34 protein-coding genes (2 of these 34 cut by a window edge) are annotated in these 57,671 nt (G+C 73.0%); 6 read left to right on the forward strand and 28 right to left on the reverse strand.

Features of this window, described 5'->3' with window-relative positions:
- The 5 genes in view from HNR40_RS40525 to HNR40_RS40545 are tightly spaced (at most 34 nt apart) and all read right to left on the reverse strand, a layout consistent with a single transcriptional unit that may run on beyond the window.
- Positions 1–4,803 carry the 5' portion of a type I polyketide synthase gene (locus tag HNR40_RS40525; RefSeq protein WP_184971178.1) on the reverse strand. 4,302 nt of this gene lie to the left of the window's left edge, so only the first 4,803 of its 9,105 coding nucleotides appear in the window; the start codon lies at positions 4,801–4,803; its stop codon lies beyond the left edge, outside the window.
- A complete protein-coding gene (locus HNR40_RS40530; protein WP_184971179.1) occupies positions 4,796–9,541 on the reverse strand; it encodes a type I polyketide synthase in 4,746 nt (1,581 codons plus the stop codon). The genes HNR40_RS40525 and HNR40_RS40530 overlap by 8 nt, the downstream gene beginning before the upstream one ends.
- Positions 9,542–9,575: 34 nt before the next feature.
- Positions 9,576–14,768, reverse strand: coding sequence for a type I polyketide synthase (locus HNR40_RS40535; RefSeq protein ID WP_184971180.1), 5,193 nt, complete (start codon positions 14,766–14,768; stop codon positions 9,576–9,578).
- A gap of 24 nt (positions 14,769–14,792) precedes the next feature.
- Positions 14,793–20,033 (reverse strand): type I polyketide synthase, encoded by a 5,241-nt coding sequence (locus tag HNR40_RS40540; RefSeq protein ID WP_184971182.1) that lies wholly within the window; start codon positions 20,031–20,033, stop codon positions 14,793–14,795.
- Positions 20,023–28,476 (reverse strand): type I polyketide synthase, encoded by an 8,454-nt coding sequence (locus HNR40_RS40545; RefSeq protein ID WP_281395752.1) that lies wholly within the window; start codon positions 28,474–28,476, stop codon positions 20,023–20,025. The genes HNR40_RS40540 and HNR40_RS40545 overlap by 11 nt, the downstream gene beginning before the upstream one ends.
- 175 nt (positions 28,477–28,651) lie before the next feature.
- Here HNR40_RS40545 and HNR40_RS40550 point away from each other — a divergent pair, with 175 nt between their 5' ends.
- Both HNR40_RS40550 and HNR40_RS40555 read left to right on the forward strand, forming a co-directional pair.
- Complete coding sequence (locus tag HNR40_RS40550) at positions 28,652–30,004, forward strand: condensation domain-containing protein (protein ID WP_184971186.1); 1,353 nt, start codon at positions 28,652–28,654, stop codon at positions 30,002–30,004.
- Positions 30,005–30,024: 20 nt separating this feature from the next.
- Positions 30,025–31,401 carry an AMP-binding protein gene (locus tag HNR40_RS40555; protein WP_184971188.1) on the forward strand — a complete coding sequence of 459 codons (1,377 nt, stop codon included), beginning with the start codon at positions 30,025–30,027 and terminating at the stop codon, positions 31,399–31,401.
- On the opposite strand, the gene HNR40_RS40560 is transcribed toward HNR40_RS40555, so the two are convergent.
- Complete coding sequence (locus tag HNR40_RS40560) at positions 31,369–31,611, reverse strand: phosphopantetheine-binding protein (protein ID WP_184971190.1); 243 nt, start codon at positions 31,609–31,611, stop codon at positions 31,369–31,371. The genes HNR40_RS40555 and HNR40_RS40560 overlap by 33 nt on opposite strands.
- 139 nt (positions 31,612–31,750) lie before the next feature.
- On the opposite strand from HNR40_RS40560, the gene HNR40_RS40565 reads away from it, so the two are divergent.
- The 3 genes from HNR40_RS40565 to HNR40_RS40575 are packed head-to-tail and all read left to right on the forward strand — an operon-like array spanning position 31,751 to position 35,422.
- Positions 31,751–33,394, forward strand: coding sequence for a condensation domain-containing protein (locus tag HNR40_RS40565; protein ID WP_184971191.1), 1,644 nt, complete (start codon positions 31,751–31,753; stop codon positions 33,392–33,394).
- A complete protein-coding gene (locus tag HNR40_RS40570) occupies positions 33,391–34,251 on the forward strand; it encodes an LPD16 domain-containing protein (protein ID WP_184971193.1) in 861 nt (286 codons plus the stop codon). The genes HNR40_RS40565 and HNR40_RS40570 overlap by 4 nt, the downstream gene beginning before the upstream one ends.
- 4 nt (positions 34,252–34,255) lie before the next feature.
- Positions 34,256–35,422 carry a cysteine desulfurase family protein gene (locus tag HNR40_RS40575; protein ID WP_184971195.1) on the forward strand — a complete coding sequence of 389 codons (1,167 nt, stop codon included), beginning with the start codon at positions 34,256–34,258 and terminating at the stop codon, positions 35,420–35,422.
- A 230-nt stretch (positions 35,423–35,652) separates the two neighbouring features.
- On the opposite strand, the gene HNR40_RS40580 is transcribed toward HNR40_RS40575, so the two are convergent.
- The 20 genes from HNR40_RS40580 to fabG all read right to left on the reverse strand — a co-directional run bounded on the left by HNR40_RS40580 (position 35,653) and on the right by fabG (position 53,938).
- Positions 35,653–36,651 (reverse strand): hypothetical protein, encoded by a 999-nt coding sequence (locus tag HNR40_RS40580; RefSeq protein ID WP_184971197.1) that lies wholly within the window; start codon positions 36,649–36,651, stop codon positions 35,653–35,655.
- Between the two features lie 3 nt (positions 36,652–36,654).
- Complete coding sequence (rfbA, locus tag HNR40_RS40585; RefSeq protein WP_184971200.1) at positions 36,655–37,539, reverse strand: glucose-1-phosphate thymidylyltransferase RfbA; 885 nt, start codon at positions 37,537–37,539, stop codon at positions 36,655–36,657.
- Entirely contained in the window at positions 37,536–38,480 is a 945-nt protein-coding gene (gene rfbB, locus HNR40_RS40590) for a dTDP-glucose 4,6-dehydratase (RefSeq protein ID WP_184971202.1), read from the reverse strand. The genes rfbA and rfbB overlap by 4 nt, the downstream gene beginning before the upstream one ends.
- Before the next feature lie 5 nt (positions 38,481–38,485).
- Positions 38,486–39,691, reverse strand: a complete 1,206-nt coding sequence (locus tag HNR40_RS40595; protein WP_184971204.1) for an ABC transporter permease — start codon at positions 39,689–39,691, stop codon at positions 38,486–38,488.
- The gene (locus HNR40_RS40600) at positions 39,688–40,815 is read right to left on the reverse strand and encodes an ABC transporter permease (RefSeq protein WP_246510081.1); all 1,128 of its coding nucleotides are present in this window, start codon (positions 40,813–40,815) and stop codon (positions 39,688–39,690) included. The genes HNR40_RS40595 and HNR40_RS40600 overlap by 4 nt, the downstream gene beginning before the upstream one ends.
- Positions 40,816–40,817: 2 nt before the next feature.
- Positions 40,818–41,756 (reverse strand): ABC transporter ATP-binding protein, encoded by a 939-nt coding sequence (locus HNR40_RS40605; protein WP_184971206.1) that lies wholly within the window; start codon positions 41,754–41,756, stop codon positions 40,818–40,820.
- Positions 41,753–42,754 (reverse strand): right-handed parallel beta-helix repeat-containing protein, encoded by a 1,002-nt coding sequence (locus HNR40_RS40610; protein ID WP_184971207.1) that lies wholly within the window; start codon positions 42,752–42,754, stop codon positions 41,753–41,755. Before HNR40_RS40610 ends, HNR40_RS40605 begins: the two co-directional genes overlap by 4 nt.
- Positions 42,754–43,194, reverse strand: coding sequence for a holo-ACP synthase (locus HNR40_RS40615; RefSeq protein ID WP_184971209.1), 441 nt, complete (start codon positions 43,192–43,194; stop codon positions 42,754–42,756). Before HNR40_RS40615 ends, HNR40_RS40610 begins: the two co-directional genes overlap by 1 nt.
- Before the next feature lie 79 nt (positions 43,195–43,273).
- Positions 43,274–44,056 (reverse strand): alpha/beta fold hydrolase, encoded by a 783-nt coding sequence (locus HNR40_RS40620; protein ID WP_184971211.1) that lies wholly within the window; start codon positions 44,054–44,056, stop codon positions 43,274–43,276.
- An 11-nt stretch (positions 44,057–44,067) separates the two neighbouring features.
- Positions 44,068–44,907 carry an ester cyclase gene (locus tag HNR40_RS40625; RefSeq protein ID WP_184971213.1) on the reverse strand — a complete coding sequence of 280 codons (840 nt, stop codon included), beginning with the start codon at positions 44,905–44,907 and terminating at the stop codon, positions 44,068–44,070.
- Entirely contained in the window at positions 44,907–45,323 is a 417-nt protein-coding gene (locus HNR40_RS40630) for a holo-ACP synthase (RefSeq protein WP_184971215.1), read from the reverse strand. Before HNR40_RS40630 ends, HNR40_RS40625 begins: the two co-directional genes overlap by 1 nt.
- Positions 45,320–46,225 (reverse strand): ACP S-malonyltransferase, encoded by a 906-nt coding sequence (locus tag HNR40_RS40635; RefSeq protein ID WP_184971217.1) that lies wholly within the window; start codon positions 46,223–46,225, stop codon positions 45,320–45,322. The genes HNR40_RS40630 and HNR40_RS40635 overlap by 4 nt, the downstream gene beginning before the upstream one ends.
- A 10-nt stretch (positions 46,226–46,235) precedes the next feature.
- Positions 46,236–47,102 carry an alpha/beta fold hydrolase gene (locus HNR40_RS40640; RefSeq protein WP_184971220.1) on the reverse strand — a complete coding sequence of 289 codons (867 nt, stop codon included), beginning with the start codon at positions 47,100–47,102 and terminating at the stop codon, positions 46,236–46,238.
- Positions 47,099–48,331: an NAD(P)/FAD-dependent oxidoreductase gene (locus HNR40_RS40645; protein WP_184971222.1), complete on the reverse strand. Its 1,233-nt coding sequence runs from the start codon at positions 48,329–48,331 to the stop codon at positions 47,099–47,101. Before HNR40_RS40645 ends, HNR40_RS40640 begins: the two co-directional genes overlap by 4 nt.
- Positions 48,328–49,065 (reverse strand): nitroreductase family protein, encoded by a 738-nt coding sequence (locus tag HNR40_RS40650; protein WP_312896694.1) that lies wholly within the window; start codon positions 49,063–49,065, stop codon positions 48,328–48,330. Before HNR40_RS40650 ends, HNR40_RS40645 begins: the two co-directional genes overlap by 4 nt.
- Before the next feature lie 8 nt (positions 49,066–49,073).
- Positions 49,074–51,335 carry a beta-ketoacyl-[acyl-carrier-protein] synthase family protein gene (locus tag HNR40_RS40655; protein WP_184971226.1) on the reverse strand — a complete coding sequence of 754 codons (2,262 nt, stop codon included), beginning with the start codon at positions 51,333–51,335 and terminating at the stop codon, positions 49,074–49,076.
- An 11-nt stretch (positions 51,336–51,346) separates the two neighbouring features.
- Entirely contained in the window at positions 51,347–52,420 is a 1,074-nt protein-coding gene (locus HNR40_RS40660; protein ID WP_184971228.1) for an aminomethyl transferase family protein, read from the reverse strand.
- A complete protein-coding gene (fabZ, locus tag HNR40_RS40665) occupies positions 52,413–52,880 on the reverse strand; it encodes a 3-hydroxyacyl-ACP dehydratase FabZ (protein ID WP_184971230.1) in 468 nt (155 codons plus the stop codon). Before fabZ ends, HNR40_RS40660 begins: the two co-directional genes overlap by 8 nt.
- Positions 52,877–53,164: an acyl carrier protein gene (locus HNR40_RS40670; protein ID WP_157251764.1), complete on the reverse strand. Its 288-nt coding sequence runs from the start codon at positions 53,162–53,164 to the stop codon at positions 52,877–52,879. Before HNR40_RS40670 ends, fabZ begins: the two co-directional genes overlap by 4 nt.
- Before the next feature lie 24 nt (positions 53,165–53,188).
- Positions 53,189–53,938, reverse strand: coding sequence for a 3-oxoacyl-ACP reductase FabG (gene fabG, locus HNR40_RS40675; protein WP_184971232.1), 750 nt, complete (start codon positions 53,936–53,938; stop codon positions 53,189–53,191).
- A 133-nt stretch (positions 53,939–54,071) separates the two neighbouring features.
- On the opposite strand from fabG, the gene HNR40_RS40680 reads away from it, so the two are divergent.
- A complete protein-coding gene (locus HNR40_RS40680) occupies positions 54,072–55,682 on the forward strand; it encodes an FAD-dependent monooxygenase (protein WP_184971234.1) in 1,611 nt (536 codons plus the stop codon).
- Here the strand turns inward: HNR40_RS40680 and HNR40_RS40685 are convergent.
- Both HNR40_RS40685 and HNR40_RS40690 read right to left on the reverse strand, forming a co-directional pair.
- Positions 55,598–57,331, reverse strand: coding sequence for an AfsR/SARP family transcriptional regulator (locus HNR40_RS40685; protein WP_184971236.1), 1,734 nt, complete (start codon positions 57,329–57,331; stop codon positions 55,598–55,600). The genes HNR40_RS40680 and HNR40_RS40685 overlap by 85 nt on opposite strands.
- Positions 57,328–57,671, reverse strand: the final stretch of a protein-coding gene (locus HNR40_RS40690) for a macrolide family glycosyltransferase (RefSeq protein ID WP_312896695.1). It continues 931 nt past the right edge of the window; the window shows 344 of its 1,275 coding nt (coding positions 932–1,275); its start codon lies off the right edge, out of view; it ends in the stop codon at positions 57,328–57,330. Before HNR40_RS40690 ends, HNR40_RS40685 begins: the two co-directional genes overlap by 4 nt.

The raw sequence follows: 57,671 nt of genomic DNA on the forward strand, positions 1-57,671 counted from the left end.
GCCGACCCGGCCCCGGTTCTCGGGCGCGGCGTACCCGCCCTGCTCCAGCGCCTCCCAGCAGACCTCCAGGAAGGCCCGCTGCTGCGGGTCGGTGATCGCGGCCATGCGCGGGCTCATCCCGAAGAAGGCCGCGTCGAACTCGGCGACCTCGTCCAGGACCGGCCGCGCCGGCACGTAGGCCGGGTCACGGACCAGCTCGGGGTCCACGCCCGCCGCCACCAGCTCCTCCTCGGAGAAGAACGTGATGGACTCGACGCCGTCGCGCAGGTTGCGCCAGAAGGCGCCGACGTCGGAGGCGCCGGGGAAGCGCCCGGCCATGCCGACGATCGCGATCCGCCGGTCGTCGTCGTCCTTGCTGGGCGCGGCCCGCTCGACGACTCTCGCCGGCACCCTCGCCGGCGCCGTGGACACCGCCGCGCCGCGCTCGTCGAGGATCGCCGCCAGCCGGTTCACCGTCGGCGCCTCGAACAACATCACCGTCGGTACGGCCACGCCGAACCGCTCCTTCACCAGCCGGAGCATCTGCAGCGCGACCAGCGAGTTGCCGCCCAGGTCGAAGAAGTTGTCCCGGGTGCCGACCGGCTCGACGCCCAGCACCTCGGACCAGAGCTCGGCCAGGCCGCGCTCGGCGTCCGTGAGCGGCGGGCTGTACGGCTGCGGCAGCTCAGGACGGGGAAACCGGTCCCCCTTGGCCGTCACCGGCGTGGTCGCGGCGGCACGCGGCAGCCGGTCGTCCAGCCCGCCGGCCGCCACCACCAGGCCCGGCTCGGGCGCGGCCAGCAGCCGGTCGAAGGCGGCCATGCCCTCTTCCGTGCTCATCGAGTGCGCCACCATCGCGGCGCCCAGCCCGCCGCCCAGGCGCTCCAGCGACACCGCCCAGGTGTCCCATCCCGCCGCCACCCACGTCGTCGGGGTACGGCGGGCGTGCACGTGGTGGGCCAGCGCGGTCAGAGCGGCGTTGGCGGCGGCGTAGCTGCCGAACGTGATGCCGCCGAGGATCGAGGAGGTGGAGGAGAACAGCACGCAGAACGCGGGCGGCCGCTCCATCTCGTCGAAGACCCGCTCCAGGACCTTGGCGCCGGCCACCTTGGCGGCGAAGTGCCTGTCCACGGCGGTCTCGTCCAGGTCGCGCAGGGAGACGAAGGTGTCGGGGGTGCTCTCGGCGGCCAGGTGGATCACGCCGTCCACGCCGTCGAGCGCGGCGCGCATGGCGTCCGGGTCGGTGACGTCCACGGCCGGGGTCAGCACCTCGACGCCGCGCGCCCTGAGCCGCTCCACGCCTGCCCGCCGTGGGTCGGCGGCCTGCCCGTTGAGGCTGCGCAGGCCGTTGCGGCTGGTCAGGACGAGGCGGCCGGCTCCGGCGTCGGCCAGGTGGTCGGCCAGCAGCAGGCCCACCGGGCCCAGGCCGCCGGTGACCAGGTAGGCACCACCCTTCTTGACGCCCTCTCGGATCTCGGCGGACGGGTCGGCGGGGCGTACCGGCTCGAAAGAGCGCAGGAGGCGGCGGCCGTCGCGGTAGGCGGCCAGGACGTCGCCCTGCGGGGCGGCGATCTCGGCGGCCAGCAGCGCGGCCGCCTCCTCGGCGGTGAGGCCGGGCGGCAGGTCGACGGCGCGGCAGTCGAGGTTCAGGTACTCCTGGTTGGCCACCAGCGGCAGCGTCGCCACGGCCGCCTGGGCGGGAGACGGGCTCTCGCCGGGAAGCACGGCCTGGCCACCCGAGGTGGCCACGATGATCCGGGTGTTGTCGCCGCTCTCGGCCCAGGCGTCCAGGAGCGCGGAGACGGGCAGCAGGGCCTCGCGGCCGTCGCTGCCGGCGTCGGTGTGGTCGAGCATGCGCAGGTCGATGACCACGTCGGCCGATCCGTGCCCGGCGTCGGCCACCACGTCTGCCGGTCCCGGCCCGGCGTCGATCTCCACGTCGGTGCCCGCGGCGCGCAGGACCCTGGCCAGGGCTTCGGCGACGCCGCCGCGGTCGGCGACCAGCACGGCCCGCCCGACCGGCGCGGACGCCCCCGCGGTCTCGGCCGCGGTCCACTTCTCGGCCATCACCCGCACGTGCGGCACGGGCTCGGCGGCCGGTGCCGGGACGTCGATCGGCGCGACGGCCGCCGGCGTGGCGGTGGGCGCGTCCACCCAGTAGCGGGTGCGCTGGAACGGGTACGGCGGCAGCGACACCTTGGCCACCGGCCGGTCCTGCTGGTAGCCGGCCCAGTCCACCGGCACCCCGGCCAGCCACAGCCGGCCGACCGCCTCGGCGAGCACCTTCCCGGCGGGCCGCTGGTCGCTCTCGGCGGGCAGCGCCTGCACGATGAGCGGCCACCGGTCGCGCGGGCAGTCGCGGTGCCCGCGGACCATCGCGCCCAGCGACGGCCCGGGGCCGATCTCCAGCAGCGCGGCGTCGTCGTGCCCGAGCAGCGTGCCGATGACCTTGTCGAACTGCACGGGCGCGCACATGTGCTCGGCCCAGTAGCCGGGGTCGGTCACCTGCTCGGCGGTGGCGAGGGCGCCGGTCACGTTGGAGACGTAGGGGACGCGGGGCGGGTTGAGCGTGATGGTGTCCGCGATCCACGCGGTGAGCTCGCCGCGGATCGGCTCCATCATGCGCGAGTGGAAGGCGTGGGTGGTGGCCAGCGGGCGGCACGGAATCGACTCGGCCTCCAGCAGCGCCCGCACGGCCGCCATGCCCTCCGGCTCGCCGGAGATCACGGTCAGCTCGGGGCCGCTGACGGCGGCGACGTCCACGCCGGGGACCGGGGCGATGCGCGCCCGTACCTCGGCCTCGGGCAGCGGGACCGCGCTCATGGTCCCGGCGGGCAGCTGGTTGATCAGCTTGGCCCGGTGGGCGACCAGCGCGAGCGCGTCGTCCAGCGAGATGACCCCGGCCAGGGTCGCGGCCACGTACTCGCCGAGGCTGTAGCCGGCCAGGATCGACGGCTCGACGCCCCAGGAGCGCACCAGCCGCGCCAGCGCGTACTCCACCGCGAACAGCGCGGGCTGGAGCAGGTCGGTCGAGGTGGCGTCCGAGGCTTCGGCGCGGCCCAGCATCCTGGCCAGCGCGCCCGCCTCGCCCGTCACGCGGGGGCGGAGCATGCCGGCCAGCGGGTCGGCGCCGTCCATGAGCCCGCGCAGCGTCGTACGGCACCGGTCGAGCGCCTGGGCGAAGACCGGCTCGGTGTCATAGAGGTCGGCGGCCATGCCCGCGTACTGCTCGCCGGTGCCCGCCAGCAGGAACGCCACGGGCCGGTCGTCACGGGTGTCGGAGCGGGTGAGCACGGCCGGCTCGCGCAGCCCGGCCACGGCCTCGGCCGCGTCGCCTGCCACCAGGATCCTGCGGTGCCCGAACAGCTGGCGGCCCGACTGCAGCGTGTGGGCCACGTCGGCCAGCCGTACGCCGTCCTCGCCCTCCAGGTGGGCGGCCAGCCGGTCCGTCATCGCGTCCGCCGCCTCGGCGGTGCGCGCCGACCAGACCAGCAGCTCGGCCCTCGGCTCCGTCTCCGGCCTCGGCACCGGAGGGGCCTCCTCCAGAACCACGTGGGCGTTCGTGCCGCCGATCCCGAAGGCGCTGACCCCAGCCCTTCTGGTACGGCCCGCCGCCCTCGGCCAGGAGCGCAGCTCGGTGACGACCTCGATCTCGGCGTCGCCGCTGCTGAGCTGCTGGTTGGGCGTGACCAGGTTGAGCGTGGGCGGGATCTCGTCGTTGCGCAGCGCCAGCGCCGCCTTGATGAGGCTGGTGACCCCGGCCGCCCGGTCGAGGTGGCCCAGGTTCGTCTTCACCGAGCCGACGAGCAGCGACTCGCCGCGGAAGACCTGCTGGATCGCGGCGAGCTCGGCGGCGTCGCCGAGCGCGGTGCCGGTGCCGTGCGCCTCCACGTAGTCGATGTCGGCGGGCGCCAGGTCGGCGGCGGCCAGCGCCTCGGCCATGACCGAGGCCTGTCCCTGCACGCCGGGCGCGGTGAAGCCGACCTTCTTGCCGCCGTCGTTGTTGACCGCCCAGCCCCGGATGACGGCGTAGATCTGGTCGCCGGCGTCGAGCGCGTCCTCCAGGCGGCGCAGCACGATCACGCCGACGCCGCTGCCGAGCGGGCTGCCGAGTCCGGCCGCGTCGAAGGCGCGGCACTCGCCGTCGGGCGGGGCGATCCCGCCGGGCTGGTAGATGTAGCCGACCCGGTGCGGGACGTTGACGGCGACGCCGCCGGCCAGCGCCATGTCGCACTCGAACCCGGCCAGGCTCGTGGCGGCGGCGCAGATCGCGACCAGCGAGGTCGAGCAGTAGCTCTGCACGCCGTAGCTGGGCCCGGTCAGGCCGAGCGTGTGCGCGACGCGGGTGGTCAGCGAGTCCTTGTCGTTGGCCAGGCCGAGTGCCAGATGGCCCATGACCTCGCCGATGCCGCCGGGCAGCAGGTTGTTCTGCATGTAGGAGCTGTGGGCGCAGCCGCCGAAGACGCCGATGGAGCCGTCGAAGCGGGTCGGGTCACAGCCCGCGTCCTCCAGCGCCGCCCAGCTGTGCTCCATGAACAACCGGTGCTGCGGGTCGAGGATCTGCGCCTCCTTGGCGCCCAGCCCGAAGAACGAGGCGTCGAACAGGTCGATGCCCTCGATGACCGGGTTGGCCTTCACATAGCTGGGGTCCTGGAGCTGCTCATCGGTGACACCCTCGGCGCGCAGTTCCTCGTCGGTGAAGCGGGTGATCCCCGATCTGCCCGCCCTGATGGCGGACCACAACTCGGCGACGCCGGGCGCGCCCGGGAACCTCCCGGACATCCCGACGATCGCGATGTCGGTGCCGGCGCTCTCGTCACTCACGGTTCCTGTCCCTTCCGGTGCTGGGCCTTCCGCTTGCGGACCGGGCGCGGCGGCGCCGCTGACCCCTCGCCGAGCTGCTGGTCAGTACTTCCTGCGTGGCCGACTCGCCGCCGTCGACGGCCGCGGCGAACGCGGCCACGGTCGGGTGCTCGAACAGCACGGCCGGGGCGATCGGGACGCCGAGCTCCTTCTCGATGGCGAGCACCATGGCCATCCCGACCAGGGAGTTGCCGCCGAGGTCGAAGAACGGGTCGTGCACGCCCACCTGGGCGATGCCGAGGTAGGCGCCCCACATCTCGGCGATCAGCGTCTCCCGCTCGTTACGCGGTTGCGCGTAGTCGGTGCGCAGCTGCGGCCGGGGGAAGCGCTCGCCGCGCGGGACCGCGGAGGCGGCGCCGATGAGGTTGTCGATGTCGAGCATCGCCGTCCACTCCTTGACCACCTCCCCGAGTGGCTGCCTGGCGGCCAGGACGTAGCCGTGGCCGCCCTGGATGATCGTGTCGAGGAGCTCGTTGCCGGCCTCCTCGGCGAAGCCGTACCTCTCGCGGTAGGCGCGCACCCGCTCGGCCAGGCCGCCGGTGCCCTTGAAGTTCTCGGCCTGCCAGTCGTCGTGCAGCCAAGGGCCCCAGGAGATGGAGACGACCCTGGTGGAGGGTGCGGTGGCGGCCAGCGCCTCGCCGTAGGCGTCGAGGACGCTGTTGGCGGCGCAGTAGTCGCCCTCGCCGATGCCGCCGAACGCGGTGACCGCCGATGAGTACAGGACGAGCAGCTCCGGCCGCTCGTGCTCCGGGGTGCTCTCGCTGACCAGTTCGGCCAGCGGGCCCATGGCCAGGACCTTCGGCGCGAGCACCGCGCGGGCCTCGGCGACGGTCCTGCGCTGCATCAGCCCGCCCGCGGGCAGTCCGGCCGAGTGGATCAGGCCGTGCAGGGCGCCGTAGTGGCCGCGCACGTCCTGGATGGCCCGCCCGAACTCCTCCGCGTTCCCGGTGTCGGCGGCCACCAGCAGCACCTGCGCGCCCGCCGCCTCCAGCGCTGCGACGTCCTGGAGCGTGCGCTCCGCACGGCTGCCCGGCTCCGGCGTCACGTCCCTGTCGAGTGGGGTACGGCTCAGCAGCGCCAGCTTCCTGACCCCGGTCCGCACCAGATGCCTGGCCAGCCCCATCCCCAGCCCCCGGGTGCCACCCGTGATCAGGTAGACCCCGTCGAGCCGCCAGGGAGTGCCCTCGCCGGCAGGTTGGGACGGCACCTCGGACCAGGCGCGGAGCCAGCGGTGGTCGCGGCGCCAGGCGGCCAGGGCGTCGCTGCCGCCGATCTCGGCGATCAGTTCGGCGGCCAGTTGCCCGGCCACCGGCGCTCCGGCCGGGGCGTCGGGGTCGAGGTCGACGCCGGTCCAGCTCAGGTCCTTGAACTCGTGCTGCACCGCCCGCCCGAACCCGTGGGCCATGGCCTGCTGGGGCGCGAGCGCGTCCCCGCCGAGTACCTCGGTGGCGCCCCGGGTGACGGTGAGCAGCCGGGAGCCGGGGGTGACGTTCATGGCCTGGGTGGCCAGCAGCAGGCTGTCGAAGCCGTGGCCGATGGCCGCCACCAGGTCGGCGCGGTCGGACAGCAGGCTCCACAGGTGCGCCACGTGCACGGGGCCGTCGGGCAGGTCGCCGAACACCTCGGCGTAGTGGGCCGGGTCCGCGGGGTCGATGGTCAGGTGGCGGCCCGCACGGTGGGCGTGGGTGCCGGGGAGGACCTCGATGACCTTGGTGCCGCCGGCTTCGGCCAGGTCGGCGAGAGCCGTACCGGCGAGGCCGTCGGAGAAGATCACGAGCGGGCCGGGAAGGGAGAGGAAGGCCGGGAGGGCGGGCCGGGCGGCGGCCCGCTGCCACGCGGGCACGAACCGGAAGTCGGCCGGGTCGCTCGACCGCGCGGGAACGGCGGGGGAAGTGCCGCCGGTCCTGATGACGGTGGCGGGGACGATGTCGTGGCCGGGCTCGGGCCAGAAGCGGGTGCGCTGGAACGGGTAGCCGGGCAGGGTGGTCACGCCGGCGCCGGACGGGCCGGTCAGGTCCCAGCGGAGCGTCGCGCCCAGCTCCCACAGCCGGCCCGCGCTCTCCAGCAGCTCGGTCCTGGCGTCGCGGCGCTCGCCGGTCGTCCACAGCGCGGGCAGCGTGCCGAGGACGGCGGCGGGACCGGCGCCGATGAGGTTCTGGCGGACCAGCCCGCCGAGCGTCTGCCCGGCGCCCAGCTCGATGAAGACGTCGATGTCCTGGTCGACGCAGTGGCGTACCCCGTCGGCGAAGCGGACCGGGCTGACGAGCTGGTCGGCCCAGTAGGTGGCGCTGACGGCCTGTTCAGGGGTGAGGGCGGCGCCGGTGAGGTTGGCGACGATCGTGGTGGCCGGCGGCTTTCGCGGCACGGTCTCCAGCAGGGCCAGCAGCTTGTCGCGGGCCGGCTGCAGCAACGAGCTGTGGAAGGCGTGCGCCGAGCGCATCGGGCGGCAGGCCAGCCCGGCGGCCATCAGCACCGCCGTGGCCTGCTCGATCTGGCTGGGCAGGCCGCTCAGGACCGTCATCGACGGGCCGTTGAGCGCGGCGACGTCGACCTCCAGGTCGGGCAGCGCCTCGCGGATGCGCTCCTCCGAGGCGGCCACGGCGACCATGCGGCCCGCCGGGACCGCGTTGATCAGGTGGGCCCGCTCGATCACCACGTGCAGGGCGTCCTCAAGGGTGAAGACGCCTGCCAGGCAGGCGGCCACGTACTCGCCGAGGCTGTAGCCGATCAGCATGTCGGGGGCGACGCCCCAGTGCGCGAGCAGCTTGGCCAGCGCGTACTCGACCGTGAACTGGAAGGGGTGGGCGATCGGGGCGTGGTCGAGCGGGTCGTCGGCGCGCTCGCCGGTGTCGCGGCCGAGCAGCGCGGCCAGGTCGTCCTGCCTCGGGGCGGCGTCGGCGTCGAAGAAGGGGCGCAGGTCCAGGTCGGCGTGGGCGAGCACCCGCTCGACGCACTCGTCCACAGCCTGTGCGTAGACGGGCTCGCTCGCGTAGAGCTCCTTGCCCAGGCCGGCGTACTGGTCGCCGACGCCGGGGAGCAGGAAGGCGATCTTCGGGTTGTCCTTGGCCCTGGGGATCGCGGGGGCCTGGGCCAGGGAGCGCAGGCGGGTGACGGCCTCGCGCAGGTCCTCGACGACCAGCAGGCGGCGGTGGTCCAGGTGGGCGCGGCCGTTCTGCAGCGTGCGGGCCACGTCGGCGGGGCGCAGGTCCGGCTGCTCGGTCAGGTGGGCCGCCAGCCGTCCGGCGTGCTCGCGCAGCGCCGCCTCGCTGCCCGCCGAGACGGGAAGGGCGTAGACGGGGGCGTGCGCTGACGACGCCTCGGGGGCGGGGGCGGCTTCCAGGACCACGTGGGCGTTCGAGCCCGACAGTCCGAACGAGCTGACGCCCGCCAGCCTCGGCGCCAGCTCCAGCACCTCGTTGACCGGCTGGACGGTGCCGTCCTCGGGGATGGCCGTCGCGGGACGGTCCAGGTTGAGGTTGGGCGGCACCAGGCCGTTCTCCAGCACCAGCACGGTCTTGATCAGCCCGGCCACCCCGGCCGCGGCCTGGGTGTGGCCGATGTTGGTCTTGATGGCGCCCACCCGCAGCGGCCGCTCGGCCGGACGCTCGCCGAACACGTCGTGCAGGGCCGACAGCTCGATCGCGTCGCCGAGCTGGGTGCCGGAGCCGTGCGCCTCCACGTAGTCGACCTCGTCGGCGCGGACCCGTGCGGCGGTGTGCGCGCGGGTGATCACGTCGACCTGGGCGCTCCTGCTGGGCGCGGTGAGCCCGTTGCTGCGCCCATCCTGGTTGACCGCCGAGCCCCTGATGACCGCCCGGATACGCCGCCCGTTGGCCAGCGCCTTCGACAGCGGCTCCAGAACCACCAGGCCGCCGCCCTCGCCCATGACGTAGCCGTCGGCGCCCTCGTCGAAGGTCTTGCACCGGCCGTCGGAGCACATCATCATGCCCGCGCACGCCTGGATGAACATCGACGGGTGCAGGGTGAGCGAGCAGCCCGCGGCCAGCGCCAGGTCGCACTCGCCCCTGCGCAGGCTCTCGACGGCCAGGTGCACCGCGATCAGCGAGGAGGAGCAGGCGGTGTCCACGCTCATCGTGGGGCCGGTCAGGTCGAGCTGATAGGCGATCCGGCCGGCGGCCACGCTGGTGATGGCGCCCTGGCCCAGGTACGGGTCGGCGACCGCGTCCCGGCCCTGGAGCTCCATCTGGAGCCGGCCGTACTGGAGGGTGTCCATGTAGCCGACCATCACGCCGGTCCTGCTGCCGGCCATCCGGTCGGGGGCCAGGCCCGCGTTCTCCAAGCCTTCCCACGCCAGTTCCAGCAGCAGCCGTTGCTGCGGGTCCATGCGCAGCGCCTCGCGCGGCGAGATGCCGAAGAACTCCGCGTCCCAGCCGGTCACGTCGTCGAGGAAGCAGCCGTAGCGCGTGTACATGCCGCCCGGCTTCTGCGGGTCGGGGTCGTAATAGTCATCGATGTCCCAGCGCGCCGGCGGCACCTCGCCGACGGCGCTCCGGCCTTCGCGCAGCAGGTCCCACAGGCCCTCGACCGTGTCGCCGCCACCCGGGTAGCGGCAGGCCATGCCGACGACAGCGATGGGCTCGTGGCGGCGGTCCTCGGCCTCGGTGAGGTTCCGGCGCGCTTGGGCCAGCTCGACGGTCACACGCTTGAGGTAGGCGCGCAGCTTTTCCTCGGTCCCCATCGGGCGAACCTTTCCGGTAACGGGAGTCATGGGTTCACAGTTCGTTGTCGATGAGCGCGAAGATCTCCTCATCGGAGGCGGCGTCGATCTTCTCGACCATGCCGTCGGCGTCGTTCTGGCCCGTGCCGTACCTGGCGAGGGCGGTCTGCAGGATCGGGACGAGCCGTCCGCGGATGGCGTCGCCCTCCCCGTTGGCGCTGGTGAGCATGGCCTCGACGCGCTCCAGTGCGCCTTCCAGCACGTCCTCGGGCGAGGGCGTCTTGGGGGCGAGCGTGCGGAACAGGTAGTCGGCCAGGGAGGTCACGGTCGGGTGGTCGAAGACGAGCGTCGCGGGCAGCCGCAGGCCGGTCTCGGCGTTGAGCCGGTTGCGCAGCTCGACCGCGGTGAGCGAGTCGAACCCGAGCTGGCTGAAGGCGGTGCCGACGTCGATCTGGTCGGGGCTGGCGTGCGCGAGCACGGCCGCGACGTGCGCGCGGACGGTGGCGGTCAGCAGCCGCAGGCTCTCGGCGTGCGGGAGCGCAGCCAGCCGCTCGGCCAGCCCGCCCCCCGCCGTCGCGTTCGACGCGGTACGGCGGGGCGCCCGCACCAGCCCGCGCAGCACGGCCGGAAGGTCGTCGTTCTCGGCCCTGGACCGCAGCCCCGCGGTGTCCCAGCGGACCGCCACGACCACCGGCTCGTCGAGGGCCAGCGCCGCGTCCAGCAACTCCAGCCCCTGAGTGGAGTCGAGCGGGGCGACGCCGGAGCGGGCCAGCCTGCCCCGGTCGGCGGCGCTGAGCCCGCCGGTCAGGTCGGTGGAGGTGTTCCAGAGTCCCCAGGCGATGGAGACGGCCGGCAGTCCCTCGTCCCTGCGCAGTTCGGCCAGCGCGTCGAGGTAGGTGTTGGCGGCGGCGTAGTTGCCCTGACCGGCGTTGCCGAGGATCCCGGCCAGCGAGGAGAAGAGCACGAACGCCTTGAGGTCGCGGTCCTTGGTGAGCTCGTGCAGGTGCCAGGCCGCGTCCAGCTTGGGGGCGAAGACCCGGTCGATCCGCTCCGGCGTCAGGCCCTCGATCGTGGCGTCGTCCAGGACTCCGGCGGTGTGCACGACGCCGGTCAGGTCCGCGATGCCGTCCACGACCGTGGCCAGCGCCCGCCGGTCGGCCACGTCGCAGGCGAGCACCTCGACCCGGGCGCCCAGCTCCTCGAGCGCCGTGCGGAGCTCCTCCGCTCCCGGTGCGTCGATGCCGCGCCGGGACAGGAGCACCAGGTCGCGCACTCCGTGCCGCTCGACCAGGTGGCGGGAGATCAGGCCGCCCAGACCGCCGGTCCCTCCGGTCACCAGGACCGTGCCCGAGCCGATGGGCTCCGGCTCCCCGGCGGTTCTGCGGGCCACGCGCGGGGCGAACAGCTTGCCGGCGCGCACCCGCACCTCCGGCTCGCCGGTCGTCAGCACCCGCTCCCAGTCGGCGAAGCCGTCCGGGACGTCGGCCAGGACGAACCGGCCCGGCTGCTCGGTCTGCGCCGTCCGCACCAGGCCCCGGACCACTGCGGCGTCCAGGCCACTCGGCGCGAACACCACCTGGTGGTCCTCGCCCGCCACCGCCGCCAGCACGCGGGCGGTCAGCTCGCGGGGAGTCCCCTCGGACAGGGGCACCACCTTGAACGTGCCGGCCGGGTCGCCCGTGGGCGTGATCTCCACCCAGTCCAGGCCGTAGGGAGCGACCTGGGCGGCGGCCGGTCTCGGTGCGGCCTGCCGTACGCGGAGGGAGTCGATCGAGAAGACCGGGTGACCGGCGGCGTCCACCGCCTCGATCCCGGCGTCGTCGGCGCCGCGCGGCGTCAGCCGTACACGCAGGAGGGAGGCCTGCGCGGCCGACAGGCGCACGCCGCGGAAGGCGAACGGCAGCCGCAGCGCGCCCTCCTCCGCCGCCAGCACGAGCGGGTGGAAGGAGGCGTCCAGCAGCGCCGGGTGGATGCCGAAGCCGGTCACGTCCACCCCGTCAGGGGCGCTGACCTCGGCGAACAGCTCATCGCCCGCGCGCCACATCGCGCTCACACCCTGGAAGGCGGGCCCGTACTCGTAGCCCTGGGCGGCCAGGCGCTCGTAGGCCACCTCCACCGGCTGGGCGCCCTCGGGAGGCCAGGCGGCCGCCCAGCCGGGAGAGGCGGGTCCGGTGACGGCCAGGGCGCCGGAGGCGTGACGGACCCAGGCGTCGCCGGTCTCGGAGAAGATCGTGATGCCGCGCCGGGCGTCGGTCTCGGCGGAGACGACGACCTGGAGGCGGGCGGTGCCGGTGAGGATGAGCGGGGCCTCGATGACCAGCTCCTCGACCAGCTCGCAGCCCGAGGCGGCGGCCGCTTCGAGTGCCAGCTCCGCGAAGGCGGCGCCGGGCAGCAGGACGCCGCCCTCGACCGCGTGGTCGGTCAGCCAGGGCGCGGCCTTGGCCGACAGCTGACCGCTGAGCACGAACCCGCCGTCGGCCACCGGCACGACCGCGTTCAGCAGCGGGTGCTCGGAGCCGTCCACGCCGGGGACGCGTCCGGGCCGCGCGCCGCCGTCCAGCCAGTAGCGCTGCCGGTCGAAGGCGTAGGTCGGCAGGTCCACGTGCCGGAACGGGGTGGCGGCGAGCGCGGCGGCCCAGTCGACCTCGGCGCCCAGCACGAACGCCTGGGCGAGCGCGGCCAGGAAGCGCCGCCAGTCGCCCGCGCCCCTGCGCAGGGTGCCGCAGATGCCCGCGGCCTCGTTCATCTCGGCCACGTCCGCCTGGAGCACCGGGTGCGGGCTCACCTCGACGAACAGCGGCGCTCCGCTGACCGACCCGATCGCCTGCCGGAACAGGACCGGGTTGCGCACGTTCTCGAACCAGTAGCCGGCCGTCAGCCGCTCGGTGTCGATGAAGTCCCCGGCCATCGAGGAGCAGAACTCGATGTCGGTACGGCCCGGCCGTACCTCGCCCAGAAGGGCGGGCAGCTCGTCGCGCAGGATCTCGATGTGCGGCGTGTGCGAGGCGTAGTCCACCGCGATCCTGCGCGCCCGGTAAGGCTCCTCCCAGGCCGCGGCCACCTCGTCGAGCGCGTCCACGTCACCGGCGACGACGCATCCGCTCGGCCCGCTGTCCACGGCGATCCACAGCCGTCCCTCGTACGGCGCGGCCAGCTCGCGGACCCGCTCGGACGGCAGCGCGACGGAGAGCATGCCGCCGGTGCCGCCGAGCCGCTCGACGATGACCCGGCTGCGCACCGCGACGATCCTGGCGGCGTCCTCCACCGAGAGGACCCCGGCGACGCACGCGGCGGCGATCTCGCCCTGCGAGTGGCCGACGACCGCGGCGGGCTCGACGCCGAGCGAGCGCCAGAGCTCGGCCAGCGCGCACATCACCGCGAACAGCACGGGCTGGATGACGTCGGAGCCGGTCAGCTTCTCGCCGGAGCGCAGCACGTCCTCCACCGACCAGCCGGTGTGCGGCTTGAGCGCCTCGTCGCAGGCGCGCAGCCGCTCGCGGAAGACCGCGCTGGACTCCAGCAGTTCGACGGCCATGCCCGGCCACTGCGAGCCCTGGCCGGGGAAGAGGAAGATGGTGCGGGCCGCGGCGGCGAGTCCCTCCACGACGGCCGGGTGCGGGGCTCCGGCCGCGAGCGCGTCGAGGCCGGCGAGCAGCTCGGGACGGTCAGCGGCGATCACGACGGCGCGGTGGGCGAACCTGGCCCGGCGCGCGAGCACCGGGCCGGCGGCGGCCAGGTCGGCGAGCGTCGCGGTCGCCGCCCGCCCGCGCAGCCTGGCGGCCTGGGCGCGCAGCGCGCTCTCGGTCTTGGCCGAGACGACCCACACCAGCGGCGCGTCCGTCTCGGGGGCCGCCTCCTCGTCGGGGCCGCGCTCCAGGATCAGGTGCGCGTTGGTGCCGCTCACGCCGAAGCTGGAGACGCCGGCGCGCGGCGGGCGCTCGCCCTCGGGCAGCTCGACCTCGTCGACCAGCACCCGCACGCCGCCCTGCGACCAGTCCACGTGCGGGGTCGGCTCTGCCACGTGCAGCGTGCGCGGCAGCACCCGGTGCTCCAGCGCCTTCACCATCTTGATCACGCCGCCGACCCCGGCCGCCGCCTGGGCGTGCCCGAGGTTCGACTTGAGCGAGCCCAGCCAGAGCGGCCGGTCGTGCGGCCGCATGCGTCCGTAGGTGGCCAGCAGGGCCTGCGCCTCGATCGGGTCGCCGAGGGTGGTGCCGGTGCCGTGCGCCTCCACCGCGTCCACGTCGTGGAGGTCGAGGCGGGCGTCGGCGAGCGCCTGCTCGATCACGCGCTCCTGGGCGGGCCCGCTGGGGGCGGTCATGCCGTTGCTGGCGCCGTCCTGGTTGACCGCGCTGCCGCGCACGACGGCCAGGATGCGGCGGCCGTTGCGGCGCGCGTCCGACAGGCGCTCCAGCAGCAGCACCCCGGCGCCCTCCGCCCAGGCCACCCCGTCGGCCGTGGAGGAGAACGCCTTGCAGCGCCCGTCGGGCGACAGCGCCCGCTGGCGGGAGAACTCCACGAACGGCACCGGCGACGGCATCAGCGTCACGCCGCCGGCCAGGGCCAGCGTGCACTCGCCCCGGCGCAGCGCCTGGGCGGCGAGGTGGATGGCGACCAGCGAGGAGGAGCAGGCGGTGTCGATGGAGATCGACGGGCCCTCCAGGCCGTAGACGTAGGAGACGCGGCCGGACAGCACGCTGGCCACCGAGGAGGTGAACAGCGTGCCCTCGATCGCCTCGGGCGAGCCGTCGAGGAAGCGGTTGGAGTAGTGCTCGTACATCACGCCCGCGTACACGCCGGTACGGCTGCCGCGCAGCGTCCCGGGGTCGATCCCGGCCGCCTCGAACGCCTCCCAGGTGGCCTGCAGGAACAGCCGGTGCTGCGGGTCGGTGCCGAGCGCGTGGCGCGGGCTGATGCCGAAGAACGCGGCGTCGAAGTCGAACGCGTCGGGGATGAAGCCGCCGTTGCGGGTGTAGCTCTTGCCGATGGCGTCAGGGTCAGGGTCGTACAGGTCATCGAGGTTCCAGCCGCGGTCCTCGGGGAAGTCCCCGATGGCGTCGCGGCCGGAGCGCACGAGCTCCCACAGTTCCTCGGGGCTGCTGACGCCGCCGGGGAAGTGGCAGGCCATGCCCACGATGGCGATGGGCTCGTGGCGACGGCTCTCGTCCTCGGTCAGGCGCCTACGGGTCTCCGCCAGTTCGACGGTGGCGCGCTTGAGATAGTCGCGGAGCTTGTCCTCGGTACCCATCGCTCGGGCCTTTCCTGTCATGGTTCACAGTTCCTTGTCGATGAGTGCGAAGATCTCCTCATCGGAGGCGGTGTCGATGTCGACGCCCTCGTCGTCATTGCTCGCGGTGCCCCCGAACCTGGTCAGGCCGCTCTGCAGCACGGCGACCAGGCGGCCGCGGATGTCCTCGCCGTTGTCCTTAGCTGTGGTGATCATGGAGCCGACGCGTTCCAGGACTCCGCGCAGCAGGTCCTCGGGCGACGGGGTGGCGGGTGCCAGGGTCTCGTGCAGGTACTTGGCCAGCGCCGAGACCGTCGGGTGGTCGAAGATGAGCGTCGCGGGCAGCCGCAGGCCGGTCTCGGCGTTGAGCCGGTTCTGCAGCTCGACCGCGGTGAGCGAGTCGAACCCGAGCTGGTTGAAGGCGCTGTCCACGTCCACGTGGTCGGCGCTGGCGTGGGCGAGCACCGCGGCCACGTGGCCACGGACCGTCGTGGTGAGCAGCCGCATGGCCTCGGACTCCGTCAGCGCCGCGAGCCGCTCGGTGAGCCGCCCCGCCCCCTTCTTCTGCGACGGGGTACGGCGCGGCGCCCGCACCATCCCCCTGAACAGGGGCGGCAGGCTGCCGTCCTCGGCCCTGGCGCGCAGCCCGACCATGTCCCAGCGGGCCGCCACGACCACCGGCTCGTCCCCGGCCAGTGCGGCGTCGAACAGGGCCAGCCCGTGCTCGACGCCGAGCGGGGCGACACCGGCGCGGGCGAGCCTGGCGATCTCCATGTCGGTGAGCTCGCCGCCCATGCCGCCGTCCCAGAGCCCCCAGGCGATGGAGACGGCGCGCAGTCCCTCGGCTCTGCGCTGCTCGGCCAGCGCGTCGAGGTAGGTGTTGGCGGCGGCGTAGTTGCCCTGTCCGGCGTTGCCGAGGATGCCGGCCAGTGAGGAGAAGAGCACGAAGGCCTTGAGGTCGCGGTCCTTCGTCAGCTCGTGCAGGTGGTGGGCGGCGTCGAGCTTGGGGGCGAAGACCCGGTCGATGCGCTCGGGCGTCAGCCCGTCGATGGTGGCGTCGTCGAGGACGCCGGCGGTGTGGACGACGCCGGTCAGGTCCTTGATCCCGTCCACGACCGTGGCCAGCGCCCGCCGGTCGGCCACGTCGCAGGCGACCACTTCGACCCGGGCGCCGAGCTCTTCGAGCGCCGCCTTCAACACCGCGGCTCCCGGTGCGCCGGGGCCGCGCCGGGACAGCAGCACCAGGTCACGAACCCCGTGCCGCTCGACCAGGTGGCGGGAGATCAGCCCGCCCAGGTCGCCGGTCCCGCCGGTGACCAGGACCGTGCCGGAGCCGAGCGTGACCGGCCCCTCCACGGACCGGCGCACCAGGCGGGGGGCAAGCACCTTGCCGTCCGACACCCGCACCTGCGGCTCGCCGGTCGCCAGCACCCGCTCCCAGTCCTCGAAGCCGTCCGGCACCTCCGCCAGGACGAACCGGTCGGGCTGCTCGGTCTGCGCGGTCCGCACCAGGCCCCGCACCACCGCGGCGTCCAGGCCACGCGGCGCGAAGACCACCAGGCGCTCTTCCCCGGCCATCGCGGCCAGCGCCCGTGCGGTCAGCTCGCGCGGCGTGCCCTGGGCGAGCGGCACCACGGTGAACTCGCCGACCGGCTCGCCGGCCGGCGCGACCTCCACCCAGTCCAGGCCGTAGGGCGCGGGACCGGTCGAGTTGCCGCCGAGCGCGCCCGCCGCCACCGCGCGGATGCGCGCGGACTCCAGCGCGAACACCCGCCCGCCCGAGGCGTCGGCCGCCTCGATCGAGCAGCCGTCCTGGCCCTCGCGCAGCAGCCGCACCCGCAGCGCCGTCGCCCCCGGACTCACCAGCCGCACGCCGCGGAACTCGAACGGCAGCCGCAGCTCCGCCGAGGGCGCGCCGATCAGCAGCACGTGGAACATCGCGTCGAACAGCGCCGGGTGGATCCAGTGGCCGGTCACGTCGAGCTCGCCCACCGCCACGTCGGCGAACAGCTCATCGCCGGAGCGCCACAGCGCGCGCACACCCTGGAACGCGGGCCCGTACTCGTAGCCGGCGTCGGCCAGCGGACCGTAGGCCACCTCGACCGGCTCGGCGCCCGGCGGAGGCCAGGTCGCCGCCCAGTCGCAGGCGGCGGGGGCCGCGGGCTCCGGTGACAGGGTGCCGCGCACGTGGCGGGTCCAGGGGGCGTCGGGGTCGGCCGCCGGGCGGGAGTGGACGCGGGCCTGCCGTACACCCTGGTCGTCCGGGGCGTCGGCGACGACCTGGACGGTCACGCCACCGCGTTCGGTGAGCACCAGCGGCGCCTCGAAGACCAGCTCCTCGATCTGGCCGCCCGCTTCCAGCAGCAGGTCGACGAAGGCCGCGCCGGGCAGTACGGCGACGCCGTTGACGGCGTGGTCGGCCAGCCAGGGCGAGTCGGCCAGCGAGAGGCGGCCGGTGAGCACGCTCACGCCGTCGCCGGCCACGTCGAGCGCGGCGCTCAGCAGCGGGTGGGTGACCTCGCGCAGGCCGGTCGCGCCCAGGTCGGCGACGCGGGCGGGCGGGTCGAGCCAGAAGCGCTCGCGGTCGAAGGCGTAGGTGGGCAGGTCGACGGGGGCGCCGTGGCCGGTCAGCGTGGACCACTCGACGTGGGCGCCGATCACCCACGCCTGCGCGAGGCAGGTGGCGAGGGCGTCGGGTTCGGCGCGCTGGCGGCGGCTGAGCGTCAGGACGGCGGCCTCGCGGCCCTCCAGGCAGTCGTGGGCCATCCTGGCGAGCACGGCCTGCGGGCCGATCTCCAGGTAGGCGTCGGCGCCGAGCGAGTCCAGCCGCTCGATCATGGCCTGGAACTGGACCGCGCGGCGGATCTGGGCCAGCCAGTACTCGCGGTCGGCCCACGAGCCGCCGTTGAGGTTGGTGGCGAACTCCAGCTTCGGCTCGGCGAACTCGACGTCCTCCAGCACGGCGGCGAAGGGAGCCAGCATCGGCTCCATGAGCGGCGAGTGGAAGGCGTGGCTGACGGCGAGCCGGTGGATGCGCCGGCCGAGGTCGGTCCACTCCTCGGCGACCGCCAGGCAGGCGGCCACCTCGCCGGAGATGACCACGCTCTTGGGCCCGTTGACGGCGGCGAGGCCGATCAGGTGCTCCTGCCCGGTCAGCGACGAGGCGATCTCCTTGGCCGTGGCCTCGATCGCGACCATCGCGCCCGGGGTGTCGAGTCCCTGCATGAGGCGGCCGCGGGCGGCGATCAGCCGGGCGGCGTCGGGCAGCGACCAGACGCCGGCCGCGTAGGCGGCGGCGAACTCGCCCACCGAGTGCCCGGCGACGATGCCGGGGTGCACGCCGAGCGACTCCAGCAGCCGGAAGGCGGCCACCTCGAAGGCGAACAGCGCGGGCTGCGTGTAGGAGGTCTCGTTGAGCAGCTTGGCCTCGGGGGTGCCCGGCTCGGCCCACATCACCTCGCGCAGCGGGCGGTCGAGGTGGCGGTCCAGCTCGGCGCAGACCTCGTCGAGCGCCTTGGCGAAGGCCGGGAATGCGGCATACAGCTCGCGGCCCATCCCGTGCCGCTGGCCGCCCTGGCCGGTGAACAGGTAGGCCAGCTTGAGGTGCTCCTTGGCCACGCCTTCCACGACCTCGGCCGGGGACTCGCCGCGCAGGTGCCCGCCGAGCCCGGCCAGCAGCGCCTCACGGTCGCTCCCGAGTACGGCGACGCGGTGCGTGAAGGCGGCGCGGCGGGTGACCAGCGAATGGGCCACGTCCTGGGCGCCGGTCGCGGGCCGGTCGAGCACGAAGTCACGCAGCCTGGCCGCCTGCCCGCGCAGCGACTTGGCCGTCTGCGCGCTGAGCGCCCAGACCAGCGGGCCCTGACCGGCCTGCCCGGTGGCGGGGACGGGCTCCTGGGTGTATTCCTCCAGGACGGCGTGGGCGTTGGTGCCGCTGATGCCGAAGGCCGAGACGCCCGCGCGGCGGGGCCGCTTGTCGTGCGGCGCCCACTCGCGGGCCTCGGTGAGCAGCTCGACCGCGCCCGCTGACCAGTCCACGTGCGGGGTCGGCTCGGCCACGTGCAGGGTGGGCGGCATGACGCGGTTCCGCAGCGCCATCACGGCCTTGATCACGCCGGCGACTCCGGCGGCGGCCTGGGCGTGCCCGATGTTCGACTTCACCGAGCCGAGCCACAAGGGCTGATCCGCCGCACGATTACGTCCATATGTGGACAAAATGGCCTGTGCTTCGATCGGGTCGCCCAGCTTGGTGCCGGTCCCGTGCGCCTCGACCACGTCCACGTCCGCCGTCGTCAGCCTGGCGTCGGACAACGCCTGCGCGATCACCCGCTCCTGGGCGGGCCCGCTCGGGGCGGTCATACCGTTGCTCGCGCCGTCCTGGTTGACGGCGGTGCCCCGGATGACCGCGAGGATCGGCCGGCCGTTGCGGACCGCGTCCGACAGGCGCTCCAGCAACAGCACCCCGGCGCCCTCGCCCCACGCCACCCCGTCGGCGGTCGAGGAGAACGACTTGCACCGGCCGTCCGGCGACAGCCCCCGCTGCTTCGAGAACTCCACGAACGTGTCCGGCGGCACCAGCACCGTCACGCCCCCGGCCAGCGCCATCCCGCACTCGCCGTTGCGCAGCGCGCGTACCGCGAGGTGGACGGCCACCAGCGACGATGAGCAGGCGGTGTCCACCGAGATCGACGGGCCCTCAAGACCGAACGTGTAGGAAACCCGCCCCGACAGCACGCTCGGCGTGCTCGAGGTCAGCAACAGGCCCTCCACCGACTGCGGGATCGCGCCGTGGGTGAACCTGACCGAGTAGTCGTTGTACATGCACCCCGCGTAGACCCCGGTACGGCTGCCGCGCAGCGTCGCCGGGTCGATCCCGGCCCGCTCGAACGCCTCCCACGACGCCTCCAGGAACAACCGCTGCTGCGGGTCCGTGGCCAGCGCGTTGCGCGGGCTGATCCCGAAGAAGCCGGCGTCGAAGCTCGCCACGTCGTGCACGAAACCGCCGTGCCTGGTGTACGACTTGCCGGGAGCCTCCGGGTCCGGGTCGTAGACGTCCTCGTCCCAGCCCCGGTCGGCGGGGAACTCGGTGATGGCGTCCACACCGGACCTGACCAGGTCCCACAGTTCCTCGGGGCTGGACACCCCGCCCGGATAGCGGCAGGCCATCCCCACGATCGCTATCGGCTCGTGGCTGCGCGCCTGCGCGTCCGCCAGGCGCTGCCTGGTCTCGGCGAGTTCGACCGTGGCCCGCTTAAGGTAATCGCGGAGCTTTTCCTCAGTTGCCATGATCGGGTCCTTCCGCCATGCTCCGGTTGTCGATCAAGGCGAAGATCTCCTCGTCGGAGGCCGAAACGATCTTCTCGGCGGCGCCGTTCGCCGCGGTGCCACTGCTGCCGAACCGGGAGAGGGCGCTCTGCAGGATGGCGACCAGCCGTCCCTTGATCCCCTCGCCCTCCCCGTTGGCCGCCAGCAGCATCGACTCGACCTTCTCCACCGCGCCGCGCAGCGTGTCCTCGGGCGAGGGCGTCCGCGGGGCCAGGGACTGGAACAGGTGCTCGGCCAGCGCGCTGACCGTCGGGTGATCGAAGACGAGCGTCGCCGGCAACCGCAGCCCGGTGTCGGCGTTGAGTCGGTTGCGCAGCTCGACCGCGGTGAGCGAGTCGAAGCCCAGTTCGTTGAACGACTTGTCCACGCCGACGCGGTCGGCGCCGCCGTGCCCGAGCACCGCCGCCACGTGCGAGCGGACCAGGCCGGTCAGATGGTTGCGCGCGTCCGGCTCGGCCATGACGGCCAGCCGCTCGACCAGCGCCACCGGCCCGGCCGCGGACGCCGTGCCGTTCCTCGTGGAACCGCCCTTCTCCGCGGTACGGCGGGGCGCGCGCACCAGCCCGCGCAGGATCGAGGCGAGTTCCCCCGCCTCGGCCCGCAACCGCAGCGCCGCGGCGTCCCACCGGGCCGCCACGACCACGGCCTCGTCGGCCGGCGCGGTCAGGATGGCGTCGAAGAGTTCGAGGCCCTGCTCGGCGGTGAGGGCGGCGACACCGGCGCGCGACATCCGCACGACGTCGGCGCCGGACAGCTCACCGGCCATGCCGGTCTCCCACGCGCCCCACGCCACCGACACCGCGGGCAGCCCCAGGGCGTGGCGGTGCTCGGCGAGAGCGTCGAGGAAGGCGTTGGCGGCGGCGTAGTTGGCCTGCCCCGCGGTGCCGATCACACCGGCCACCGAGGAGAACAGGATCAGCGGACGGTCCCCGGCCAGCTCGTGCAGCCGCCACGCGGCGTCCGCCTTGGGCGCGAGCACGGTGTCCAGTTGCGTGGCCGACAGTCCGGCGACGGTCGCGTCGTCCAGGACCGCGGCCGTGTGCACGACCCCGGCCAGCTCCGGAATCCCGCCGACCAGCCTGCCCAGCGCGTCCCGATCGGAGACGTCGCAGGCGGCGATCGTGACGCGGGCGCCCAGCGACTCCAGCCGCCCGGCCAGCTCGGCCGCGCCGGGCGCGTCCGGGCCGCTCCTGGAGACCAGCACCAGGTCACGCACGCCGTGCCGGGCGGCCAGCCGCTCGGCCACCAGCCCACCCAGCGCCCCGGTGCCACCGGTGACCAGCACGGTCCCCTCGGCCAGAGCACTCGCCGGTGTTTGGTCGGGATCGGGAGCGAGGGCCGCTGTGTGGTCGGGAGCGGGGGCCGGCGAGCCCGGGTCCGCCGTGCCCGGGCCCGCCGGCGTCGCGCCCGCCGGACCCCCGGTCCGTCGGGTCAGGCGGGGAACCTGGAGGCTGCCGCCTCGGGCCCGCAGCTGGGGCTCGTCGGTGGCGGCCAGCAGTTCCCAGTCGGTGAAGCCCGCGTCCACGTCGGCCAGCGCGAACCGGCCGGGGTGCTCGGCCTGGGCGGAGCGCACCAGCCCCCACAGGGGCCCGGTGACGACCGCGGGTCCCCTGGTCACGAAGACCATCCGGGACTGCCAGAACCGCTCGTCGCCCACCCAGCCCTGCACGAGGTCGAGGGCCTGGTAGAGGGCGTCGTGCACGGAGTAGGGCAGGTCATCGGCGTCCGGCTCGAACGGGACCAGCACCGCCCCCGGCGCGTCCACGCTCATGTCGGCCAGCGAGGCCAGGTCGTAGTAGCGCTGCCCGCCGACCTCGTCGGCGAAGGCGTCGTAGCCGACCGTGGCCCAGGTGACGGCGTCGCGCTCGGGCTCGGGCACTTCCGTCCAGGTGACCGTGTAGGTCTCGGCGGCCGGGGCTGCGCCGGTGCGCGGGACGGCGCGCAGGGTCAACTCAGCCGTGGCGATCGGGGCGCCGGATAGGTCGTGCACGGTCAGGACGTGACGGTCCTGGCCCTGGGGCGTCAGCCGTACGCGGAGGGTGCGCGCGCCGCCGGTGCTCGCGTGCACGCCGCTCCACGAGAACGGCAGCAGCAGCGTGCCCGGCTCGCCCCCGGCGTCCAGCACCAGCAGGTGGAGGGCGGCGTCGAGCAGCGCGGGGTGCAGGGTGAACCGGTCGGCGCCCTCGCTGACGTGCTCGGGCAGCTCCACCTCGACGTAGGCGTCCTCGCCCGCGCGCCAGGCGGCACGAAGGCCCTGGAAGGCGGGGCCGTATCCGTAGCCGCGCTCGGCCAGCCGCTCGTAGGCGTCGTCGAGGTCCACACCCGTGGCGTCGGCAGGCGGCCACACGGTCAGCGACTCAGCCGTTGCGGGGGTGCTGGTTGACAGGGCGCCGGTCGCGTGGCGGGTCCATGGCGCGTCGGGGTCGCCCGCCGGGCGGGCGTGGACGGACAGGTCGCGGTGGCCGCCCTCGTCAGAAGCGCCGACGGTCAGCTGGATCTGGACCGCCTCCGTGGCGGCCAGACGCAGCGGAGCCTCCAGCGTCAGGTCCTCGACGGACGCGGCGCCCACCGTGGCCGCGGCCTCCAGGGCCAGCTCCACGAACGCGGTGCCCGGCAGCAGGACCGTGCCGTCCACGGCGTGGTCGGCCAGCCACGGGGTGGCGGCGAGCGAGAGCCTGCCGGTCAGCAGGTGCCCGTCGCCCGCCGCCAGCTGAACGGCCGCGCCGAGCAGCGGGTGGCGGGTGGCGTCCAGGCCGGAGGTGGACACGTCGGCGCCGGCCGTACCGTCGAGCCAGTAGCGCTGCCGCTCGAACGGGTAGGTGGGCAGCTCGGCTAGGGGGCCGGTGCCCAGGGCGGCGGGCCAGTCGACGCGGGCGCCGAGGACGTGCGCCTGGGCCAGCGCGGTGAGCAGGCGGGCACGCCCGCCGTCGCCGCGCCGCAGCGTGCCGGTGGCGCCGCCGGGGCGGCCGGCGGCGGTCAGCGTGTCCTGGACGTGGCCGGTCAGCACCGGGTGCGGGCTGGTCTCGACGAACAACGGCGTCCCCGCGAACGACTCCACCGCCTCCTGGAAACGGACGGGGTTGCGCAGGCTCGTGTACCAGTACTCGGCGGTCAGCTCGGTGTGCTCCACCGGGCCGCCCGCGTAGGAGGAGCAGAAGGCGACCTCGCCGGCGCGCGGCGCGATGCCGTCGAGGGCGGAGAGGATCTCCTCGCGCAGCGCCTCGATGTGCGGGGTGTGCGCGGCGTAGCCGATGGCGACCCGCCGGGCGTTCAGGCTCTCGCCGTGCGCGGCGGTGAACTCCTCCAGCGCGTCGGCGTCCCCGCCGACCACACAGCTCTCCGGCCCACTGTGTACGGCCAGCCAAAGCCGGCCCGCCCACGGCTCGATCAGCTCGCGCCCCCGCTCGGCCGGGACCGGCAGGGCGGTCATGCCGCCGCGGTCCCCGAGCCGCATCAGGGCCCGGCTGCGCAGAACCACGACCTTGGCCGCGTCCTCCAGCGACAGGGCGCCGGCCACGCAGGCGGCGATGATCTCGCCCTGCGAGTGCCCGACGACCGCCGAAGGCTCGACGCCCAGCGAACGCCACACCTTCGCCAGCGCCACCATCACCGCGAAGAGCACCGGCTGGATGACGTCCGAGCCCTCCAGCTTGCCCTCGGCGCGCAGCGCGTCCTCGACGGACCAGCCGGTGTGCGCCCTGAGTGCTGCGTCGCAGCGGCGCAGCTCGGTGCGGAAGACCTCGTCGGAGTCCAGCAGTTCGACGGCCATCCCGGCCCACTGCGAGCCCTGGCCGGGGAAGACGAAGACCGGCTGGACGTCCCTGTCAGCGACGCCGGTCACGAGCGCGGCGTGCGGCGTGCCTTCTGCCAGCGCGTCCAGGGCGGCGAGCAGTTCGCCGCGGTCGCGGGCGACCACGACGGCCCGGTGGGCGAACCCGGACTTCCTGGCCAGCGCCCGTCCGGCGGCGGCCAGGTCAGACGTTCCGGCGGCGACCTCACGCAGCTGAGCCCCCTGGGCCCGCAACGCGCTCTCGGACCTGGCCGACAACACCCAGGCCAGCAACTCCTGCCCAGCCGGCGACGCGGTCTCCGGGGCGTCCTGTTCCGGGCCGATGGGCGCGGGTTCTGGGGTGGTGGGGGCTTGTTCGATGATCAGGTGGGCGTTGGTGCCGCTGATGCCGAAGCTGGAGACCGCGGCCCGCAGCGTGCGGCCCTCGGGCAGGTCCACGGGTGAGGTCAGCAGCTTGACGTTCCCGGCCGACCAGTCCACGTGCGGGCTGGGCTCGTCGGCGTGCAGGGTGCGCGGCAGCACCCGGTGCTCCAGCGCCTGCACCATCTTGATGACGCCGCCGACTCCCGCCGCGGCCTGCGTGTGGCCGAGGTTCGACTTGAGCGAGCCGAGCCACACGTCGTCGTAGACCGACATGACGGACTCGGCCTCGATCGGGTCGCCGAGCGTGGTGCCGGTGCCGTGGGCCTCCACGACGTCCACGTCGGCGGAGGTCAGGCGGGCGTCGGCCAGCGCCTGGCGCATGACCGCCTGCTGGGCCAGCCCGCTGGGCGCGGTGAGGCCGTTGCTGGCGCCGTCCTGGTTGACCGCGCCGCCCCTGATGACGGCGAGCACGGGGTGGCCGTTGCGGCGGGCGTCGGACAGGCGCTCCAGCAGGAGCATCCCGGCGCCCTCCGCCCAGCCGGTCCCGTCGGCGTCCGCGGAGAAGGCCTTGCAGCGGCCGTCGCGGGCCAGCCCGCCCTGGCGGCTGAACTCCACGAACATGCCGGGCGTCGACATCACGGTCACCCCGCCGGCCAGCGCCATCGTGCACTCGCCGCGGCGCAGCGCCTGCGTGGCGAGCACGATCGACACCAGCGACGACGAGCAGGCCGTGTCCGTGGTGAGCGCCGGGCCGCGCAGGCCGAGCGTGTACGCGATCCGGCCGGAGACCACGCTCAGCGCGGTGCCGGTGAGCAGGTGGCCGTCGGCGACGCCGCCGGACAGGTGCAGCCGGGGACCGTAGTCGGGCGCCATCGCGCCCACGAACACGCCGGTCGCCGTGTCACGCAGCTCGGCCGGGTCGATCCCGGCGCGCTCGACCGCCTCCCAGCTGATCTCCAGCAGGAGCCGCTGCTGCGGGTCCATGGCGGCGGCCTCGCGCGGGCTGATGCCGAAGAAGCCGGCGTCGAAGCGGTCGGCGTCGTGCAGGAAGCCGCCGTGGCCGGTGTCGCTGGTGCCCGAACGGTCCTGGCCGGTGGCGAACAGCGCCGCCATGTCCCAGCCCCGGTTCGCCGGGAACTCGGTGATCGCGTCGGTGCCCTCGCTGACCAGCTTCCAGAGGTCGGCGGGCGTGGCCACGCCACCCGGATACCGGCAGCCCATCCCGACCACCACGACCGGGTCGTCGTCAAGCCGCGCCCGCTCCTGAACGGTCGCCCGCGGCGCCTCCCGCGCCAGCAGCGCGCGCAGGTGGTCGATCAGCTTCTGCGGGGTCGGGTGGTCGAACAGCAGGCTCGTGGGCAGCCGCAGCCCGGTGATCGAGCGCAGCCGGTTGCGCAGGTCCAGCGCGGTGGCGGACTCGACGCCGAGATTCTTGAACGTCCTGGAAGGCTCGATCCCGGCGGCGTCCTCGTGCCCGAGCAGCCCGGCGAGCGTGGCCAGCACCAGCTCCCGGACATCCCCGCCAAAGCCCGCAGCCTCACCAGCGTCCGCGTGGGAAGCGCCGTCGGCGTGGAGAGCACCGTCCGCGGAGTGAGCACCGTTCGCGTGGTGAGCGCCGTTCGTTTCGCCTGATGTGTGCGAGCGCGTCCCGCCGTTGAGAGCCGCGGCTCTTCCCGCCGGTACGGCAAGCCGGTGACGCCGCCGCTGGAACGGGTAGGTAGGCAGGTCGACCAGCCGCCCGCCCCCGCAGGGACCGGCCCAGTCGACCTCGGCGCCCCCCGCGTAGGCCTCGGCCAGCGACCGCATGACCCGCTCCGCCCCGCCGTCGTCGCGGCGCAGGGTGCCGACGGCGGACACCTCGCGCCCGGCGGCCTCGGCGGTCTCGCTGACCCCCGACACCAGCACCGGATGCGGGCTGCACTCCACGAAAACCCCGGCTTCGTGCTCCAGCGCGACCCTGACCGCCTGCCCGAAGCGAACGGGCCGCCGCAGGCTGGCATACCAGTAGGAGGCGTCCAGCTCGGCGGTGTCGATGGGGCGGCCGGTGAGCGTGGAGACGAAGGTGGTGCACGTGGATGCGGGCCGTACCGGGGCGAGGGCGGCGAGGACCTCGTCGCGGACCTGCTCGACCTCGGCGGAGTGGGAGGCGTAGTTGACCGGGATGATCCGGCTGCGGTACTCGGGCAGCCGGGACTTCAGCTCGGCGAGCGCCTCGTGCGGGCCGGAGACGACGAAGGACGTGGGCCCGTTGACGGCGGCGACGGCCAGGTGCCGGGAGATGCGCGCCATCGTGCTCTCGATCACGCCGAGTGGCGCGGCCAGCGACATCATGCCGCCCTTGCCGGCGATCCCGGCGATGGCCTTGCTGCGCAGCCCGACGACGCGGGCGGCGTCCTGGGCTGACAGGGCGCCGACGGCGGTGGCGGCGGCGATCTCGCCCTGGGAGTGTCCGATGACCAGGTCGGGACGGAGTCCGTGCGACTGCCAGAGCGCGGCCAGGCCGGTCATGACGGCCCACAGCGCGGGCTGGACCACGTCCACCCGGTCGAGGCCGGGCGCGCCGGGCTTCTCGCGCAGCACGTCCATGAGGTCGTAGTCGGTGAAGGGGGCGAGCGCGAGCGCGCACTCGGCGACCCGCTCGGCGAAGGCGGGCGAGCCGGACAGCAGCTCGCGGGCCATGCTCGGCCACTGGGCGCCCTGGCCGGGGAAGACGAAGGCGGTGCGCCCGGCGCCGGTGCCGGTGACGGCGGCGTCGTGCGGCAGGCCGTCGGCCAGCGCGCGCAGCGCCTCCTGCTTGGCGGCGCCGAGCACCACCGCGCGATGCTCGAAGCCGGCGCGGCTGCGCACCAGGCTCCACGCCACGTCGGCCGGGTCGGCCTCGACCTCGGCGAGCTGCTTGGCCAGCTCCTTCAGCGCGCCAGGGGAGCGTGCGGAGAACACCCAGGGGGCGCTGCCGTCGGACTCCGTGTGGACGGGCTGACGCCGGGAGCCGCCGATGCTGAGGCGTGGCGGCTCGGTGACGAGCAGGTGGCAGTTGGTGCCGCCCATGCCGAACGAGCTCACGCCGGCGACCAGGCGGCGCGCGGACCACGGGAGGGTCTCGGGCACGACGCGCAGGCGCAGCGAGTCGAAGGGGATCTCCGGGTTGGGCGTCTCGCAGTGGAGGCTGGCGGGCAGTTCGCGGTGCTTGAGGCTCAGCACGACCTTGAGCAGCCCGGCGATGCCCGCCGCGCCCTCCAGGTGGCCGATGTTGGTCTTCACCGAGCCGACCAGCAGGGGCTCGGTGGCCGGGCGGGCCTTGCCGTACACGGAGCCGAGGGCGGTGGCCTCGATCGGGTCGCCGACCTTGGTCCCGGTGCCGTGAAGTTCCACGTACTGCACGGCACCGGGCGCGACCCCCGCCTGAGCGCAGGCCAACTCGATGACCTCGGCCTGCGCCCGGCTGCTGGGGACGGTCAATCCCTCGCCGCCGCCGTCGTTGTTGACCGCGCCGCCCAGGATCACCGCGTGGATGACGTCCCGGTCGGTTACGGCCGCGGCGAGGGGCTTGAGCACGACGAGTCCGCCGCCTTCGCCGCGTACGTAGCCGTTGGCCCGCGCGTCGAAGGTGTGGCAGCGGCCGTCGGGTGACAGCGCGCCGAACTCGCCGATGGCGTTGGTGGTCTCGCCCAGGAGGTTGAGGTTGACGCCGCCGGCGACGGCCAGGCCGATCTCGCCGCGGCGCAGGCTCTCGCACGCCATCTGGACGGCCACGAGCGAGGAGGACTGGCCGGCGTCCAGGGTGAGGCTCGGGCCGCGCAGGCCGAGCAGGTAGGAGACCCGGTTGGCGATCATCGCCCGGTTGGCGCCGGTGTAGCCGTGGCGGCCACCGGCTCCCAGGGCCGCGAAGTCGTTGGAGATCGCGCCCAGGAACACGCCCGCCGCGCTGCCGCGCAGCTCCGCGGGCAGCACCCGCGCGTTCTCCAGGGCCTCCCAGGCCAGTTCCAGCACCAGACGCTGGTGCGGGTCCATGGCCGCGGCCTCGTTCGGGGAGATGCCGAAGAACGCGGCGTCGAAGCCCTCGACGTCCTCCAGGAATCCGCCGAAGCGGTAGCCGGCGGCGTTGGGCCACCGGTCCTCGGGGGCCGGGGTGACCGCGTCCACTCCATCACGCAGCAGGTGCCAGAACCGGGCCGGGTCGGCAGCCTGAGGGAGCCTGCAGGACATGCCGACGACGGCGATCCCAGCCAGCTGATTCGACTCACCAACCATCAATGCGCCACCTCAAGCCGGGGTATTGAATATTCGCGACTATTGGCCAGTAATTAAGACCCTAATCGCGGACTTTGCTGAGGCCCATGGAAGGACGGTGGCACGTAGTTACCGCAACTGTTGGCCGCCCAGCCACAGTTGACGGTGTGGGCACGGCTGGGCAATGAATGGCAACATGCCCGTAGAAGCTGCACTCACTTTCGGCCAGTTGTTCAGCTGGCGCGATATCGAGCGGCACCCGCACGACTGGATCCACGAGGCGAACCTGCCGGCGATGTGGGACCTGCGCGGGCTGACGCTCGACCGGGTGACCGCCGCGCTGAGCGCCCTGGTCGAGCGGCACGAGGCGCTGCGCACCACCTACCACGTGCGGGACGGCGTGCCGTACCAGAGAGTGCATGAGACGGTGGCGCTGCCGATCGAGCTCGTCGAGCGTGACGGCGGCGACCAGCAGGAGGCTGAGCGCACCGCGGCCGAGCTGATCGGGCGGCCCTTCCCCATGGAGGCGGACCTCAACTGGCGTGGGCTGCTGGTCAGCGTGAAGGGCGAGCCGAAGTTCCTGGCGCTGTCGATCTCCCACCTGATCCTGGACGCCTGGTCGGTGCAGCACCTGCGGACGCAGTTCCGCGCGCTGGTCAAGGACCCGGGCGCGACCGCCGAGCTGGGCCCCGTCCCGCGCACGCTGGCGTCGAGCCAGCGCGGGCAGGAGTGGGCGGCCCGCCGGACGGGCGCCGAGCGCCACTGGCGCGGCGTGCTGGAGGACGGGCTCATGGACGAGCTGCCCACGCTGCCCTCGCGCGCCTACCGCAACCGCCTGGAGGCGACGCTCCACTCGCGGCGCATCGGCGGGCTGGCCCACGCGGCCGCCAAACGGCTCGGCGTCACCGCGCCCGCCGTGGTCATGGCGCTGGTCGCGGCGGGCGTCGCCCGGCAGACCGGCGCGGACCGGGTCACGATGAGCCTGATGGCCTCCAACCGGTTCTCCGCCGGCAACCAGCGCGCCGTCGGCACGCTCAACCAGCTCGTCCCGGTCGTCCTGCCCGTCGACCAGGGCGCCACCCTCGCCGAGCACGTACGCGGGCTGCACTGGGCCGCCACCAAGGCTTACCGGCACGGCAGCTACGACATCGACCGCATGTCCGAGGTGGCCGCCGAGTACGGCAGGCCCGAGCACGGCTGCTGGTTCAACCACCTGCTGCGCTGCTGGTTCAACTACCTGCAGATCGACGACAAGGTCGCCGACCCGGCCGACGACAGCCCCGCCGAGCTGGTCTGGACGCCGCTGGCCCAGCAGTACGGCCAGCCGTTCCGCGTCCGTGTGCAGGTGCAGCGCGGCAGGACCTCGCTGCTGATGCTCGCCGACCCGGACGTCGTCCCCGCCGACGGCATGCTCGACATCCTGCGCGGCGTGGGCCACGGGGTCCAGCTGGCGGCCACCGGGCCGGAGGCCGGGCTCAAGGAGCTGTGGAGCGGCAAAGAGCTTGATCCGTCCCTTTTCCCGCGCGAGGCCGACGGGCCGCCGCGCTAGCCACTTCCGGGAGTCATACCGTGGCACGGACCCTGTACCAGTGGTTCGCCGACAGCGTCGCCCGCCACGGTGACGCCGTGGCGCTGGAGGTGGCCGGCGACCGGCTCACCTACGCCGAGCTCGACGAGCTGGCCGGGCGCATCGCCGCCGGCATCGGCGGCGACGGCCCGCGGGTCGGGCTGCGCGCCGACAGAACGGTGCTCGCCTATGCCGGTTACCTGGCGATCCAGCGGCTCGGACGCACGGTCGTGCCGCTGAACCCGGCCGCGCCGCAGGCCCGCAACGACACCATCGCCCGCTCCGCCGGACTCGTGCTCGCCACGCCCGCGCCCGCCGACCGAACCGTGCCCGCGGGCGCCCAGGATCCGGACGGCCTCGCCTACATCCTGTTCACCTCGGGCTCCACCGGCGTGCCCAAGGGCGTGCCGCTGCGCCACACCAGCGTGGACGCCTACCTGTCGTACGTGATCCCGCGCTACGAGCTGGGCCCCGGCTGCCGCGTGTCGCAGACCTTCGACCTGACCTTCGACCTGTCGGTCTTCGACATGTTCGCCACCTGGGGCAGCGGGGCGACGCTGGTCGTGCCGCTCAAGTACGACCTGCTCAAGCCGGTGACGTTCGTGACCAGGCACGAGCTGACGCACTGGTTCTCGGTGCCGTCGGTGGTCTCGGTGGCGGCGCGGCTGCGCCGGCTCGGCACCGGCACGATGCCGTCGCTGCGCTGGAGCCTGTTCTGCGGGGAGCCGCTGACGCTTCAGCAGGCCGACGCGTGGCGGGCGGCCGCGCCGCACAGCGTCCTGGAGAACCTGTACGGGCCGACCGAGCTGACCATCAGCTGCACCCAGTACCGCCTGCCCGCCGAGCGGGCCGACTGGCCGGAGCCGGCCAACGGGACGGTGCCGATCGGCGTGCCGTACCCGCAGGTGGAGCACACGGTCATGGACGGCGAGCTGTGCCTGAAAGGCGTGCAGCGCTTCCCCGGCTACCTCGACCCGGCCGACGACGAAGGGCGCTTCTTCGGCGAGTGGTACCGCACGGGCGACCGGGTGGCCTGGGAGGACGGGCTGCTGGTGCACCACGGGCGGCTGGACCAGCAGGTCAAGATCGCCGGGCATCGCGTGGAGCTCGGCGAGATCGAGGCGGCGCTGCGCCTGCAGCCGGGCGTGAGCGAGGCCGTCGTACTGGCCCTGCCCGGCGCCGACGGCGAGCTGGTCCTGGAGGCCGCCTGCACGGGCGCGGGCGTCGACACCGCCACCCTGCTCAGGGGCGTCGCGCAGGTCCTGCCGCGCTACATGGTGCCGCGCGCGGTGACCGTCCTCGACGAGCTGCCGCTGAACGGCAACGGCAAGGTCGACCGGCGCGCCCTAGCCGATATGTACGGCCAGCGCCTCCCATAGCGAGCCGACCGTGGCGAACGTCTCCTCGTCCAGGATGTCGTCCGGCAGCGCGACCGCGTAGCCGTTCTCGATGTCGACGAGCAGCTGCACCACGCCCATCGAGTCGAGCCCGAGCCCGGCCAGCTCGTCGCGGGCCGAGAACGCGCCGGAATCGGCGTACGGCAGGTGCGGACGCAGGAGACGCTGAAAGTCAGCAGGTATTTCCAACATATGCCACCTCGCAATAAATCTGCCTACCACTAACCGTCCCCTATTCCTAAGGGGAACCGCTAGTGGCAGCTTCTCGCTATCCCCTAGCGGCCACCGCGCACCCATTGTGGTAACCCCAGAGAAACCCAATTCTGAAAGCGTGAAGACTGCGAAGCTGTGCTGGGGCCAGCGCTACATGTGGCTGCGATTCCACCAGCTACCCCCTGCTCACCGCCACGAGACGCACGTCGTGCTCAGGCTGGGCGTGCACGAGGGCATCACGCTGGCCAACTGCCGGGCCACGCTCACGTACCTGGCCCGCCGGCACGAGGCGCTGCGCACGACCTTCCACCTCGACGGCGACGGCGACCCCTACCAGAAGGTCGACCCCCCTGGACCGGTCCGGGCGATCGAGGTGACCACCGAACGGGACGGCACCCCGTCGCCCGCCGAGGTGGTCGAGGACCTGTCGAGCCGCCCGTTCGACCTTGAGTCCGAGTGGCCGATCCGGGCCTGCGTGATCACCACCGGCGGCGTGCCCAAGCAGATGGTCGTGGTGCTCAACCACCTGGCCGTCGACGTCTGGACGATCGGCGAGCTCAAGCGGGAGCTGCGGATGCAGCGCGCCGGCTTCGCCGGCCGCCGCCCGGCCGCGATCCAGCCGGTCCGGCACCAGCCGGCCGACCTGGCGCGCTACGAGGCCTCTGCGGAGGCGGCCGTGACCGCCGCCCGCGCGGTCGCGCACTGGGAGAACGAGATCGCCCAGCTCCCCTACGACCTGTTCGCCGCCCGGCGCACCCGCCCGGCCGGCCCGCCGGCCCGCCACGCGACGCTCATCTCCCCCGCGCTCCTGCCCGCCTCCCGCGAGCTGGCCGCCACGCACCGGGCGTGGCCGTCCCTCATCCACCTGACCGCCTACACCGCGACCATGGCCGCCTACACCGGCGGCGACACCGTCGGGCACCTGTCGTTCGTCGGCAACCGCGACGCCCACCCCTTCGGCGACGTGCTCACCTGCATGTTCTCGCCGACGCTCGTGCGGGTGGACTGCTCGGGCGACCCCACGTTCGGCGAACTGCTGGCGCGCGTCTCGGCCGCGTTCACGCTCGCCCGCGAGCACGCCTACCTGCCTTACGACGAGGTGGTCGAGCTGCTGTCCCGCGAGGGCTCACGCCGCGCCCATCCGGTACGGCTGGCCTCGGAGTTCAACTTCATCAAGCAGGCCTCCCGCGAGTACAAGGGCACGCGGACCGCGTTCACCTCGAACCCGGTGCCCGAGTCGTGGGCGCACACCGGCACCGACACCTACGTCCGGGTGGACGAGTGGAAGGACGCGGTGGCGGTCTCGCTGCACGCGGCCTCCTCGGTCATGGACGGCGACGCGGTGGAACGGTTCCTGCGCGGCTTCGAGGCCGTGCTGCTGGCCGCCCGCGACGACGGCCTCCGGCTCTCCGAAGCGGCCCGGCTCGCGGGCTTCACCCCGCCGGAAGGCGAAACGCCGGGGTGTGGAGGCGCGCGGCCGTACCTCGGAACCTCGGACGCCGACCCGGCGGCCGAGCAGGATCTCGCGGAGATCGTCCGGCAGGTGAACGGCCTGCGGAAGACGGATCTCACGCGCAGCTACACGCTCGCCGGCGGCCGCGCCCTGCGGATCCCGCGCGTGCTCGCAGAACTGGGCGCCCAGGGCTGGACCGGACTCGACGTCTGCCAGCTCGCCGGTCCCACGCCGCTCCGGGCGCTGGCCCGACGGCTCGTCCCCCTTTCCACGCAAGATCGGAACAGACTCGGAGTGGTCACATCATGAGCGTTTCCAAGCACCACGAGCTGGTGGCGTCCGAGCAGGAGCTCCGCGACGTCGTCAACCGCGAGCTGGCCGGCACCGGCACCGGCTCCGACCTGGTCATCATGGGTGGCCACTTCATGCTCTTCGAGAACGAGGAGGGCAAACTGGTCTCGGGCATCATCGAGGAGCAGGACTCCGAGGTGATGAAGCGCCGCATCGCCGGCCGCGTCGGCATCTTCCCCGCCTACACCTGGCGGATGTCGGTGGACCTGCTGCACGACCACCCCGAGGCCCGCCTGCTGCTGCTCATCAACGACTGGCAGTACGTCCCCCAGAACGGCCGGCCCGCCGGCGAGCTGCGCGCCGAGTACTACGAGGGCTTCAACCAGCTCCCCTCCTCCTACGAGAAGGAGCTGCGCAGCGTCGGCCTGTCCCCCGACAGCATGCTGCCCAGCAGGAAGCACCCGCTGGCCTTCCCCGAGACCTGGCTCAAGTACCGCTTCCAGAAGACCGCCGCCAAGCTCGTCAAGCAGGGCCGCCTGGAGAAGCGCTACCTGGAGTCCGGCGAGAGCAAGCCCGAGGTCTCCTTCCTCGACGACAACGGCAACTACCGCACGCTGATGAGCTGCGGCATCACCGGCTGCGCCGGCGAGATGACCGAGATGGTGGCCGAGGTCTACAACGCCGGCTACCGCACGCTGCTCGTCTACGCGCCCGGCGAGTGCCTGAACCCCGTCGAGACCGGCGTCGACATCGCCCTCAGCCTGTACGGCCTGCCCGGCATGACCGTCATCATCACCGACCCGGGCGGCAGCGGGGAGATGTCGGCCGACGAGATCTTCGGTGGACTCGTCACGGTGTGCACCATCAGGAGCTGATTCCGTGAACATCATCTACCTGGACAACTGCGCCACCACGCGCGTGGACGAGGAAGTCCTCGACGCGATGCTGCCCTACCTGCGCGAGGACTTCGGCAACCCGTCCTCACCGCACGTCCTCGGCAAGCGGGCCCGCCGCGCGGTCGACCTGGCCGCCGCGTCGGTGGGCGAACTGCTCGGCGCCGACCCGAGCACGATCGTCTTCACCTCGGGCGCGACGGAGAGCAACAACATCGCCCTGCTCGGCCTGTTCGAGCACGAGGACCGGGCGCCGGTCAACGCGGTCTTCTGCCCGACCGACCACAAGTCCTCGCTGTCGATCGGAAGCGCGCTGGCCGCCCGCGGCGTGGACACCAGGACGATGGCGGTGCGCGAGGACGGCCAGGCCGACCTGGCCGACCTGCGCGCCAAGCTCGACGCCCACACCCGGGTGGCCACCGCGGCCTGGGTCAACAGCGAGATCGGCACCATCCAGCCGATCGCCCAGATGGCCGCGCTCTGCCACGAGGCCGGCGCGCTGCTGCACGTGGACGGCGCCCAGGCGGCCGGCCGCATCCCGATCGACGTGAACGCGGAGGGCATCGACACCCTGTCGCTGTCCGCCCACAAGGTGCACGGCCCGAAGGGCGTCGGCGCGCTCTACGCGCGCCGGGAGGTGCGCCGCAGACTGCGCCCCGTCATGTACGGCGGCGGCCAGCACGAACTCCGCAGCGGCACGATCCCCACCCATTTGGTCGTCGGCCTGGGCGCGGCCTGCCGGCTGGCCCAGCGGCGCCTGAACGACAACTGGACGGCCATCACGCGCCTTCGTGAGGTGGCGCTGAAGGTGCTGACGGACAGGGTGCCGGGGTTCCGCTTCAACGGCGACCCGAACATCTCGGTGCCCCATGTCCTGAACGTGGTGTTGCCCGGGGTGCGGGGCGAGAGCCTGGTCGCCGGGTTGCACCGGGTGGCGTTGTCGACCGGGTCGGCGTGCAACTCCGACTCGCAGGAGCCGTCCTACGTGCTCACCGCGATCGGCGTCGCGGCCGACGACGCCAACAGCTCTGTGCGCATCTGCCTTTCTCCCCAGCTGTCCGAGGAGGACCTGGTGACGGGGTTGGAGCTCGTGTGCGAACGCGCCAGAGGCCTGGCCGAGGTGGTCACCGGCGCCTCCACCCACTACCGCTGACCCCTTGCAAGGGCAACCCCAACCCTGGGGCGACACACGCGGAGCTGCGGCCTTGGGAGTTGTGCCCCGATGGGGAAGCGCACGCGGAAGCGCGGCCTTGGGGTTACAACCCGAAAGGGACTGCCCGGAGGCACCCAAGCAGGTCAGCGGGTAGCCCGGATCCGGGGTTGTGAGGGTGTGAAAAGGCCCGACGGCCGGTTAGGGGCGTCGGGCCGGGAAGGGAGGTGGGGTCAGTGGCCGTTGGCGAGGAACTTGCGGGCGGCCTGGACGCCGGCCTGGAAGCGGCTGGTGGCGTCGAGGTCCCGCATGAGGGTGGCGATGTGCCGGCGGCAGCTGCGCACGGACATGCCGAGCTTGCGGGCCACCACCTCATCGGTGTACCCCTTGGCCATCAGGGCGGCGATGGACTGCTGGAGGTCGTCGGCGACGTCGGCGTACCCCGCCTCGATGCCTTCCAGCGGCGTGGCCGTCTCCCAGAGGTGGTTGAACAGGTCCAGGAAGAACTGGGCCACGCCCTGGTTGTGCACCCGCGCCACGTTCGCCTCGCCGTCGGCCACGCCGAAGAGCACGACGAGCGAACGGTCGAAGACGATCGCCGAGCGCGGGATGTGGCTGACGGTGTAGACCGTGGCCCCCGCCTCGGTCAGCCGCTTCATCTTCATCCGGGTGGCGAGGTCGGCGCGGTTGCGGTGCTGGCAGATGATGCGGACGGAGATGCCGCGCCCGAGCAGCGTCAGGTAGGTCTGGGCGAGCTCGTCCCCGTCGATCCCGCTGGACTGCAGCACCAGGACCTCGTCGCGGCAGGCGTCACCGGCCATCTTCAGGAAGCCGCGCACCTCCATGCTGCCCACCAGGTAGTCGATGGAGCCGCCGGGTGTGGCGCCGTCGCCGACGTAGTCCCCGCGGAAGACGTCGATCCGCTCCCTGATCTGGTCGATCAGCTCCCGCCGCTGGTAGATCTCCCGCTCCACGAAGGACACGAGAGAGGCGGCGGCCACCTCGGGGTCGACGGGCAGGAACCGCTGGCCGCGCCCGTCGCCGGGTCGCAGCAGGCGGCTGCCGACGAGCTGGTCCACCGCCTCCCGCATCTCATGGATGCCGATGCCCAGGTCGGCCGCGGCCACCTCGACGGCCTCGATCGCCCCCTTACGCGCGGCATACCGGTATACAGCCGAAACGTGGTCCCCCTCGACCGGCGCCCGTCCCGTGAAGAACGCACTCGTCGTCATGATCTACCTCCCCTGTTCTGCGAACTGCTCGGCCACCGAGATCACGTACTGGCCGTACGCGGACTTCTCCAGTGCGACGCCGAGCCGGTGGCAGGCCTCGGCGTCGATGTATCCCATGCGCAGGGCGATCTCCTCGAGACAGGCGATCCGGACCCCCTGGCGCTGTTCCAGAAGCTGCACGTACTGCCCGGCCTGGAGCAGGGACTCGGGTGTCCCGGCGTCCAGCCAGGCGAAGCCGCGGCCGAGGTCGACCAGCGTGGCCTTGCCGCGTCGCAGGTAGTCGCGGTTGACGTCGGTGATCTCCAGCTCGCCGCGCGCGGACGGGGCGAGGTTCTTGGCGATGTCGACCACGTCGTTGTCGTAGAGGTACAGGCCCACGACCGCGCGATTGGACTTGGGTACGGCCGGCTTCTCCTCCAGGGAGAGCAGGCGGCCGTCGGGGGCGGTCTCGGCGATGCCGTACCGCTGGGGGTCGCTGACCGGGTAGCCGAACAGCACGCAGCCGTCCACGTCCTTGCACTCCTGGCGCAGCACGCCCTGGAAGTCGTAGCCGTGGAAGACGTTGTCGCCCAGGATGAGGGCCACGCCGTCGTCGCCGATGTGCTCGGCGCCGAGGACGAACGCCTCGGCGATGCCGTTGGGCTCGGGCTGTTCGGTGTAGTCGAGGCGCAGGCCGAGCTGGGAGCCGTCGCCCAGGAGCCGGCGGATCTGCGGCAGGTCCTCCGGAGTGGTGATGACCAGGATGTCCCGGACGCCGGCCAGCATGAGCACCGACAGCGGGAAGTAGATGAGCGGCTTGTCGTTGACCGGGAGGAGTTGTTTGGAGACGGCCAGCGTCGTCGGCAGCAGCCTCGTGCCGCGCCCGCCGGCGAGGAGAATCCCCTTCATCGTGGTCCGCCTTTCGCTCGGTACCACTGGACGGTCGCGGCCAGCCCTTCGGCGAAGGGCACCTCGGGCCGGTAGCCCAGACCGCGGATCTTGGAGTCGTCGAGCGAGTAGCGCCGGTCGTGGCCGGGCCGGTCGGCGACGTGGTCGATCATGTCGGGGCCCGCGTCGCAGGCCCGCAGGAGCAGGTGGGTGAGCTCGTGGTTGGTGAGCTCGTGGTTGGTGAGCTCGGTGCCGCCGCCGATGTTGTAGACCTCGCCGGGCGCGCCGTTCTCGGCGACGAGGAGGATGCCTCTGCAGTGGTCGTCCACGTGGACCCAGTCGCGTACGTTGCGGCCGTCGCCGTACAGGGGGACCTTCTTGCCGGCCAGGAGGTTGGTGACGAAGAGCGGGATGAGCTTCTCGGGGTACTGGCGCGGGCCGTAGTTGTTGCCGCAGCGGGTGATGCGCACGTCCATGCCGTGGGTGCGGTGGTAGGCGAGGGCCATGAGGTCGGCGGCGGCCTTGGCGGCGGCGTAGGGCGAGTTGGGCTTCAGGGGGCAGGTCTCGTCCCAGGAGCCGGTGTCGATGGAGCCGTACACCTCATCCGTAGATATCTGGATAAATCGCCCCACTCCGGCGTCCAGTGCGGCCCGCAGCAACGCCTCGGTGCCCACGACGTTGGTGCGCACGAACTCCGCGGCGCCCGCGATCGAGCGGTCCACGTGGGTCTCGGCGGCGAAGTTCACCACCATGTCGTGGCCGGGGACCAGTTCGGCCAGCAGCCCCGTGTCGCACACGTCGCCCTTGACGAAGCGCACCCTCGGGTCCGCCGGCACGTTGGCCGGGTCACCGGCGTAGGTCAGCTTGTCCAGCACGGTGACCCGCCCGGCCTGGCGGCCGAGCAGGTGCCTGACGTACGCGGATCCGATGAAGCCGGCCGCGCCGGTGACGAGGGTGCGCATGGCGATCAGGTCCCCGCTCTCGTACGCCGGCTGAAGAGGATGAGCGCGGCGCCCAGCAGCAGCGCGGCCATCGCGGACAGCACCGCCAGTTCGGGGAGCACCGCGAGCAGGCCGGTGCCCGGCCGCGACAGCGCGAGCAGCGCGTCCATGCCCCACGCGTGCGGGAAGAAGTGGCCGATCGTGTTGAGCGTCTCGCCCGCCGCCTCGCGCGGCCACAGGCAGCCGCCCAGCATGCCGAGCACGACGCCGAGCGACGGGCCGATGGCCGGGGCCTGGTCGGGGTTGTTCAGCAGCGTGCCGACCAGGATCGCCGCCGCCGTCGCCACCAGCGCGAACACGCCCACCACCGCGGCCACGCCCAGCGGGTCGCCCCACCGCACGCCGAAGGCCAGCGAGCTGACCACCACGATGAGCACGGCCTGCGCGATCGCGACCGCGAAGCGGCTCAGCGCCTCGCCCATGAGCACGGCTCCGCGCCGCACCGGCGCGGTCAGCGCCCGCTGGAGCATGCCGAGGCGGCGGCTCTCGACCATGGCGGCGGCCACGGCCATGGAGTTGATGAAGGTGAACAGGAGCAGGTTGGCGGGGGCGGTGTAGGCGAAGCCGCGGGGTTCGCCGCCGGGCGACTCGGTGTCGACGACGGTGACGTGGCCGGTCTGCGACTGCGCCTGCCGTACCAGGTGGGCGGCTTGCTGGGGGGTGGAGCCGGCGTGCTCGGCGGCGGCTGTCGCGGCGAGGACGCCCGAGACGCGGCCGACGGCGACCTCGATCGCGGCGCGCGCGGCGACTCCGCTGCCGTTGTTCTCGGTCGCGACGAGGTCGAGGCGGGACGAACCGGGGGTGACCACCAGGCCGGCGGCCAGCGAGCCCTCGCGCACGCCCGACTCCAGCTCGGACTTGGCGGCCACGGGGGTGATCTCCAGGTCGGGGTGGCGGCGGAGCTCGGCCAGCACGGCGGCGGTGACCGTGTCGGTGGCAGTGTCGGAGGCAGTGTCGGTCGCAGTGTCGGAGGCAGTGTCGGTCGCAGTGTCGCCGCCGGGCGCGACGACGCCGACGGGCAGCCGCTCGCCGACGGTGCCGCCGCCCAGCGCCATGCCGACGAAGATGATCGAGACGAACGGCATGACCGCCATGAAGAACAGGCCGGTCCTGTCGCGGGTGTGGCGGCGCAGATTGGCCAGCACGAGCGCCAGCACGGGACGGGGCCTCATCCGAGCAGTCCCTTCTTGAGTCCCACGGCGGCCAGGCCGCCCGCGGTGAGCGCGATCGCGCACAGGACGCCGATCGGCAGCGCCACGCTGGCCAGTCCGTCGCCGGAGCCGGCCAATCCGATCAGCGCGTACGAGGTCCAGCCGTTGGGCGTGAACAGGGCCACGACCTGCAGGGCGTCGGGCAGGTTGGGGATCGGCACCAGGCTGCCGCCGAAGAAGGCGGCCACGAACGAGACCGCCATGATCACACCGTCGGCCTGCGCGTCGGTCTTGACCCGGCTGGCGACCAGCATGGTGATCGCGGCGGCGGCCAGCACGTGCGCGCACAGCACCGCGAAGACGGCCACCGGGTCGCCCCACGTGGTGCCGAAGATCAGTGTCGAGGAGGCCCAGGTCACGCAGACGCCGAAGAGCGCGAGCGCGAAGCCCACGATCGCCTTCCCCGCGACCGGCACCCAGGGGGCCAGCGGTCCGGCGCGCATCCGGTTGAGCGTGCCCAGCTTGCGCTCGGTGAGCAGGCTGCGGAAGGAGGCGCCCACCACGAAGAATGCGAACAGCGCCGCCATGCCGGCGCCGTAGTAGACGGAAAGGTCCACCTTGCCCCCGGCGAGCGGGTCGCTCACCACGGTCAGCGGTTCCGCCGGGCCCGCGGCGAACCGCTCCGTCAGCGCCCTGGACTCCACCATCACCGCGATCCGCTCCACCAGCGACCTGGCCACCACTCCGGCCAGCGGCGACTCGGGCGTGGTGAGCACGGAGACCTGTCCCGAGCCGCCGGCGCCGACCGTGCGGCTGAAGTCGCGGCCGAACACGATCGCCGCGCCGACGCCGCCGTCGTCCACGGCCCGCCGCGCCGCCTGCTCGCTCGGCAGGTCGCGCAGCGTGAGCACGCCCTTGAACTGCTCCGCCGCGGCGATCTCGCGCCGCACGTCGGCGGGCAGCGGACCGCGGTCGAGGTCCACGACGCCGACGGTCGCGCGCAGCGGTGGGTCGTCGCCGCCGAGCGCCAGCCCGAACAGCGTGGCCAGCGCCACCGGCACGATGACCGCGATGATCAGCGCGGTGCCGTCCCGCAGCCGCGTACGCAGCTCCAGGGCGCTCACTGTAAGCAGGGGTCGCATCATCCTCAGTCCCTGAGCGTGCTGCCGGTCAGGTGGAGGAAGGTCGCCTCCAGGTCGGGTTCGATGACCTCGGTGGCGGTGACGGTGGCGTAGCCCTCCACGGCGGTGATGAGCGCGGGAAGCAGGTATCGGCCACCCTCGGCCAGCAGGCGCACCGAGCTGTCGCCGGTCCTGGCCGCCTCCAGCACGCCCTCGACGGTACGGAGCTTCGCGAAGGCGGCGTCCACGTCGCCGTCGAGCACCAGCTCGATCTTGTCGGCGCTGCCGACCATGGCCACGAGCTCCTGCCGGGTGCCTTCGGCGACGATCTGGCCGTGGTCGATGATGGCCACCCGGTCGCAGACGCGCTCGACCTCCTCCATGTAGTGGGAGGTGTAGAGCAGCGCCATGCCCTCGGCGACCAGGTGCTCGACGCCGTCCAGGATGGCCTTGCGGCTCTGCGGGTCCACGCCGACGGTGGGCTCGTCGAGGATGAGGATCTCGGGGCGGTGCAGGAGGGCGGCGCCGATGTTGATGCGCCGCTTCATCCCGCCGGAGTAGGTGTCGAGCTTGCCGTCGGCGCGGTCGGTGAGGCCGACCAGCTCCAGCACCTCGGCGACGCGACCGGCCAGCTGCTTGCGCGGCAGGCCGAACAGGCGGCCGAAGAAGCGCAGGTTCTCCCGGCCGGTCAGCTCGGGGTAGAGGGCGATCTCCTGGGGCACGTAGCCGATCTTGGCTTTGGCGCGCAGCGGCTCGCGGCCGAGGTCCACGCCGCCGACCGTCACGCCGCCGGAGTCGGGACGCAGCAGGCCGACCAGCATGGAGATGGTCGTGGTCTTGCCCGCGCCGTTCGGGCCGAGCAGCCCGTACGCCTCGCCGGGCGCGATGGAGAAGCCGACGTCCCGTACGGCGACGACGTCGCCGTAGCGCTTGCTCAGGCCGTGGCAGGACAGGGTCGCGCTCACGGGTTCCACCCCTTAGCGTCCACGGGCTCGCCCTTGTCGGCGCGGTTGCCCCAGATGGTCTGCCGGTCGAGATCGCAGCCGAGCTGGTAGTCGAGCGGGCTGTTGCCGCTGATGCGGTTCCACAGGATGTGGTTGTCCAGGGCGTCGTCGCCGCCCCAGTCCTTGGAGGAGCCGACGGTGAAGGCGGCGCCCATGACCGACTCGCCGCTCGGATGGTTGCCGTGGATGCGGTTGTCCACCACGCTCACCCGGTGGGTGCCGATCAGCGCCAGACCCACGCCGGAGATCGGCGGCCCGGCCGCGCCGAGCCCGTCGGGCTGGATGCCGGCCGCCAGGTTGTTGCCGAACAGCTCGTTGCCGGCCACCAGGCAGTCGCTGACGCCGCCCTCGGGCTCGCCCTCGTAGACCTGGTTGAGCAGCATGATGCCGATCGCGTTCTCGTGGCAGGAGTTGCGCAGCACCCGGGTCCGCGAGGAGTTGTCGACGAAGATGCCGAACGCGTTGCGGAGCACCTCGTTGCCGGTGACCTCGCCGCCGGCGTCCGGGCAGAAGCTCAGCGCGATGCCGCCGTACTGGGTGCCGTAGGCGCGGCAGGCCACGACCTCGCACCCGCTCGACTCGCGCAGGTAGACGCCCCACACGGCGTTGTCGGCGGCCTCCACCTCACGGACCGAGACGCCTGTCACCGTGTGGGCGTAGACGCCGGCGCCGGTGAAGCCGCGCACGGTCAGGCCGGAGACCTTCAGGCGGGCGACGCCGTTGGCGCTGATGCCGCTCAGCACGCTCGCGTCGGCGTCGTGCAGCTTGGGGATGTCGGGCAGCACGTCGCCGCCCGGGACCAGGACCGTCCTGCCCATTCCGGCGCCGCGCAGCGTGACGTCGTCGTGCCTGATCCAGACGGTCTCCGCGTAGACGCCTTCCTCAAGGAGGATCTCGGCTCCGGGGCCCGACTCGTCGAGTGCGCGCTGGATGGACTCACCCGGCTTGACCACGTGCATCACTGGGTTCCCTTCCGACGGACGTAAACGATCGCGAGGGAGACGAACAGGCCGGAGCCGTGGCCCCAGCGGGCGGCGCCGGTGACGCGCCCCGCGTGCGGCGGGAGCCGTACGAGGGCGGCCTTCTCGCTGGCGCCGCTGACGGTGAAGACCGCGCGTCCGGGCAGGTCGAGACCGGTGGAGGCGATCAGCTCCGCGGCGGCCTCGTCGAGCAGGCGGCCGGCCCAGCCGGCCGGCCGCTCGCCGGTCTCCTGGAAGTCGTGCCAGCTGAAACCGGGCGGGCGGCCGCCCACGGCCTTGATGAAGCTCTCCTTGACCGAGAAGGTCGGCCCGCCGCCGCCCATGACGCGGTCGAACGTCTCGCCACCGCGCCGGGCGGCCGTGGCGAGCCGGTCGGCGGCGACGATGTCGACCCCCAGGAGGACGGCGGGCAGTTTCATGAGCCTGCCTCCGGAGTGAGCATCGCAGGGAGCGCCAGCGACCGAGGAGCGGAGCGCAGGAGGCAGGCGGGCAACACAGTCATGCCAGCGCCCCCGCACAGCGCCCGGCGAAGCCTTCCAGCGCCGCGGTGTACTCGTCGCCGCGCTCGATCATCGGGATGTGGCCGCTGTCCTCGACGACCACGATCTCGACCGGGTAGTCGGCCAGCACGTCCAGCCACGGGTCGACCGGCGTCATGCGGTCGTGGCGGCCCCAGATGTAGATCGACGGGCAGGCCACCCGGTCGAGGGCGGGCTTGACCTGGTAGGTGCGGGTGGCCTTGAGGCTGCGGGCCATGCTGACCATCGACTCCGGCTGACGCAGCATCTCGCCGACCTCGTCCTTGCGCTCGTCGGAGAAGGCGCGCGAGCGGTCGTGGAAGAGCGCGGCCAGCATACGGTCGCCGAACTCCTGGCCGAAGGGCTGCACGCTGCCGCGCCGGTCGAAGCTGAGGCCGACGTCCGGGTCCGGGGTCAGGCCGGGGGCGCCGCTGACCACGATGCCGCGTACCCGCTCGGGGTAGCGCCCGGCCAGGTCGATGGCGACCAGCCCGCCGAGCGAGTTGGCGCAGACGATCACCTCGCCCGCGCCCGCCTCGTCACAGGCGGCCAGGAAAGAGTCGCCGAGCCGCTCGATCGAGCCAGCCACCCGGCGGTCGAGCGCGCAGATGGCCTCGTGGGTACGGAGCACCGGCCAGCCCTGCTCTTCCAGGCGGCGGTAGGGGTGCTCCCAGATCCAGCCGCCGGCGAACAACGCGGACATGAAGACGACGGCCGGCCTGGACCCGCCGTCCAGCCGGTGCTCGGTCGTGAAGTCGGTCATCGGGGCTCCGTTCACAGTAGGGAGGCGTCGTCGGGGATCCATCCGCAGCCGCAGGCCGTACCGGTGCCGACCGGGACGACCGACTCGCAGCTCGGGCAGCGTGCGTACTCCCGCGACTTGGCGGGGACCCAGATGCTCGTGTGGACGCGGGTGCACAGCCCGCTCTTGAAGAAGCGGCGCATGGCCCGCTGGTGCGGCCTGGCGTGCACGGCGCGTACCGATTCCGGCCGGTCGAAGGCGCTCAGGGTGTACTTGCGGTTGCCGACGTCGACGGTGGTCACGCCGAGGAAGCCGCGCGAGGCGCGCAGCGACTTGACGATCTCCACGCTGAGCAGGTCCACGTCGGCCGCCTCGGCGGCGTCGCGGATCTCCAGCCAGGTCAGGGAGAAGGCGCCGGGCCGGTCGGTGCGCCCGCTCGCCGCCCGCGCGCTCACCCCGAACTCGCGCACGTCATCGGCCTCCGGCACGAAGCGGGCCGAGTAGCCGAGCGCCTCGGCCAGCGCCAGCCGGTCGAAGACGCGCCGCACCCGCCCGTCGGCCGTCACCAGGTCGGTGCCGGACACGCGGGCGGCGCCGCCGGTCGCGGGCATGCCGAGGTAGGCGGCGCGGTGGTCGGCGGTGAGCGTCCAGGAGACGGTCACGCCGTCCTCGTCGCCGGTCACCGTTTCGACCTCGAAGCGCAGGCCCTTGAAGCTCTCCATGAGACCGGCGACGTGCGCGGCCAGTTCGTCGCCGCTCAGCGGCCCGCCGGAGTCGGGGTCCTCGTAGTGGGTGACGGAGCCGGCCACCATGGCCGCGTCCTCGCGCCGCCACGCGTCCAGGTGCTCCTCGGCGATCTTCCTCGCGTCCATCAGTCGTCCTCCGGAAGCCGCGCGGCCGCGACCGCGACCGCCAGCGCGTGGCCGTCGGTGTGGCTGAGCGAGATGCGGATCCGCTCCCCCGACCTCGCCCGCGCGGTCAACTCCCCGCTCAGCTGTACGGCCGGCGGATGCCCGTCCAGGCAGGCCGCCGACTGCTCGCACACGGGCGTGGGCCGGGGCAGCACCTCGACCGAGCCCAGGAGCTCCGCGGTCGGCGGCAGGTCCAGCAGCCGCAGGACCGCGTACTTGCCCGCGAGCCGCCCGGCCCAGTGCTGCAGCGTCCGGCCGGCGCCCGACCTGACCCGCTCGGCCGGGGTGTAGACGGCGTCCAGCGCCATCGCCCCGACCAGGTCCTGCGGCCTGGTGAAGTCGGCGAATCGGACGAGCGCGCTGCCCCACCGGTTCACGCCGCCACCTCCCTGGCCAGCCGGCGCAGCGTGCTGGGCTCGGCCATGCTGAGGCAGCGGGCGCCGGAGCGGCGGGAGAGCCCGGCGAGCACCTTGCTGTCGCCGACCTCGACGCTCGGGCCGAGCGCGTCGACCACGGCCACGGTGCGCGTCCACAGGACCCGCCCGGTGAGCTGGCCGACCAGCGCCCGCCTGATGACGTCCAGGTCGGTGGTGGGTTCTGCGGTGATGTTGGGCACCACCGGCACGAGCGGCGTACGCATCTCGGCCACCTCGACCGCGGCGCTCCACTCGGGCACGGCCGGGTCCATGAGCGGCGAGTGGAAGGCGTTGCCCACCGACAGCTCCACGATCTTGCTGGCCGAGGTGGCCAGCTTGGCCAGGCGGTCGAGCGCGCCCATGGCGCCGGAGACCACGACGTGGCCCGGCGCGTTCTCCAGGCCGACGACGAGCGGCTCGTCCGGGCCCGCGGCCCACCCGACCATCTCCTCGACCTGCTCGACCTCAAGGCCCATGACCGCGTGCATGCCGCCGATGACGTTCACCCGCGACATCAGCCGGGCGCGCAGCTCCACGAGCCGGGCGGTCTCGGCCAGGTCCAGGACGCCGGCGGCGTAGAGCGCGCTCAATTCGCCGACGCTGTGCCCGGCGACCACGTGCGGCTGGAATCCCTCTTCCTCCAGTACGGCGTGCGTGGCCAGGTTGCAGGCGGTGACGGCGATCTGGGCGTGCTCGGTGGAGACCAGGCGGTCCAGCGGCCCGCGCGTGCAGATGGGTGAGATCGGCCGGGACAGCCGCTCGTCGAACTCGTCGAGCACTCTCCTGGCCACCGGGTTGCGCCGCAGCCACGCGCCCATGCCGACGCGGACCGTGCCCTGCCCGGGGAAGAGGTAGCCGACCATGATCTGCTCCTTAGAGGCGGCGGCGGGGCCGCCGCTCCGGCTCTGCGGGCTGCTCCGTGCCGAGGAAGCCCAGCAGGAGTTTGCTGACCGTTTCCGGGGCGTCGAGCGGGATGTAGTGGCCGGCGTCCTCGACGCGCTCGTAGCGCCACGGGCCCTTGACGAACTTGCCGGAGTTGGCCATGCCCTCCTCCAGCAGCGCCTTGTCCTCGGTGGACCAGATGCCGAGCGTCGGGGCGTAGATCGGCGGGAAGGGCCGCTGGTGACGTAGTTCGGCCTCGGGCGAGCGGTTGGCGCGGTACCAGTTCAGGCCCGCGGTCAGTGCGCCCGGCCTGGCCATGTCGCGCAGGTGCCGGTCGTAGTCGCCCTCGCGGCCCATGATCTCTTTCCACAGCCGCCAGCCGTTGCGCTTGAGCAGTTCCTCGGCGGCCGGCGACTGGTAGAAGAGCATGTACCAGGAGGCCGCGCGCTGCTCCAGCGTCGGGTAGGAGAAGACGCCCGGGTGCCCGACCGACAGCACCGCGAGGTGGTCGATGCGGCGCGGCATGAGGAAGGCGTACATCCAGGCGATCGCCGCGCCCCAGTCGTGGCCGACCACGTGCGGGCGCTTGATGCCGAGCTGGATCGTCATGGCGACGATGTCGTTGACGATCGTCTGCATCGTGTAGGCCTCGATCTCCTGCGGTTTGCTGGAGTCTCCGAAGCCCCGCAGGTCCGGCGCGATCACCCGGAAGCCGCCCTCGACGAGCGCGGGGATCTGGTGCCGCCACAGGTAGGAGGAGTCGGGGAAGCCGTGCAGCAGGATGACGGTCTCGCCCTCTCCCTCGTCCACGTAGGCGATGTCCACGTCGTTGACGTGGATGATCTTCTTCTCGGTCATGCCGACTCCCTGAACAACCGCTCGGCGAAGAACTCGCTGAAACCGAACTCGGGCACTTCCTCGGGGGCGACCATGTTGAGCAAGCCGGTCACCTGCGCGGCGAAGTTCTTCGCCATCAGCTTGCGGACCCTGCGCCGCCGCTCGACGGCGGCCGGGCCGAACTCCACGTGCAGCCGGCTGATGATCTGGGCGCCGAAGTCCAGGCGCGACAGCCGGAACTCGCGCTCCTTCACGTACGGCTCGAAGACCGGCGGCGACCAGTCGTCGGAGTCCAGGAGGATCTCGCACACGGTCCTGGAGTCGCGCATGGCGCACGACAGGCCGGTGCCGAGCACGGTGTCGGCGTTGCCCGCCTCGTCGCCGATCAGCACGACGCCCTCGGTCAGCGGCGGGCCCTCCGGCACGCTGGAGACCGACGGCCACACCGACAGCGGACCCGCCTGACGCGACTCCACGACGGCACGGCCACGGTCGGGCAGGCACTCCAGCTCGAAGGCCTTGAGGAAACGGTCCATGGCGCCGGGGCCGCGGTACTTGCGGCTGTCCTTGGTGCCGAAGTTGAGGTAGAGGCGGGCGCGGCCGTACCCCTGGGGGAAGACCATGAACATGACGTCGCCCTCGGTACCCATCGCCTGGACGTCGGCCGGCCAGTCGTCGAGGCCCTCGACCATCACCCCGCCGCCCCAGTGGTGCATGTGGTTGCTCATCGTGATGCCGACCTGGCGACCGACGGTGCAGCCGCGGCCGGTGGCGCCGAGCACGATCCTGGGCCGGATCTCCTCGCGGCGGCCCTCGGAGTTCGTGTAGGTGACGGACGGGCTGGGGCCGGCGGTCACCTCGATCTTGGCCGCGTCCATGATCAGGGTGGCGCCGCTGTCGGCGGCCTGGGCCGCCATGAGCTCGCAGACCTGGTGGTGCGGGAACGAGTACGGCCCGCCGATCCCCGGGATGAACCGGGTCATGTCCACGGCCTCGACCTCATGCGGGTCGACCGCCTCGTCCCAGGTCATCCACTCGCGGATCTCCCAGGCGCCGCCCGCCCCGAAGCAGTCGTAGACGCCCAGGCGCTGGGCCTCCCTGATGCCCCACGGGGCCAGCCACTCGCCGCGGACCAGGTCGTTGTAGCTCTCCTGCTTCTCCAGCAGCACGACGGAGAGCCCTCCGGCGGCCAGCTTGCACGCCGCCGACGCTCCCGCGATGCCACCGCCGACGATGACGACGTCGGTCATGACTCCCACCTCTCCCAAAACGTGCGTTCCTTGGCGCTGACGCGATCGGCCGGGCGGAAGTCGGTGCCCACCGTGTAGGCGACCGGGATCATGCACACCTGCGTGACGCCGGACGGGATGCCGAGCAGCTCGCCGACCGGCCCTTCATGTGCCACGTGCAGGCAGGTGATCGTGCTGCCGAGCCCTCTGCTGCGCAGCGCGAGCTGGAAGGACCAGATGGCGGGGAAGATCGACCCGTAGAAGATGCTGGCCCGCATGGAGCCGTGGGTGGAGCGGTGGCCGGGGTCGTCGTCCTCTTTGGTCGCCATCCGCCTGCGCCACGCCTCGTCGATGGCCGAGATGTCCGGCGGCCGCCCCAGCACGCAGGGGATGACCAGGACCGGTACCCGGGCGATCGCCTCGGCCAGCGCCTGCGCCGATTCGTAGTTCTTGCGCGCCTGCCGGTCAGTGCGCCGCCGGCCGGCGTTGGTCCACATGTCCATGCGGTGGAACTGCCACGACAGCGAGGTCAGCTCGGCGATGCGGGCCTTGACGCCGTCGTCGGTGACGACCATCCACCGCCAGTTCTGGTGGTTGTTGGCGCTGGGGGCCTGGATGGCGATCTCCAGCGCCTCCTCCACCACCTCGCGCGGCACCGGCCGGTCGAGGTCCAGGCGGCGGCGTACCGACCGGGTGGTGGTCAGCAGGCGGTCGGTCTCGGTCACGTCGAACGGCAGGCCGGCCAGGAGATCCACGGGGGCGGTCATATCGCCCCCAGGAGCACCGCGCCGCGCACCGATCCCGGCGACTCCGACAACACCAGCGCCTGCGCCACCGGCGCGGCGAGCTCCGGCTCGGCCACGAACCCGCCCGGCCCTTCCGGGGTGCCCGCGTGCGCCGGGGTGATCCCGTCGCGGATCGCCAGGGCGCCGAGCGCCAGGTTGAGCGCGCCCGATGCCGCCTGGCAGTCGCCCGCCAGCCCGACGCTCGTGGTCAGCGCCGCGTGCGGCAGCGCCGTACGGACCGCCGCCGCCTCACCGGCGCCGCCGGTGCCCAGCACCAGCGCGGGTTCGGTGCCGCGCAGCCGTTCCAGGCCGCTGGTGAGCGCGGGCTCGGCGCCGTGCAGCCGCTCCAGGCCGCGGGCGAGCGCGGGCCGCGCCTGCTCCGGGCCGTCCGTGGGCTCGCCTGGTAGGTGGCTGGTGCCGAGGATCTTGGCGTACGGCATGCCGTCCCGCCCGGCGCAGTGGTCGGCGGACTCGACCACGAAGGCCACCGCCCCCGACCCCTTGACCGGCTCGCCGGGCGGCTGGGCCGTACCGTAGACGGCTTCGTCGGCGGCGACCACGAGCACGACCTCCGCCTTGCCCGCCCTGATCATCTCGACCGCGCAGTCCAGCGCGAGCGAGGCGGAGGCGGCGCCGTTGCAGATCGTGGTGGTCGGCCCGCGCAGCCCGAGCGTCTGGCAGACCGCGCCGCCGGTGGCGTTGAGCACCACGTTGGAGAAGCTCAGCACGGCGGGCTTGTTGGGGTTGAGCGCGATGCTCTCGTCGAAGCCGCCGGTGCTCTCGGCCGATCCGGCGCCGGTCGCGAAGACCAGGCCGACGTCGTCGAGCTCCTTCCTGGGCAGTTTGAGTCCCGAGTCCTCCCAGGCCAGCCGGGAGGCGGCGATGGCCATGCGGGAGAGCTGGTTCATGTGCCGCCACAGCGAGCGCGGCGCGAACGTGCGGCCTTCAAGCGAGGGCGCCTCGCCGGTGGCCTCGCGGCCGGCCAGGATGGCGGCGCTGAGCTCGGCGATGCCGGTGGCGGCGCCGATGGCCGGGCCGAGGCCGGTGATGACGGCCTCGCGGTGCGGGAACTCCTCGTACTCGCGTGGCGGCTGGGGGGTGGTCAGCACCAGCGAGACGTTGTTGCCGCCGAAGGCGTAGTTGTTGGAGACGACGGTGTCGATGGGCATCGGCCTGGCCGTGTTGGGCACGAAGTCCAGGTCGCGCGGCTCGGCGTCGTCGTCGAAGCCGATCGTGGGCGGCGCGACGCCGTGGCGCAGCGCCAGCACGCTGGCCACCGCCTCGACGGCGCCGGCGGCGCCGAGCGTGTGGCCGACGTACGACTTGATGCTGCTGGTCGGGACCTGTCCGGCGCGCTCGCCGAACACGACCCGCATGACCTTGGCCTCCATGGCGTCGTTGGCGGGGGTGCCGGTGCCGTGGCCGCTGACGTAACCCACGTCATCGGTGGTGAGGCCGGCGTCGGCCAGGGCCCGCCGGACGGCGCTGGCACCGCCCCGGCCGGTGGGGTCGGGGGCGGTCGCGTGGTAGGCGTCGGCCGACAGCCCGTAGCCGGCGACCTCGGCCAGCGGCGTGGCGCCCCTGGCCAGGGCCAGGTCCAGCGGCTCCAGCAGGAGGAAGGCGGCGCCTTCGCCCAGGTTGAGGCCGTCGGAGTGGCTGTAGGGGCGGCAGGGTCCCGTGCTGAGTGCCTGGAGGCCGGCGAAGCCCGCGTAGGTGCCGAAGAGCAGCGGGTCGACGCCGCCGGCGAGCACGATGTCGGCCTCGCCGGTGAGGATCTTGTCCTTGGCGAGGCCGACGGCGTTGCCGCCGGCCGCGCACGCCGTGGAGACGAGGATGCGGGGGCCGCCCAGACCGAGGCGCTCGGCGACCACGTCCTGGGTGCGGTGCATGGGCTGGTAGAGCCCGGCCGCGTCGGGGGTGGCCTGGCACTTGCCGAGGATGATCCCGAACCGGTCCTGGTCGAACCCGCTCAGACCCGCCTGCTCGACCGCCTGCCTGGCCGCGATGAGCGCCAGCTGGGCGGTGCGGTCCAGGTCGGCGTCGGAGCCGGTGAGCTGACTGGTGATCCACGCGTCCGGGACCTGGCCGGCGTACCTGGCCTCGAACACCGCGTAAGCCTCGTCCTCGACCGGGGCGAGACCGCCCTGGCCGGCGAGGAGTCGCTGCCAGAACTCGGCCGGGTCGCGCCCGGCGGCGCAGATGATCCCCAGACCGGTGACGACGATGGGCCGCAGCGCCATTGCCTTCTCCTTCAGATGATCGGGATGCTCCAGCTCTTGGGCACGATGTACGGGCTGGTGAGCGTGGTGACCTCGGACCCGGCGACGGTGAACTCCAGGCCGGCGGCGGCCAGGTCGGCGTCCACCCGGATCAGGCCGAGCGTGGTGCCGAGGCCGACGCTGTGCACGGCGTGCACGACCTCGCCGACGTCCTCGCCGCCCGCGTACACGCGGGTGCCGGCGGTCGGGACGCCCTCGCCGCCGGTGAAGCCGACGGTGCGGCGGCCGGTGCCGGCCTCGAACGCCTCAAGCACGGCATCCTTGCCGACGAACGCGTCCTTGGTGACGTCGACCAGCCAGTTGGCGCCGATCTCGATCACGTTCGCGCCGCCGGTGACCTCGTGGCGCGGGATCGGCTGGCGTACCTCCAGCATGGCCAGCTCCAGCGCGTCCTGGCCGGCGGCCTGGGCGTGCTCCAGCGACTGCGTCCACAACTCGCCGACGGCGGACTTGGGCACGAGCATCTGGTAGCCGTACTCGCCGGTGAAGCCGGTGCGGGCGAAGATGATCTCGGAGTCGTTCCAGGTGGTGTCGACGACCGACTCGAACGGCAGCGCCGCCAGCTCGCCGTCGATCAGGCGGCCCACGACGCCCCAGGCGTACGGGCCCTCCAGGCCGAGGACGGTCAGGTCGTCGCGCTCGGTGATCTCGACGCCCTCGTCGTTGTGGGTGCGCAGGTGCTCCAGCAGCCGCGCGCCCGCGCCCGCCGAGCTCTCCAGCAGGATGCCGTCCTCCCGGCCGAAGGCCAGGACCTGGTCGACGACCTGCCCCGACTCGTCCAGGACCAGGCTCATCATGCAGCGCTCGGAGGTGAGGTACTCCACGTCGCGGGCGAGCACCCGCTGCGCGAAGTCGATCGCCTCGGCCCCGGTGACCTCGATCAGCAGGTGGGCGCTCAGGTCGAGGATCGCGGCGCGCTCCCTGAGCACCTTGTATTCGGCCGACAGCGCGTCGGGCGCGGCGGAGAAGCGCCGCGGCAGGGAGGCGTCGCCCACGTCGCCGTAGACGGTGTCCTCCGGATGAAGGTTCGCGAGGACGCTAGCCATTCTTCACACCTTTCGGGTCAGCGATCGTGAGGTTTCCTTCGGCGGCGATCTGGCCGTCGACCCGGGCCGAGACCTTGTACTCGGCGAAGCCCCTGCCGCCCGCGGTCCGTTCGGCGCTCAGCACGAGCTGGTCGCCGGGCACCACGGGGCGGCGGAAGCGCATCGACCTGACTCCGGCCAGGTAGCTGATCTCGCTCGCGCCGGCCAGTGCGAACACCACGCCGGCGAGCTGGGCCAGCGACTCGATGATCACGATGCCGGGCAGGACGGCCTCGTTCGGGAAGTGGCCCTGGAACCACAGCTCGGTGCCGGCCACGTTCTTGGTGGCGCTGCCCTTGACGCCCGGCTCGACCCGGGTGACCCGGTCGAGCAGGAGCATGGGCCAGCGGTGCGGGAGCACGGCCCGGATCTGGTCGTGGCCGAGGCCGGTCAGGACCGGCGGCGCCGTCGTCGCGGTCATGACGCCCGCAGTGCGGGGTTGACCTCGTCGGCCAGCCGGGAGACCGACCCGAAGACGGCCATCTCGCTGTCGTAGAGCGCAACGCCGAACTCGGCCTCGATGGCCACGTAGAGCTCGAGCACATCCAGGCTGTCGAGCTCCAGGCCGCGGCCGAACAGCGGCTGGTCGTCGGTGATCCAGTCGGGCTCGATCTCCAGGTCGAGCCGGGAGACGATCATCTTCTTGATCTGGGTGCAGGTCTGCTGGCGCTCGGCGGCCTTCGCGCGAAGCTCGTCGATGGTCATCTGTCCTCCTAGTAGTGACCGGGGTCAGCCGAGGCCGCCGCCGTGGGCGACGATCACGGAGCCGGAGATGTACGACGCCTTGTCCGAGGCGAGGAAGCTGACGATCGACGCGATCTCCTCCGGGCGGCCCATGCGGCCCAGGCGGATGCGCGACTCGTACTGCTTCCTGATGTCCGTGGGCACCTTGCGGGTCATGTCGGTGGACACGAAGCCGGGGGCGACCACGTTGGCCCTGATCCCGTGGGGCGCGGCCTCGTTCGACAGGGCCGAGGTGAAGGCGATGATCGCGCCCTTCGATGCCACGTAGTTGGTCTGGCCGGGGAAGCCTCCGTCGAGTCCGCTCGTGGAGGAGATCGTCACGATGGAGCCGCGCTTGTTGTTGCGCATCAGGCGCAGCGCCTCGCGGCAGGCCAGGAACGTGCCGACGACGTTGACGTCGAGCGGGGTGCGGAACTGCTCCTGGCTCATCGTGATGAGGTATCGGTCGAGGGTGAGGCCGGCGCTGGTCACCAGGACGTCGAGGCGGCCGTGGTCGGCGCGGATGCCGCGGAACATCTCCCGCACGGCGTCCTCGTCGGCGACGTCGGCGCGTACGGCCTCGGCGCTGCCGCCCTCCTCCTGGATGAGCGCCACGACCTCTTTGGCGTCCCGCTCCGACCTGGCGTAGTTGACGATGACATGAGCGCCTTCTCTGGCCAGATCGATCGCGACCGCCCGGCCGATTCCGCGTGAGGCGCCCGTCACCAGGGCCACTGAGCCTTCGGCAAAGAGCATCTTCGTTCTCCAGGAATTCGACAGCACATTATCTGGATCTTCACTGAACAAGTTACTAAAGGGCGATATCACGCCTGTATCATTCAGTTATTAGCGCATTGACTGGGGAAATTGGATATATCACCCTTGCGTCATGGACGAGCTCGACGTAGAAGTTTTGGTCGTCGGCGGCGGCCCGGTCGGCCTGTCCGCCTCAATTGAGCTCTCGCGCCACGGAATATCGACGCTGCTCGTCGAGAAACACGCGGGCACCTCGATATTCCCGAAGGCCAGGCTCATCACCACCAGGACGATGGAGATCTTCCGCGCCTGGGGAATCGTGGCGGACGTCGAGCGCGCCGGAATGCCCCGCGAGGAGTTCCTCGCCGTGGGCGTCGGCAGCTCGCTGTCCTCCGACGACTTCATCCGCTCCGCGGCCGCGATCGAACGCGACGCCCCGCAGAGCCCCACCTACGCCTACCTGTGCTCGCAGGACCACCTGGAGGTGATCCTGCGCCGGCTCGCGGAGTCGATGCCGTCCGCCCAGGTCAGCTATGGCGCGACGATGACCGGGCTGCGCGACGTCGGCGACGGCGTCGAGGCGGTCGTCGAGGACGGGCGGGGCCGTACGCTGGTGCGCGCCCGCTACGCCGTGGCCGCCGACGGCGCCAAGAGCGGCGTCAGGGAGCAGCTCGGCATCGAGGTCGAGGGCCCGCCCACGCTCGGCCACATGATCAGCATCATGTTCGAGGCCGACCTGAGCTTCCTGCCTTCCGAGCGCCGGGCCGCGCTGTCGTTCCTGCGCAACCCGCCGTGCGCGGTCGAGGCCGTGGACGGCGGCAGGCGCTGGATGGTGCAGACCGGCTACGAACCCGAGGACGGCGGCAGCCCCGCCGACTTCACCCCGCAGGTCTGCCTCGACGCGGTACGCGGCGCCGTCGGCGTGCCCGGCCTGCCCGTCGACATCCTGGGCGTCATGCCCTGGCTGCAGCAGGCCAAGGTGGCGACCGGTTTCCAGAAGGGCCGGATCTTCCTCGCCGGGGACGCCGCGCACGTGGCCACGCCGCAGGGCGGGTTCGGCATGAACTGCGGCATCCAGGACGCGCACAACCTGGCCTGGAAGCTCGCCGCCGTGCTCCACGGTACGGCTGGGCCGTACCTGCTGGACACCTACACCGCGGAGCGGCACCCGATCGCGGCCAGGACCGTGGACGAGAGCCTGAACAACGCGCTGATCACCTTCCACATGATGGAGGGGCACCTGTCGATGACCGAGGCGATCGAGCAGCAGGCGGGCCGGCGCAGCTCGGAGGGCCTGGTGCTGGGCTTCCACTACGAGTCGGCGGCCGTGGTCGCCGACGGCACGCCCGCCCCCGAGCCCGAGGACCCCTACCGCGCCTACCTCCCCACCGCCCGTCCCGGCCACCGCGCCCCGCACGCCTGGCTGACCGGCGAGGACGGCAGGATCTCCACGCTCGACCTGCTCGGGCCCCGGTTCACGCTGCTGACGCCGGCCGGGAGCGGCTGGCTGCAGGCGGCGAAGGAGGCGGCCGAATCGAGCGGCGTGGCGATCGCGGCGGTCGAGATCTCGGCCGACGGGTCCGGCGGGCTGACCTCGCCGACCTGGGCCGGGGAGTACGGCCTGGAGGAGAGCGGGGCGGTGCTGGTCCGCCCCGACGGTCACGTGGGGTGGCGTTCGTGCGCCGGACAGCCCTCACAGGCGGAACTGCTGGAGGCGCTGGACACGATCCTGGCGCGGTCATGATGGGCCAGGTCACGATGCGGCTGAGCCGCATCGTGCCGGGCCGCATCAAGCCGGGCGGAGTCGTGACGAGCCGCATCAAGGCGCGCCGAATCAAGGCGGGCCGGGTCGTGACGCACAGGGTCAAGGCGCGCGGGATCGTGACGCACAGGGTCATGGCGCGCGGGATCGTGACGCACAGGGTCATGGCGCGCGGGATCGTGACGCACAGGGTCGTGGCGCGCGGGATCGTGGCGGGGTGGGTCGTGGTGGGGGCGTGAGCGGGTGCGCATCTTGGCCGCGGCGAGGCGCAGCGAGAGCGGGCTGCCCGAGGTCGCGGCCAGGACGCGGCCGCGGGCCGTGCCCACCAGCAGGTCGGCCAGCCGCCGGGCGTCGGTCGCGGGCAGCGGCCGGACGAACTCGCGGTGCGCCCCCTGCCTGGCCACCAGGTCGTCCAGCGGGTCCGTGCTGATCACGACGACCCGGCAGTGCGCGCCGCCGGGCAGCAGCGGCACGACCTGTTCGGCGTCGGTGACGTTGTCCAGCACCACCAGCAGCCTGCGCCGCGCCGTCCAACTGCGGTACAAGGCCAGTTGCTCCTCGGCGTCGAGGGGCAGGTCGGCCGCGGGCACACCGAGAGCGCGCAGGAACCGCTCGACCACCGTCGAGGGGTTGGTCCCCGCCATGTCGGCGAACAACTGCCCGTCGGGGAACCAGTCGATCCGCTCGTGCGCCCACCGCAGCACCAGGGCGGTCTTGCCCATGCCCGCGGGCCCGCTCACCACCGTGGTGGCCGGGGCCGCCGCCTGCTCCTGGCTCAGCGCCGCGTCCAGCGCCGCCAGCTCCCGCTCCCTGCCGACGAACGGCAGGATCTGCGGCGGCAGCTGCGACGGGACCACCTGCGCGGCCACGGCGGGACGCGGCACCGGACGCATCAGCGCGACCTCGTCCCTGAGGATCTGGTCGTGCAGGCGGCGCAGCGCGGGTCCGGGCTCCAGGCCGATCTGCTCCAGCAGGTAGCGGCGCGTCTCCTGGTAGGTGCGCAGCGCGTCGGCCCGCCGTCCAGCGCGGTACTGGGCCAGCATCAGCTGGGCCCGCACCCGCTCGCGGAACGGCGACTCGTTCACCAGCGCCAGCAGGTCGGGGATCACCTGGTGGTGGCGGCCGAGCTCGATCTCCAGCTCCAGGCAGGCCTCCATGGCCTCCAGCCGCGACTCCTCCATCCTGGCGACGTCGTAGCGCAGGCCCCTGATGTCCTCGAACGGGTTGCCCCGCCACAACGACAGCGCCTCGCGCAGCAGCTTGACCGCCGCCTCGCGCTCGCCGTCCGCCGCCGTCGTGCGCGCCCGCGCCACCAGCGCGCCGAAGCGCAGCCAGTCGATGCTGTCCGGCTCGGCGCGCAGCATGTAGCCGGGACTGGACGTCTCGATCACACCCGCCCCCAATGTACGGCGCAGCCGCGAGACGCAGATGGCGATCTGCCGCCACGCGCTGGCCGGGGCCGAACCCGCCCACACCGTCTCCACCAGGCGGTCCACGCTGACCACCCGGTTGGCGTTGAGCAGCAGGCTGGCCAGGATCGCCAGCTCCCTGTTGGCGCTCATGTGCAGCTCGGCGCCGTCCTTGGCGACCTTGAGCGGGCCGAGGACGCCGAACTCGAAGAGCCTGCTCATGCCGCGTACCGCTCTAACTCGTCGGCCGCTCTGGCCGTGCCGCCGGCTTCGCGGATCTCCTGTGCCATGGCGGCGGTGGCCTGCCGTACCCGGTCATCGGAGACGACCGCGAGCACGTCGGCGACCAGGCGCTCGGGCGTCAGCTCGGCGGGGTCGACGACGCGGCCGAGGCCGAGTTCGGCGACCCGGCGGGCGGGCGGGCCGTCGATGGCGGTGGCCGGGACGATGACGGTGGGGCGGCCCCAGTACAGGGCCTCCATGGCGGTGCCCATGCCGCCGTGGGTGACGGCCACGTCGGCGTGCCGCAGCACGCTCATGTGCGAGACCCAGCGGCGTACCT

The sequence above is a fragment of the Nonomuraea endophytica genome (assembly GCF_014203235.1).
In the GTDB taxonomy this organism is placed as follows: Bacteria; Actinomycetota; Actinomycetes; order Streptosporangiales; family Streptosporangiaceae; genus Nonomuraea; species Nonomuraea endophytica.

Coding starts and splice junctions, on each gene's coding strand:
- HNR40_RS40530 (WP_184971179.1), bottom strand. CDS start 9,541: ATGGGGACCGAGGAAAAGCTGCGCGCCTACCTCAAGCGTGTGACCGTC.
- HNR40_RS40535 (WP_184971180.1), bottom strand. CDS start 14,768: ATGGGTACCGAGGACAAGCTCCGCGACTATCTCAAGCGCGCCACCGTC.
- HNR40_RS40540 (WP_184971182.1), bottom strand. CDS start 20,033: ATGGCAACTGAGGAAAAGCTCCGCGATTACCTTAAGCGGGCCACGGTC.
- HNR40_RS40545 (WP_281395752.1), bottom strand. CDS start 28,476: ATGGTTGGTGAGTCGAATCAGCTGGCTGGGATCGCCGTCGTCGGCATG.
- HNR40_RS40550 (WP_184971186.1), top strand. CDS start 28,652: ATGCCCGTAGAAGCTGCACTCACTTTCGGCCAGTTGTTCAGCTGGCGC.
- HNR40_RS40560 (WP_184971190.1), bottom strand. CDS start 31,611: ATGTTGGAAATACCTGCTGACTTTCAGCGTCTCCTGCGTCCGCACCTG.
- HNR40_RS40570 (WP_184971193.1), top strand. CDS start 33,391: ATGAGCGTTTCCAAGCACCACGAGCTGGTGGCGTCCGAGCAGGAGCTC.
- HNR40_RS40580 (WP_184971197.1), bottom strand. CDS start 36,651: ATGACGACGAGTGCGTTCTTCACGGGACGGGCGCCGGTCGAGGGGGAC.
- rfbA (WP_184971200.1), bottom strand. CDS start 37,539: ATGAAGGGGATTCTCCTCGCCGGCGGGCGCGGCACGAGGCTGCTGCCG.
- rfbB (WP_184971202.1), bottom strand. CDS start 38,480: ATGCGCACCCTCGTCACCGGCGCGGCCGGCTTCATCGGATCCGCGTAC.
- HNR40_RS40595 (WP_184971204.1), bottom strand. CDS start 39,691: ATGAGGCCCCGTCCCGTGCTGGCGCTCGTGCTGGCCAATCTGCGCCGC.
- HNR40_RS40600 (WP_246510081.1), bottom strand. CDS start 40,815: ATGATGCGACCCCTGCTTACAGTGAGCGCCCTGGAGCTGCGTACGCGG.
- HNR40_RS40610 (WP_184971207.1), bottom strand. CDS start 42,754: ATGCACGTGGTCAAGCCGGGTGAGTCCATCCAGCGCGCACTCGACGAG.
- HNR40_RS40615 (WP_184971209.1), bottom strand. CDS start 43,194: ATGAAACTGCCCGCCGTCCTCCTGGGGGTCGACATCGTCGCCGCCGAC.
- HNR40_RS40620 (WP_184971211.1), bottom strand. CDS start 44,056: ATGACCGACTTCACGACCGAGCACCGGCTGGACGGCGGGTCCAGGCCG.
- HNR40_RS40625 (WP_184971213.1), bottom strand. CDS start 44,907: ATGGACGCGAGGAAGATCGCCGAGGAGCACCTGGACGCGTGGCGGCGC.
- HNR40_RS40635 (WP_184971217.1), bottom strand. CDS start 46,225: ATGGTCGGCTACCTCTTCCCCGGGCAGGGCACGGTCCGCGTCGGCATG.
- HNR40_RS40640 (WP_184971220.1), bottom strand. CDS start 47,102: ATGACCGAGAAGAAGATCATCCACGTCAACGACGTGGACATCGCCTAC.
- HNR40_RS40645 (WP_184971222.1), bottom strand. CDS start 48,331: ATGACCGACGTCGTCATCGTCGGCGGTGGCATCGCGGGAGCGTCGGCG.
- HNR40_RS40655 (WP_184971226.1), bottom strand. CDS start 51,335: ATGGCGCTGCGGCCCATCGTCGTCACCGGTCTGGGGATCATCTGCGCC.
- HNR40_RS40660 (WP_184971228.1), bottom strand. CDS start 52,420: ATGGCTAGCGTCCTCGCGAACCTTCATCCGGAGGACACCGTCTACGGC.
- fabZ (WP_184971230.1), bottom strand. CDS start 52,880: ATGACCGCGACGACGGCGCCGCCGGTCCTGACCGGCCTCGGCCACGAC.
- HNR40_RS40670 (WP_157251764.1), bottom strand. CDS start 53,164: ATGACCATCGACGAGCTTCGCGCGAAGGCCGCCGAGCGCCAGCAGACC.
- fabG (WP_184971232.1), bottom strand. CDS start 53,938: ATGCTCTTTGCCGAAGGCTCAGTGGCCCTGGTGACGGGCGCCTCACGC.
- HNR40_RS40680 (WP_184971234.1), top strand. CDS start 54,072: ATGGACGAGCTCGACGTAGAAGTTTTGGTCGTCGGCGGCGGCCCGGTC.
- HNR40_RS40685 (WP_184971236.1), bottom strand. CDS start 57,331: ATGAGCAGGCTCTTCGAGTTCGGCGTCCTCGGCCCGCTCAAGGTCGCC.